A 41,093-nucleotide genomic window follows, 5' to 3' on the forward strand; every position below is an offset into this window, starting at 1 on the left:
GCCGGGCAGAGCGATCAGCCCCAGCCCGGCCAGCGCCAGCCCCGCCCCCGTCCAGCGCCGGGCCGGCACGGCTTCGCCCGAAAGGCAGGCGCCGGCGAACATCGTCACCTGCACCATGCCGAACAGGACCAGCGCCCCCAGCCCCGAGGGCAGGCCGCGATAGGCCAGCGAAAAGCCGAACAGATAGACCAGCAGCCCGGCCACGCCGCCCGCGCGCCCCGCCCAGCCCGGCCAAAGCGCGCCCCGTCGCAGCAGCAGCAACACAGCCAGCATCGCGCCGCCGCTGGCCAGCCGGATCACCGCAAACTCCACCGCACCGATCAGCCCCTGCCCCACCGCCATCCGGTTCAGCACCGAATTGGCGGCAAAGGCCAGCATCGCCAGCGCCGTCAGCAGGAAAAGCCGCATCTGCCGGTACGGTCAGAGCGCGTAGCTGAAATGGCCGGTCCACCAGCCATGATCGCTGGAAAACCGCGCCGCCAGCTTGACCAGCCCCGCGATCAGCCCCAGCGCCCCCAGGCCCAGCGCGGCGGATTTCAGCCCGCCCGGCGCGGCCGCCCGGGCCACGGCCGTCAAAAGCACGGCCAGAAGAGCCGTCATCACCAGATCCAGACCGAGATTCATCCAGACCAGTGTGGCCGGATCGTATTCGTCGGCCGTGACCGTAACCGCATTGACGGCGCCGAAGATCAGCACCGCACTCATGAACAGAACGACATATTGATTGGTCTTCATCTGGCGCGGATCTGCGGCCATGACACCCTCCTCGGCAGAAGCCGCATGGTGCCCGTATCCGCAGCCCATGGCAAAGCAAAAGGGCGGCCCGAGGGCCGCCCTTTCCCATCCCTTTGCAGGGGCTGGATCAGAAGTCCATGCCGCCCATGCCGCCGCCGGGCATCGCCGGAGCCGCCGACTTGTCGGCCGGCTTGTCGGCGATCATCGCCTCGGTGGTGATCAGCAGCGACGCGACCGAAGCCGCATCTTCCAGAGCGGTGCGGGTCACCTTGGCCGGGTCGATCACGCCGAACTTGAACATGTCGCCATATTCTTCGGTCTGCGCGTTGAAGCCAAAGTTCTTGTCGTTCGACTCGCGGATCTTGCCGGCGACAACCGCGCCGTCCACACCGGCGTTTTCGGCGATCTGACGCAGCGGCGCTTCCAGCGCGCGGCGGACGATGGCGATGCCCGCGTCCTGGTCGCTGTTGGCACCCTTCAGACCGTCCAGCGACTTGGCCGCCTGGATCAGCGCCACGCCGCCGCCGACGACGATGCCTTCCTGCACGGCCGCACGGGTCGCGTTCAGGGCGTCATCGACGCGGTCCTTGCGTTCCTTGACTTCGACTTCGGTCATGCCGCCGACGCGGATGACAGCGACGCCGCCGGCCAGCTTGGCCACGCGCTCTTGCAGCTTCTCGCGGTCGTAATCCGAGGTGGTTTCCTCGATCTGGGCGCGGATCTGCGACACGCGGGCCTCGATCTCGGCCTTGTCGCCGGCGCCGTCGATGACGGTGGTGTCATCCTTCTTGATCACGACCTTCTTGGCACGGCCGAGCATGTCGAGACCGACATTCTCCAGCTTCATGCCCAGATCGTCCGAGATCACCTGGCCGCCGGTCAGGATCGCGATGTCCTGCAGCATGGCCTTGCGACGGTCACCGAAGCCCGGAGCCTTGACGGCCGCGATCTTCAGGCCGCCGCGCAGCTTGTTGACGACCAGCGTCGCCAGGGCTTCGCCTTCCACGTCCTCGGCCACGATGACCAGCGGGCGCTGCGACTGGATCACGGCTTCCAGCAGCGGAACCATCGGCTGCAGCGACGAAAGCTTCTTCTCGTGCAGCAGGATATAGGCGTCTTCCAGCTCGGCAATCATCTTGTCGGCATTGGTGACGAAGTAGGGCGACAGGTAGCCGCGGTCGAACTGCATGCCTTCCACGACATCGGTCGAGGTTTCCAGGCCCTTGTTCTCTTCGACGGTGATGACACCCTCGTTGCCGACCTTCTGCATCGCGTCAGCGATCTGGCGGCCGATTTCGGCTTCGCCATTGGCCGAGATCGTGCCGACTTGCGCGACTTCGTCCGAATCCTTGACCGGGCGGGCCGCGGCCTTGATCGCTTCGACGACCTTGGCGGTGGCCAGGTCGATGCCGCGCTTCAGATCCATCGGGTTCAGGCCGGCGGCGACCGACTTCAGGCCTTCGCGGATGATGGCTTGCGCCAGGACGGTGGCGGTGGTGGTGCCGTCGCCGGCTTCGTCATTGGTGCGGGAAGCGACTTCCTTCACCATTTGCGCGCCCATGTTCTCGAACTTGTCGGCCAGTTCGATTTCCTTGGCGACGGTGACGCCGTCCTTGGTGATGCGCGGGGCGCCGAAGCTTTTCTCGATCACCACGTTGCGGCCCTTCGGGCCCAGGGTCACCTTGACGGCATCGGCCAGAACATTGACGCCACGCAGCATGCGGTCGCGGGCATCGGTCTCGAAACGTACGTCTTTCGCACCCATCGTGCTACTCCTCGAAATTCAGGTTGATGTGGGGAATCGGTCGGTCGGTCGGGCCCGGGGCCCGACGTCCTCAGGCGATGATGCCGAGGATGTCCGATTCCTTCATGATCAGCAGCTCTTCGCCGTTCAGCGTCACTTCGGTGCCCGACCATTTGCCGAACAGCACGCGGTCGCCCGCCTTCACCGACGGGGCGATCAGCTCGCCCGAATCCTTGCGCGCGCCTTCACCGACCGAGACGATTTCGCCTTCCGCGGGCTTTTCCTTGGCGGTGTCGGGGATGATCAGCCCGCCCTTGGTCTTTTCCTCGGACTGGACGCGACGCACGAGCACGCGGTCATGCAGCGGTTTGAAAGCCATCTGGTAACACTCCCTAGGTTCCAGGTTCAATTCGGTTAGCACTCGCCTTGGCTGAGTGCTAACGGCACCGAGATAGGCAATGCCCCCCGCCCTGTCAACACCCGCAGCCCAAGCTGTTTCGCGCCGGGGAAAGCAACGGGGCAAAGCAACCGGGCCAAGGCAACCGGGCGCGACGACGGGGCGCGGCGAAGGACTTGGCGGAAAATCCCCTGGCCCCCTTCTCCTTCGGCGCGTCGGGTGTCAGTCTGGCCGCGATGACCCGCCTGCCAGAAAGCCCGTTGCCGATGTCCCTGCCTGTTTCCCTTCGCGGCCTGGTGCCGGCCGTTCTTCTGGCGCTTGGCCTTTGGGCGCTGGCGCCCGCTGCCGCGGCGGATTGCCAGGGCCAGGATCTGATCGCCGCCCTGCCGGCGGCGGAAAGCGCGGCGCTGCGCGCGCGGGCCGGGGCCGAACCCTTTGCCGAGGGCAATCTGTGGACCGCGACGCGCGGGGCGGCGCAGATCACCCTTGTCGGCACCTATCACCTGGACGACCCGCGCCATGCCGAAACGCTGGCGCGGCTGGCGCCGCTGGTGGGCGCGGCCAGCGCCCTTTTGGTCGAGGCCGGGCCGGAAGAGGAAAAGGCGCTGATGGCACGCGTGGCCGCCGATCCCTCGACCATGTTCATCACCGAGGGGCCCACGCTTCTGGAGCGCCTGCCCGCCGCGACCTGGAACCGGCTGTCGCGCGCGCTGTCGGAACGCGGCATTCCGGGCTTCATGGCGGCGAAGTTCCAGCCCTGGTATGCGACGGTGATCCTGGCGATCCCGCCCTGCGCCATGGCCAACATGGCCGAGCCCAAGGGGCTGGACGGCATGCTGATCGACACGGCTACGGCGGCGGGCGTGCCGATCAAGGCGCTGGAACCCTATGACACGGTGTTCAAGCTGTTCGGCGACATGACCGAGGCGCAGCAGATCGCCATGGTCGATTCCTCGCTGGCGACCGAGGATCAGGCCGAGGATTTCGCGGCCACCCTGGTTGCCGCCTATTTCCGCGGCGAAAGCCGGCTGGTCTGGGAGATGATGCGCAAGATGGCCCATGACGCGCCCGGGGCCGATCCGGCCGAGGTCGATGCCGAATTCGCGGTGATGGAAAAGGCGCTGATGGAGGATCGCAACCGCGCCTGGATTCCGGTGATCGACGCCGCCTCGGCCGAGGGTCCGCTGGTGGTGGCCTTCGGCGCGCTGCATCTGTCGGGCCGGGCGGGTGTGCTGAACCTTCTGGCCGAAGACGGCTGGGTGCTGGCGCCGCTGCGCTAGGGCGGCAAGACCCCCGTCCCGGCGCCGCTTGCGGCGGGCGCGTGGAAATCGCCTGACAAGGCCCGCGCCCTCGGCTAAAAGCCCGGCCAAATCCAACCGATGAGAGCGCCCATGACCACCCTCGTTTTCGGCCATAAAAGCCCCGACACCGATTCCACCGGCAGCCCGATCGTCTGGGCCTGGTATCTGTCCGACGTGAAGGGCGTGCCCGCCAAGCCCGTGCTGCTGGGCGAGCCCAACACCGAAGCCGCCTTCATGCTGACGCATTGGCAGCTGCCGAAGCCCGAGATCGTCTCGGGCGTCGAGGCGGGCACATCGGTGGTGATCGTCGACACCAACAACCCGGCCGAACTGCCCGAGGGCATCAACGACTGCAAGATCGAGGCGATCATCGACCACCACATGCTGGTGGGCGGCATCAAGACCAAGACGCCGATCGACATCACCATCCGCCCGCTGGCCTGCACCGCGACCGTGATGCATGACCTGATCGGCGCCGATCTGGCCAAGGCGCCGAAGGCGATCAAGGGCGCGATGCTGTCCTGCATCCTGTCGGACACGCTGGAATTCCGCTCGCCCACCACGACGGCGCATGACAAGGCGGTCGCCGAGGCGCTGGCCAAGGATCTGGGCGTGTCGATCCCCGACTTCGCCGCGAAGCTGTTCGAGGCGAAATCCGATGTCTCGGCCTTCTCGGACGAGGCGCTGCTGCGGATGGATTCGAAGGAATATTCGATCGGCGGCAAAGAGCTGCGGGTCTCGGTGCTGGAAACCACCGCGCCGAAGCTGCTTCTGGACCGCAAGGCCAGCCTGATGGCGGCGATGCCGGGCGTGGCGCAGGCCGATGGCGCCGATCAGGTGCTGCTGTTCATCGTCGATATCCTGAAGGAAGAAGCCACGCTTCTGGTGCCGAACGATCTGGTCAAGACCATCGCCGAAGCCTCGTTCGGGGCCAAGGTTTCCGGCGATACGGTCGTGCTGCCCGGGATCATGAGCCGCAAGAAGCAGATCCTGCCGGCGCTGAAGGTCTGAGGTTTCGCCTGCGGAACCCCCGGGGGCTTTGCCCCCGGACCCCCAGGATATTTATGGACAGATGAAGGCAGGAGGCCCCCATGGCCCAGATTATCGCGTCGCTGGCTGAAGTCGGGGGGCGTTATGACGCTGTCTTCTGCGATCTCTGGGGCTGCCTGCATAACGGGCGCCAGCCCTTCCCCTCGGCGGTGGCGGCGCTGCAGACCTATCGGCGCGGCGGTGGAACGGTCGTGCTGCTGACCAATGCGCCGCGCCCCAAGGGCTCGGTCGTGGCGCAGCTGGACGGCATGGGCGTGCCGCGCGACGCCTGGGACGAGGTGGTGACCTCGGGCGATGCGGCGCAATTCGCGATGCTGTCGGGGGCGGTGGGCCGGCAGGTCTATGCGATCGGCTCCGAGAAGGACGAGCCCTTCTATACCGATTTCGCCGCCGATCTGGCCGAATATGCCGCCAGCCAGCCGCCGATCCGCCGCGTGGCGCGGATGGAAGAGGCAGAGGGCATCGTCTGCACCGGGCTGCGCGACGATCTGACCGAGACGCCGGCGGATTATCGGGCCGAGTTGCTGCTGGGCAAGACGCTGGGCCTGCCGATGCTGTGTGCCAATCCCGATATCGTCGTCGATTACGGCGACAAGCGGTTGTGGTGCGCGGGCGCGCTGGCGCGCGATTACGAACAGCTGGGCGGCCGGGCGCTGTATTTCGGCAAGCCGCATCCGCCGATCTACGATCTGGCCCGGCGCCGGCTGGGCGCGCTGCTGGCTGGCGCCGCGGCGGGCGATCCGCAGATCCTGTGCATCGGCGACGGGATCGGCACCGACATTCAGGGCGGGCTGGCCGAGGGGCTGGATACGCTGTTCATCTCGGGCGGCATCGACGCCGCCGCCTTCGGCCCCGATTCGGACCACCCGGACCCCGCCCTGCTGGAGCCCTGGCTGGCCGCCCGCCAGCTGTCGGCCACCTTCGCCCTGGGCCGGCTGCGCTGATCGTGAAACGGCGGCGCAACATAGTTGCGCCTTTGGTCGTATATGCGGAAATATCTTGCGCTGCAGAATTGCGCCGCGGTGCAGCATCTGCTAGTCTGCCCTTCAGCCCAGAGGGTATGCCCAAGGATGGCCGAGATGTTCGACACCACTCACAATCTGCCGCGCGGCACGATCTGCATCGAGGATCTGGAGATCGGGATGACCCGGTCGCTGACCAAGCAGGTGACCGATCGCGATATCGCGCTGTTCGCCGAGATCTCGACCGACCGCAATCCGGTGCATCTGGACGAGGCCTATGCCCAGGATACGATCTTCGAAGGCCGCATCGCGCATGGCATGCTGACGGCCGGGCTGATCTCGGCGGTGATCGGCGAACAATTGCCCGGGCATGGCACGGTCTATCTGGGGCAAAGCCTGAAGTTTCTGGCCCCCGTGCGGCCGGGCGATGTGGTGACGGCCGAGGTCAAGGTTCTGGCCATCGACCATGCCAAGCGCCGGGTGACCCTTGAAACTCTGGCTTCGGTGGGTCATACGCTGGTCCTTAAGGGCGAGGCCGTGGTGCTGGCGCCCAGCCGCAAGTTCGACTAGGGCCCCGCAGCGCCGGCGCCCTCCGCCGGAGAGCCGATGCAGATTCACCAGGACTGGCAGTGGCTTGCCCCCGAAGCGCGCGGCACGTCCTGCGCGCTGGGGAATTTCGACGGTGTGCATCTGGGGCATCAAAGCATCATCGACCTGGCCCGCGACAAGGGTCCCCTGGGCGTCATCACCTTCGAGCCGCATCCCCGCCAGGTCTTCCAGCCCGACGGGCCGTCCTTCCGGCTGATGAATGCCGAGGCGCGGGCGAATCGTCTGGCGAAGCTGGGCGTCGAACATCTGTTCCAGCTGCCCTTCAGCAAGGCGATGGCGGCCCTGTCGCCCGAGGCTTTCGTGACCGAGATCCTGTCGCGCGGCCTGGGCGTTTCGCATGTGGTGGTGGGCGAGGATTTCTCGTTCGGGCGCGACCGCTCGGGCGGGGCGCAGGATCTGGCGCGGCTGGGCGAAAGCCAGGGTGCAGGCGCGGGGTTCCGCACCACGATCGCGCCGCTGATCCGCCAGGGCGGGACCGAGATTTCCTCGACCGCGATCCGCCGCGCGCTGAGCGAGGGCCGGCCGCGCGATGCCGCGGCGATGCTGGGCCACTGGCACCGGATCGAAGGCGAGGTGGTGCATGGCGAAAAACGCGGCCGCGAGCTGGGCTTTCCCACCGCGAATATGGGGCTGGGCGGGCTGCATCTGCCGAAATTCGGGGTCTATGCGGTCGAGGTCGATGTGCTGACCGGGCCGCAGGCCGGGCGCTACATGGGCGCGGCCAGTCTGGGCGTGCGGCCGATGTTCGATGGCGAAGTGCCGAACCTGGAAACCTATCTGCTGGATTTCAAAGGCGATCTTTACGGCCAGCACCTGTCGGTGGCGATGGTTGACTATCTGCGCCCCGAGATGAAATTCGACGGCCTGCCGGCGCTGATCGCGCAGATGGAGGCCGATTGCGGCCGCGCCCGCGCGATCCTGAGCGCGGCCTGAGCCGGATCTGCACCCGCGGTCGCCCGGTGCGGCCGCAGCAAACGGGGGGTCACCATGGACGAGATCCGCATCCTGCCGCTGACGCCCGACCGGATCGGCGATTTCGAAGCCGTGCTGGGCCCGCAGGGCGCCTGTTATGGCTGCTGGTGTACCTATTTCCGTCTGCCGCCCAAGGCCCGCGCCACGCTGAGCGGCGACGAGCGTCATGCGCTGATGATCGCGCGGATCCAGGCCGGCCCGCCGCCCGGGCTTCTGGCCTATCGCGGCGCCGAGCCGCTGGGCTGGATGCAGATCGGCCCGCGGGCGGATGTGCCGCAATGGAACAACGCCCGCCGCGTCTCGGCGCCCCTGCCCGACGGGCCGGCCGATGATCCGGCGGTCTGGGCGGTGTCCTGCTTCTTCCTGCGCAGCGCGGCGCGGGGCCTTGGCCTGTCGCATGCGCTGGTGGCCGCAGGCATCGGCTTTGCCCGCGCCAATGGCGCAAGGCTGCTGGAGGCAGCACCCATGGTGAAGGCCAAGCAGTCGATATCGACCACGCTGTTCGTCGGCTCGGCCGCGGTCTTCCAGAAAGCGGGCTTCCAGACCGTCGCGCAGGTCAAGGAAGGCCGGCCCCTGATGCGGCTGGTGCTTTAGCCCCCTTCCCTTCGCCGCCGCTTCGGCGCAGGTTGCCGCCATGACTGACCTGCTGCGCCCCCGGTTCTGGGAAACCGTCCCCCTGTCGAAGATGACCCCCGCGGAATGGGAGGCTTTGTGCGATGGCTGCGGCAAATGCTGCCTGAACAAGCTGGAATATGACGACACCGGCGAGGTGGTCTACACCTGCGTCGCCTGCCGGCTGTTCGACAATGCGACCAGCGGCTGTTCCGATTATGCCAATCGCAAGACCCATGTGCCCGAATGCGTGGTGCTGACGCCAAAGACGCTGAAGAAAAGCGCCTATTGGATGCCGTCGACCTGCGCCTACAAGCTGCTGTGGCAGGGCCGCCCCCTGCCCGACTGGCACCCTTTGGTGACCGGCGATCCTGACAGCACCCACAAGGCGGGCCAGTCGATGCGCGGGCGCACCGTGTCGGAACTGACCGTGCCGGAAGAGGATTGGGAAGACCACCTGATCGAGGAAAGCCCGTGATGTTCTTCGCCTCGGACAACAGCTCGGGCGCCGCGCCCGAGATCCTGGCGGCGGTTCTGGCCGCGAATGACGGGCCCGCGCCCAGCTATGGCGCCGATGCGCTGATGGAGCGGGTCGTGGCGCAGATCCGGCAGATCTTCGAGGCACCCGAGGCGGCGGTCTATCTGGTCGCCACCGGCACGGCGGCCAATGCGCTGGCGCTGGCGCTGTTCTGCCCGCCCTGGGGCGCGGTCTTCTGCCAGGACAAGGCGCATGTGGCCGAGGATGAATGCAACGCGCCGGAATTCTTCACCGGCGGCGCGAAGCTGGTGCTGGTGCCGGGCGCCGATGGCAAGATGACTCCGGCCACGCTGGCCCCGCAGCTGGCGCGGATCGGCGCAGGCGGCGTGCATTCGCTGCAGAAGGGCCTGCTGAGCCTGACCAATGTGACCGAGGCCGGCACGGTCTATACGCCCGCCGAGACGGCGTCCCTGGCCGCGCTGGCCCGGGCCGCCGGCCTGCCTTGCCATCTGGACGGCGCGCGCTTTGCCAATGCGGTGGTGGCGACGGGCGCCAGCCCGGCCGAACTGACCTGGAAGGCGGGCGTCGACATCCTGTCTTTCGGCGGCACCAAGAATGGCTGTCTGGGCGTCGAGGCGGTGGTGATCTTCGACCCCGCGAAAGCCTGGGAATTCGAATTGCGCCGCAAGCGCGCGGGGCATCTGGTGTCGAAACACCGTTTCCTCTCGGCGCAGATGGCGGCCTATCTGCAGGACGGGCTGTGGCTGCGCCTGGCCGCGCAGGCCAATGCGATGGGCGCGCGGCTGGCCCAGGGGCTGGCGCGGCGGGGTGGCGTGACGCTGGCCCATCCGGTCGCGGCGAACATGATGTTTGCCGAATGGCCCGCCGGCACCACGGCCCGGCTGGAAGCGGCCGGGGCGCGGTTTTATGGCTGGCCGCTGGCCGAGGGGCGCGAGGGCGCGCGGCTGGTGACCAGCTGGAACAGCCGCGCCGACGAGATCGACGCTTTCCTTCAGGCGCTGGACGCGGCGCTTTAGCGGCCCGCGTTTTCGCCGCCCCGCGTCCGCCGGCCGGAGTGACGCCGAGTTTTCGTCGAAAACTCGGGCACCTCGGGGCCGCGCGCTCAGCTTTCTTGCAGATGGCGGCGGATCGCATCGGCCAGGGGGCCGGGATGGGTGATCGGCGCCATATGGCCGGCCCCGTCCAGCACGACCCGCCGCGCCTGCGGCAGGCGTGCGGCCAGGGCGGCCTGGATCGCGGGAATGACCGCCGGGCTTTCGCCCCCCTCGACCAGCAGGACGGGCCGGGACAGCGCCTCCAGCCCGCCGGGCCGCAGCAGGCCTGCGGCATCGTCCAGCAGCACCCGGTTCTGCGCCGGGATGATGTGGATCCGGTCCAGGATATAGCGCATTTGCCGCTCGGGCAGGCTGGCCAAGGGCCGGCCATCGCCCCAAAGCGCGTGAAAGCGGCTGGCCGAGGCCAGACGGTCTTCGGGCGTTGCGGTCGGCAGGTCCGCCTGGGCGCGCGCGAATTCGGCGAAGACCGGCGTGCCCCTGGCGGCGGCGAACAGAACCGGCTCGACCAGCACCAGGCTGCGGATCAGGTCGGGCCGTTCCAGCGCCAGGCGCAGGCACACCGTCGCGCCGAAACTATGGCCGAAAAGATCGACCGGCCCCGACGCGGCCAGACGCTGGGCCAGGACAGTTGCCGCCGCGGTGGTCAGCGCATGCAGATCGCTGCCCGGCCGCCAGTCTTCGGACCGGCCATGCCCGGGCTGGTCCATCGCGGTCAGGCTGATCTCGGGCAGCATCTCGGCCAGCCCCGCCCAGGCGCCGGCATGCGCCAGCGAGCAATGGATCGCCAAGGTGTGCCGCCCTGCCCCGCGGTCCCAGTGGCGCCAGGCGATGCGCTGGCCGGCGATAAGGTCTTCGGGCATGTCATCCTCGGTCTGGGGCGCGCGGCCCCCTCTGCTAGCCCCGCGCCCTGCCCGCGGCAAGCCTTCGGCCGCATGCCCCGGGATCAGGCCTGCGGGCCACGCCGTCGCCCCCGCATGCACCGATGACGCCGCACCCCCTTGCCTTCATCCCCCCGGGTGCTATGCCCCGCCGCAAGCGAATCCGCTGCCATCGGAGACCCCCATGCCCGCCATCACCGAGCCGAAGCTGATTTCCGGCAATGCGAACCTGACGCTGGCCAAGTCCATCGCCCGGCGCATGTCGATGCATCGCGGCATGTCGATCAGCCTGGTCGACGCCCGGGTCGAACGCTTCAACGATCAGGAAATCTTTGTCGAAGTGTTCGAGAATGTCCGCGGCGAGGACATGTACATCATCCAGCCGACCTCGAACCCGGCCAATGACAACCTGATGGAACTTCTGATCATGGTCGATGCGCTGCGCCGGTCCAGCGCCAGCCGCATCACCGCCGTGATCCCCTATTTCGGCTATGCCCGTCAGGACCGCCGCGCCAAGGCCCGCACGCCGATCAGCGCCAAGCTGGTGGCGAACCTGATCGCCCAGGCGGGCGTGGACCGGGTCTTGACGCTGGATCTGCATGCCGCGCAGATCCAGGGCTTCTTCGACATCCCCGTCGACAACCTTTACGCCTCGCCCGTGTTCAGCCTGGACATCCGCCACAATTTCCGCGGCCGGCTGGACGAGGTGATGGTGATCTCGCCCGACGTGGGCGGCGTGGCGCGGGCGCGCGAACTGGCCAAGCGGATCAACGCGCCGCTGGCCATCGTCGACAAGCGGCGCGAGAAGGCGGGCGAAGTGGCCGAGATGACGGTGATCGGCAACGTCAAGGACAAGGTCTGCATCATCGTCGACGACATCTGCGACACGGCCGGCACGCTGTGCAAGGCGGCCGAAGTGCTGATGGAACAGGGCGCGAAGGAAGTGCATTCCTATATCACCCATGGCGTGTTGTCGGGCCCCGCGGTCGAGCGGGTGTCGAAGTCGGTGATGAAATCGCTGGTGATCACCGATTCGATCCAGCAGGGCGACAAGGTTCAGGCCGCGCCGAATATCCGCATCGTGCCGACCGCGCCGATGTTTGCCCAGGCGATCCTGAACATCTGGGGCGGCATGTCGGTGTCCTCGCTGTTCGAGGATGAAACCCTGGTGCCGATCTACGAGGGCATGTACAGCACCACCGGCTGATCGGGCCGGCGTTAACCGCCGCGCAAGGGCTTTGGCCGATAAGGAAGGCACCCCCGGAGGAGCCTTCCATGCAGCCTGCCCATCGCCGTCACCGCCCAGACGTCGCGCCCGCGTCGCAGGTCGATGTGCTGGCCGAGGCGGCGGTCAGCCTGTCGCATGACATTGTCGATATTGCGGGCTTCCTGGACGGGGTCGATGCGGTGGCGCATGCCCAGGTTCAGGATCTGAACCGCGCCCGCGGCGCCGCCCGTGCCGTGGCCCAGGCCAGCCGCACCATGGCCGGGGCTTCCGAACGTACCGGGGTGGCGGTGAACCAGGTGGCGGGGGCGGTCCTGCAATCTTCCACCCAGGTCCAGGGCGCGCTGGGCGCCAGCGAAGAGGTGATGCGCTGGGTTTCCGGCGCGGGCCAGCGCATGGAAAAGATTGGTGAAATCGTCGGCAAGGTGCGCCAGTCGAACGGCCAGATCACGGAAATCTCGCGCGAGGTGAACATCCTTGCGGTCAATGCGCGGATCGAAGCGGCGCGGGCCGGCGATGCCGGGCGGGGCTTTATCGTGGTCGCGGATGCGATCAAGGCGCTGTCGCACCAGACCTCGACCGCGGCCGAGACGATCACCGACACGATCCGGCTTCTGGCAGGCGAATTGGCGACGCTGACGGCCGAAGCCGTGGACGTGTCGCAACGCGCCCAGCAGGGCCTGTCCGGCCTGACCGAGGCGGGCTCGGCGCTGAACGCGATGCAGGACCAGGCAGATGCGGGCCGCGCCGCCGCGGCCGAGATTGCCGCGCAGATCGAATCGGTGCGCCTGGCGCTGGCCGATTTCGGGCCGGCGCTGCGGGCCTTGTTCGACAATGTCGCCGACCAGGGCGCCAAGGTGACCGAGGCGCGGCGGCGCGCCAGCGGGCTGATCCAACTGGGCGAGACCATGGTTCAGCATGCGGTGGAGCTGGGCGGGGCGACCAGCGACCGCGATCTGATCGCCGGGGTGCAGCAGGGCGCCGAGCGGCTGGGCCGGGCCTTGGACGCCGCGGTCGACCGGGGCGAGATCGCCCTGCCGCAGCTGTTCGAGGCCCGCTATGCGCCGATCCCCGGCAGCAATCCGGTTCAGGTTCTGGCGCCCTTCACCGCGGTCACCGACCGGTATTTTCCCGCGGTGCAAGAGGCGCTTGCGCAGGGCGACCCGCGGGTGGTGTTCTGCGCCGCGGTGGATCGCAACGGCTATCTGCCGACCCATAACCAGAAATTCTCGCAGCCCCAGGGCCCGGATCCGGTCTGGAACGCTGCCCATTGCCGCAATCGCCGCATCTTCGACGATCGGGTCGGTCTGGGTGCGGGCCGGTCGACCGCGCCTTTCCTGCTGCAGGTCTATCGCCGCGACATGGGGGGCGGCCAATTCGCGATGATGAAGGACGTCTCGGCGCCGATCTTCGTCAAGGGCCGGCACTGGGGCGGGCTGCGGCTGGGCTGCGCCTTCTGACAGAAGCGGCAAGGCGCGCCCGGTCAGGCGCCCCCTCCCCCGGGCCGCAGGCCTTGCAGGGTCACTTGCCCTGCAGGCTTTCGACATATTCGGCCAGCTGCACCAGCCGCAGCGGCGTGGGCGAGGCGATGCCATCGCCCGCATCATAGGGCACCAGCGGGCTGTCCAGCAGCGGGCCGAAATTCGGCATCGGCGTATCGCCATATTTGCCGGTATAGCCCCAGATCTTGGCCATGACCCGCAGCTTCGGGAAGTCGCCCTTGTTGCGCTTGGCCAGCGTGGTCAGATCGGCCGGATGCCGCGGCAGGCCCTCGGCGCCTGCGCCATCGCCCTTGCCGCCCGGCCCGTGGCAGGCGGCGCAGTAATCGGCGAAATCCTGCGCCCCGGTCGGCTGCTTTTCTTCCATGCAGCCCGCCAAAGCCAGCGCCGCCACCAGACCCAAAGCCCGTTTCATCGCCCCACCTCCACCACAAGACCGGCCTCAAGCCGCACCACGCGGTCCATCCGCGCCGCCAGTTCCAGATTATGCGTCGCGATCAGCGCCGCCATGCCGGTGGATCGTACCAGATCCATCAGCGCGCCGAACACCTGATCCGAGGTCGCCGGATCCAGATTTCCGGTCGGCTCATCGGCCAGCAGGACCCGCGGCCCATTGGCCAGCGCCCGGCAGAAGGCGACGCGCTGCTGCTCGCCCCCCGACAGGGCCGCCGGCCGGTGCCCGGCCCGATGCGCCACGCCGACCCGGCCCAGCAGATCCTGCGCCCGCGCCTCGGCCGCGGCTTTGGCCACGCCATTGGCCAGCTGCGGGATCACCACATTTTCCAGCGCGGTGAATTCCGGCAGAAGATGGTGGAACTGGTAGATGAACCCCACCTCGCCGCGGCGGATTTCGGTGCGCGCGCGGTCGGACAGGCCGGCGATCTGGCGCCCGCCCAGGGCCACGCGGCCGGAATCCGGCGCATCCAGCAGCCCCGCGATGTGCAGAAGCGTCGATTTTCCCGCGCCCGAAGGCGCCACCAACGCCACAACCTCGCCCGCCGCCACCGTCAGCGAGGCGCCGCGCAGCACCAGAACCTCGGATGGTTTGCCGCGGTTGTAACCCTTCTCGATGCCGTCCAGAACCAGCGCGTCACTCATAGCGCAGCGCCTCCACCGGGTTCATCCGCGCCGCGCGCCGGGCCGGCAGGATCGTGACGACAAAGGACAGGACCAGCGACAAAAGCGTCGCGACCAGCACGTCATGGCCCTGCAGCCGCGCCGAAAGATGATAGATCGGCCGCACCGTCGGATCCCACAACCCGCCGCCGGCGATCCAGTTGATGAAATCGAAGATCGGGGTGAAGTAATAGCTGAACAGGCTGCCCAGCGCGACGCCCAGAACCGTGCCCACCAGCCCGGTCAGCGCGCCGCACAGGAAGAAGATCCGCAGCACCGAGCCTTCGGTCAGCCCCATCGTCCGCAGGATGCCGATGTCGCGGCCCTTGTTCTTCACCAGCATCACCAGCCCGGAAATGATGTTCATCGAGGCAATCAGCACCAGGATCGACATCAGGATGAACATCATATTGTCCTCGACCGTCAGGGCGCGCAGGTAGTTGCCCGCGCTTTGCTGCCAGGTCCAGGTCATCACCTGCCCGCCCGCCGCCGCGGTCAGTGGCGCGACATAGGCGTCGATGTTTTCGGGGTCTTTCACCATGACCTCGAATTCATCCGCCACGCCTTCGGCGTTGAAATAGGCCTGCGCCTCGGACAGGGTCAGATAGGCGCGGGTCCGGTCGATCTCGGGACTGCCCGAGGTGAAGACATAGACCACCTCATAGGCATTGGTGCGCAGGCTTTGGCCCATCGCGGTCTTCGGCCCGTCGGGCGAGATCACCCGCACCCGGTCGCCCACCTGCACGCCCAGATCGCGCGCGATGCCCGAGCCCAGCGCCAGCCCCTGATCCAGCCGCGCGATATCGCCGAAATCGTCGCCGCCCGTGGTCATCGACGGAATCGAGGCCACGTCTTCCGGCGCCATGCCGTAGATCTCGACTCCGGAATTGCCGTCGATGGATTGCAGCATGGCCTGGCCGCGCACCAAAGGCGCCACGCGCGTCACCCCCGGCACCTCGGCCAGCTTTGCCGCAACCTCTTGATAATCCGGGAAACCCCGCAGCTTGCGGCCCTGGTCATCCATGCGCCAATTGTAGACCGTGACATGGCCATTCGCGCCCAGAAGCGTGGTCACAAACTCCTCGCGGAAGCCGGCCCGCACCGACATGACCGCGACCAGGGCAAAGACCGACAGCATGATGCCCAGGACCGAGATCCAGGTCATCACCGAGATGCCGCCCTCGGCCCGCCGCGCCCGCAGATAGCGCCAGGCAATCATCCATTCGAAACCCGCGAAGGGTGCTGTCCTGCCTGTCATCTGCCTGCCCGTTCTGATTGGCTGCAAACTGGCCCGCGCGGGGGCAAAGGTCAAGGAAGCCGGCGCCTCTTCGCCGATCGCCGCCGAAATAGGCAAAACTGCCCTTGGCGGCGGCGCTTGGGCCGTGGCACGAGGCTCACGCCCGCGTGAGGGCGGGTCAGAACGACCAAAGAAGACATAGAATTAGACGAGGACATCAGATGCGTATCCTTCCCCTTCTTGCAGCGCTTGCCACGGTGACCGCCCTGTCGGCCTGCAAGGACGAGGTTTCCTGCACCGAAGCCGAGGCGCAGAAGAAAGCCACCGAACTGGCCAACAAGATCACCGAGGTCGGCACGGCCGATCCGTCGAAAATGGCCGCGCTGATGCCGAAGCTGCAAGAGCTGTCGACCAAGGCCGCAGCCGCGCCCGACGATCTGGCCGCGACCTGCAAGGCGATGGACGATCTGATGGCGGAACTGTCGAAGTAACCGGCCGCGCCGGATCTGGGGCGGGCCGCAGGGCCCGCCTTTCCCTAAGGCGTCAAGGCCTTCAGGCCACCGAAACCGCGATGGCGGCGAAATGCAGGCCCGCGGCCACGGCCACGAAGACATGCCAGATCGCGTTCTGGAACTTCAGCCCGTGCCAGACATAGAAGCCGACGCCGGCGACATAGGTCAGCCCGCCCGCCAGCAGAAGCCACAGCGACAGCGCCGGAAGCGCGGCCGTGACCGGGCCGATGGCGATCACCCCGACCCAGCCCAGCAGGATATAGGCCAGGATCGACAGCCGGTCATAGCGCCCGGGCAGCACGACCTTGATCACAATGCCCAGCGCCGCCCCGGCCCAGACCACCGCGCCCAGCGTCCAGGACCAGGCGGCATGTTCCAGATGCGGGATCACCGCCGTATAGGTGCCGGCGATCATCACATAGATCATCGAATGGTCGAAGCGCCGCAGCAGCCATTTCAGCGCCGAGGGTGGCGTCATGTTATAGGCCAGCGAAAAGCCCCACATCAGGAAGAACCCCGCCGCATAGACCGCCAGCGCGGCGAAGACGCCGATCCCGGCCGTGCCCAGCGCATGGAACAGCAGCAGCGGAAAGGCGATCAGCCCGGCCAGCAGGGCCATGGCATGCACGATGCCGTCGGCCAGCAATTCTCCGGTCGAGAAGCTGCGTTTGAACAGGCGGGGATGGGCGTCTGGCAGGGTCATTCGGTCAGTCTGCGGCAAAGGGATTAGGGAAAGATGACGGTGCGCCCGCGGCGGGGCAAGTGAACTTGGCGTCATCTGACGCAACGGCACAGCCGCTGTCACCGCAATGTCGCGCCCGCCCTTCGGCCAAGCCTGGCGCATCCGACAGCCCTGGGTGGAATTGGCGGTTGACCTTGCCCGTCCCAGCGTCAAGGCTTGGCCCGTTCCCTGCCAGATCCGAGGTCCGAGATGACGATTTCCCGCCGCCTTTTCCTGACCGGCACCGCCGCAGGCACGGCCACGCTGCTGCATCCCTGGTCGGCGCGCGCCCAGGCCGGCCAGGCGCATCTGCGCATCCTGTCGACGACCGATGTGCATTGCCACATTTATCCTTACGACTATTACGCCGACAAACCCAATGACACGCTGGGCCTGTCGCGCACCGCCGCCCTGATCGCCGCGATCCGGGCCGAGGCGACCAACTCGGTCCTGGTCGACAATGGCGATTACATCCAGGGCAATCCCTTGGGCGATTACATCGCCTATAAGAAGGGCATGGCCGAGGGCGACACCCATCCGGTCATCGCGGCGATGAACACGCTGGGCTATGATGCGGGCACCGTGGGCAATCACGAGTTCAACTACGGCATCGACTTTCTGGAACATGTGAACAAGACCACCACCCGCCCGGTGGTCTGCGCCAATTTCGCCACCGAACTGGGGGCGCGGCCCACCGAGGACAAGCTGTTCTTCGAACCCTTCACCGTGCTGGAACGCACCCTGACCGATGGGGCGGGGGTCGAGCGCCAGATCAAGATCGGGCTGATCGGCTTTGTCCCGCCGCAGATCCTGCAATGGGATGCGGGCCATCTGGCCGGCAAATACGCCACCCGCGACATTGTCGAGGCTGCGCAGGCCTGGGTGCCGAAGCTGCGCGAGGCGGGGGCCGAGATCGTGATCGCGCTCTCGCATTCCGGCGTCTCGACCGACGCCTATACGCCCGGAATGGAAAACGCCTCGTACCATCTGGCCGATGTGCCGGGGATCGACGCCATCGTCATGGGACACGCGCATCGGGTCTGGCCGGGCGAGGATTATGCCGGCGACGGGCTTGATCCGGCCACCGGCAAGATCAAGGGCGTGCCTTCGGTGATGGCCGGCTTCTGGGGCTCTCACATGGGGTTGATCGAGCTGATGCTGGATCATGACGGCACGGCCTGGAAAGTGGCGGATGGAATGGCCGAGGCCCGCCCGATCTATCTGCGCGGCGAGGATCGGACCGTGACCCCCACGGTCGAGGATGTGCCCGAAGTGCTGGCCGCCGCCAAACAGGGCCATGAGGAGACGCTGGATTATGTCCGCGCCGAGGTCGGCCAGACCGATGCGCCGCTTTATTCCTATTTCGCGCAGGTGGCCGACGATCCTTCGGTGCAGATCGTCTCGCTGGCGCAAAGCTGGTATGTGGCGCAGCTGTTGAAGGGCACGGAACATGAAGGCCTGCCGCTTCTGTCGGCGGCCGCCCCCTTCAAGGCCGGCGGGCGGGGTGGGCCCGACTATTACACCGATGTGGCCAAGGGGCCGGTGGCGATCAAGAACGTGGCCGATCTGTATCTGTACCCGAACACGGTGCAGGTGGTGCGGATCACCGGGGCGCAGGTCAAGGAATGGCTGGAACGCTCGGCCGGGATGTTCAACCAGATCGAGGCAGGGGCGCAGGATGCGCTGCTGCTGAACCCCGATTTCCCGGCCTATAATTTCGACACGATCGACGGGGTGACCTACAAGATCGACCTGTCGCAGCCGGCGAAATACGACACGGGCGAAGGCACGCTGGTGAACCCGGATGCGAACCGGATCAAGGATCTGATGTTCAACGGCGCGCCCATCGACCCGGCGCAAGAGTTCATCGTGGCCACCAACAATTACCGCGCCTCGGGCGGCGGGCATTTCCCGGGCGCCGATGGCACGACCATCATCCTGGTCGCGCCCGACACCAACCGCGACGTGATCGTGCGCTATATCGTCGAACAGGGCACGATCTCGCCCTCGGCCGATGCGAATTGGAGCTTTGCGCCCGTCGAAGGCGCGACGGCGATCTTCGAGACCGGCCCGAAAGCGGCGGATTATCTGGCCGATGTGCAAGCGCGCGGGCTGAAAATCGAGCCGGCGGGAGAAGGCGAAGGCGGCTTCGCCCGGTTCCGGATCGCGCTGTAAGGCAAGGCGGGGCAGCCCCGCCCCACTTGCCAGAGAAACGCAAAACCGCGACCCTGCCTTTGATCAAAAGAGGCAGGGTCGATGTTCAAAACTGTTGCCGAGTTCCTTGACCCGAAAAACGGCTACGCGCCGAGCAGGGCTGAACGGCGGCTGATTGAGGCGGTGCAGGCGGGTAAGGCCTGTGTCCTTTGCGACCCAAAGAACCCCCAGCGCCCCGCCGCCGCCACCGACACCACCCGCATCCGCGCCTCGCTGCTGCGCCTGCTGATCATCGGCGGAACGCCGGACTGCGGCCTGCATGAATGGGGCGTGGCGCTCTATGGCGGCTGGATCGAGGGCCGCCTCGACATCGCCTATTGCGCCGCCCGCGGCCAGACCCTGCTTAACTTTTGCCACTTCGACACGCGGCCGATCTTCTACAACACCCAGCTCCGCCAGCTGAGCCTGGCGGACAGCGTTTTTCCGGGCCTGCTGGCGCAGGGCGCCAAAATCGACGCCGGCTTGGTCCTAAGACGCAGCCGCTCCACCGGCACGGTTGATGTCAACTCCGCGATGATCGGCGGACAATTTTCCTGCATTGGCGGCAATTTCGACGGCGCGGGGGGCGAGGCGCTGAACGCGCAGGGGGTGGAAACAGGCGATAGCGTCTTTCTCAGCGAAATCACCGCCAAGGGGGCGGTTGACGTTAACGCCGCGAAGATCGGCGGGCAGCTTGACTGCACCGGCGCCAATTTCGACGGCGCGGGGGGCAAGGCGCTGAACGCGCACGACTTGGAAACAGGCGATAGCGTCATCCTCCATAAAATCACCGCCAAAGGCACTATCGATATCAACAGCGCGAAGATCGGTGGGCAGCTTTCCTGCACTGGCGCCAAACTCGACGGTGCGGCGGGCAATGCGCTGAACGCGCAGGGGGTGGAAACAGGAGACAGCGTCTTTCTCAGCGACCTGACTGCCAGGGGCACCGTCGACCTCAACGGCGCGAAAATCGGTGGGCAGCTTGCCTGCAGCGGCATCATTTTCGACGGCGCGGGCGGCGGAGCGCTGAACGCGCACCGGATGCGCGTGTCCGAGGGCCTGTATCTCCGGGGCCTGGCCAAGCCCCCACAGGGGCGGGTCGACCTGTCCGGGGCCCATGTCGCCGAACTGGTCGACGATCTGGCAAGCTGGCCAACCGGCCCTGATGCACTGATCCTGGACGGCTTCACCTATGACCGGATCGACGGCGGCAACAATACCAGCTTTGCCGCGCGGCGGCGCTGGCTGGAAGCGGGCTCTGTCTGGCAAGGCGAGTTTCGCCCCCAACCCTATACGCACTTGGCCCGGGTGTTGCGGCAGATGGGTCATTCGGTCGAAGCGCGCAAAGTTTTGTGCGAGCGAGAGCGACTGCTTGCACAACACCGCCTGGCCGCCGACCGCGCCGCTTATAAGCGCGCCCTGAACGGCGATCCGACCGAAAAGGGCGATGCGGGATGGATCTGGCTCCGAATGACCCTCGCCCGCATATGGTCGGGCATGGCCCGCCGCCTGGCCGGCTATGGTTACGCTCCGCAATGGTCCTTCTACTGGGCCTTTGCCCTTTTCGTATTCGCCGCCCTCCTTGCCCAACTCGCCTGGTCGAGCGGCGGCTTCGCTCCGAATTCCGCTGTGATCCTCACCTCGCCCGGCTGGCAGGAGATCACAGCAACCGACTGCCTGCCCGAAGCCACGCCGGGCTGTATCGAGAACCCCGCCGCCGTATGGTCGGACAAGTCCACGCCCAGCCCCAGCGGCGCGGTGTTGGGGGTGGATTGGGACAGTTTCAACGCCTTCGCCTATGCCGCCGATCTGGTCGTGCCGATCCTCGATCTGGGCCAGACCGATGCCTGGGCGCCCTCGAAAGACCGGGGGTTTTGGGGCTGGCTGTTGTGGTGGGGCCGCTGGGCGCTGGGGATCGCGGGCTGGCTGGTCTCGGGCCTGGGCATTGCCGCGGTCACCGGCGTGATGCAGCGCAACCAGCCCGATTAACGCGCTTTGGCAGGCCCGCTAAAGCGTTAAAGGGCCCGGCTGCCAAAGCTGCACCCGGGCCTTTTCTTTGCCCTTACCGATGGGCCGCGTAGATTTCGGCCACGCGGGCCACCGCCGCCTCGGGCGACATCTCTTCGCTTTCGCCGCTGCGGCGGCTGGTCAGTTCCACCACGCCATTGGCCAGACCGCGCGGGCCGACGGTGATCCGCCAGGGCAGGCCGATCAGGTCCATCGTCGCGAACTTGGCCCCGGCGCGTTCATCGCGGTCATCGTACAGGGGCTCCAGCCCGCGGGCCAGCAGCGCCTTTTCCAGGGCGTCGCAGGCCGCATCCGCCGCGCCGTCACCCTGTTTCAGGTTCACGATGCCGACCGGGAAGGGCGTGACGCCCTCGGGCCAGATGATGCCCTTCTCGTCATGGCTGGCCTCGATGATCGCGCCCAGCAGACGCGAGACGCCGATCCCGTGCGAGCCCATCTCGACCGGCACCTTGGACCCGTCGGGCGTGGTCACCGTGGCGCCCATCGCGGCCGAGTATTTGGTGCCGAAATAGAAGATCTGCCCCACTTCGATGCCACGGCCCACCTTGCGATGCGCCTCGGGAACCTGCTCGAACAGCGCCGCGTCATGGGTTTCATCCGTGCGGGCGTAAAGCGTGGTGAATTCGTCGCAAATGCCCAGCACTTCGGCGCGGTTGTCGAAATCAACCTCGCGGTCGCCCAGTTTCAGCTGGGTCACGCGGTCATCATAGAAGACTTCGCTTTCGCCGGTCGAGGCCAGGACCAGGAATTCATGGGTATTGTCGCCGCCGATCGGGCCCGAGGCCGCCCGCATCGGAATGGCGGTCAGGCCCATGCGTTCATAGGTGCGCAGGTAGCTGACCATATGGCGGTTGTAGGCATGCAGCGCGGCATCGCGGTCAAGGTCGAAATTGTAGCCGTCCTTCATCAGGAACTCGCGCCCGCGCATCACGCCGAAGCGGGGCCGCATCTCGTCGCGGAACTTCCACTGGATGTGGTACAGCGTCAGCGGCAGGTCCTTGTACGAGGACACGTTCGACCGGAAGATGTCGGTGATCATCTCTTCATTGGTGGGGCCGTACAGCATGTCACGCTCGTGCCGGTCCTTGATGCGCAGCATTTCCTGGCCGTAATCGTCGTAACGGCCCGACTCGCGCCACAGATCGGCGGGTTGCAGCGTGGGCATCAGCAGCGGGATATGCCCGGCGCGCTGCTGTTCCTCATGCACGATCTGCTCGATCCGGCGCAGCACGCGGTAGCCCAGCGGCAGCCAGGAATAGATCCCCGCCGCCTGCTGCTTGATCATCCCCGCGCGCAGCATGAAACGGTGCGAGACGATCTGCGCCTCGGCGGGGTTTTCCTTGAGAACGGGCAGGAAGTAGCGGGTCAGACGCATGAGGCGCGGCCTTTGTGGCAAGGGGGTCGGATGCGTTCCTAGCGGGAAGCGCGGGTCCGGGCAAGAAGGGGTGGCGCATCGGGCCCGGGCCGGCGGCGGGCGCGGGTCAGGACCAACGCGATCAGGGCAAGGCCTGCGCCGGTCAGGAAGGTCAGGCGCAGGCCGCGGGTCAGCGCCTCGGCCGCGGCTTGGGCGGGGTCGCCGGCGGCAAACGCGAAGACCGCGCCAAGCCCCGCGGCCCCGGCGATCAGGCCCAGGTTGCGCGCCAGCGCCAACAGGCCCGACACGGTGCCGCGCCGCCCCTCGGGCAGGTCGGCCAGGGCGCTGGTGGTGTTCGCGGCCTGACACAGCTGATAGCCCGGCGTCAGCAGCATCAGGGCCAGCACATAGCCGGCAACGCCGGCCAGACCGGGCAGCAGCGCCAGCGCCGTGGCCCCAAGAACCAGAAGCACCAGCCCCAGGGTCAGAACCGGCGCCGGACCAAGACGGTCAACCAGCCGGCCCGCGGGGATGCCGGACAGGATCGACCCGACCGGCCCGACCGCCATCACCAGCCCGGCCTGCGGCGCCGACAGATGCAGCGCTCCGGTCAGGTAGAACGGCCCGACGGTCAGCGTCGCCATCATCACCGCCGCGACCAGAAGGGGGACCGCCAGATTGGGCAGAACCGCGCGGTCAAGCGCCGCGAAGAGGCCAGAGGACTGCCGAGCGGGGGCCTGCCCCACGGGGGCCGGCCGGTCCGGGGGCAGCAGGACCAGCGCCATCCCCAGCGCCACCAGCGCCAGCGGCAGTTGCAGCCAGAACAGCCCGCGCCAGCCCGCGACCGGCAGAAGCGCCCCGCCCAGCACCGGGCCAAGCGCGGTGCCCAGCGCCGAGACCGTCCCCAGAAGCCCCATGGCGCGGCCCACCGCCCCGGGCCGCGCCGTCTGCCGCATCAGCGCCAGGCCCAGCACCATCATTGCCGCAGCCCCCAGGCCCTGCACGGCCCGGGCCGCGATCAGGGCCGCAAGACCGGGCGCCAGGGCCGCGCCCAAGGCCCCCAGCGCGAAAAGCGACAGCCCCGCCGCCAGCACCCGCTTCATCCCCAGCCGGTCGCCCAGCCGACCCGCCAGAACCACCGCCAGGGTCAGCGTCGCCAGATAGGCCGTGACCACGCCCTGCACCTGCGCAAAGGGGGCTGCAAGATCCTGCACCAAGGCCGGCAGGGCCACATTGGCAATGCTGGTCCCCAGCGCCGCAAGCAAGGTCGCCAAGGCCAGCGCGGCCCCCGGCCCCGCGCCGCGCCCGCCCCCCGTCTGCCCCTGTGTCGTGACCTGATCCATCTGCCTTCTCCCTTGCCAGCGCTTCGATTCGGCGGCATCGTGCCACTTCAAGCCGACTTGAGGTCAACATGCAGTTTCTCGACATTGGCGAGGTCGCCCAGAAGGCGGGCGTCGCCGCCTCGGCCCTGCGGCATTACGAGGCGGCGGGGCTGATCGCCTCGGTCGGCCGCAAGGGGCTGCGGCGGCAGTTTCCGCCCGAAGTGCTGATGCAGCTGAAGGTGATCGCGCTGTGCAAGACCGCCGGCTTCACCCTGGAAGAGATTGCCGGGATGTTCGGCCGCAACGGCATGCCCGACCTGCCCCGGGCGCGGCTGCGCGGCAAGGCGGACGAGATCGGCGCGAAGATCGCCGAATTGACGGCGCTGCGCGAGACGCTGGAGCATATGGCCGCCTGCAAGGCGCCCTCGCATCTGGAATGCCCGTCGTTCCGGCGCCTGATCGAGACGGTGGGAAAGCCCGGCGGCAGCGCCGGCCCGGCGCCCTGACCCCCGCCCTAGCCGGCTTTCGCCTTCGGCAGGCCCTCGCCCAGCAGGTCTTCCACGAAAAACGCCGCGAACTGGGCGCGGCCTGAAACGCCCGCCTTGGAATAGATCCGCGTCAGCTGGGCGCGCACCGTGCCTTGCGCGGCGCCCCGCAGCTCGGCGATCTCGGCCACATCCAGGCCCTTCAGCGCCAGAAGGCCCACGTCGCGCTCGGCCGGCGTCAGGCCCCAGGCCTGGAACTGCGCCTCGATCACCGCGCCCAGCGCGCCGCGCGCCACCTCAAGCGCGGCCTCCTGTTCGCGCAGGGTTTCCAGCGTGCGCCGCAGCGCGAAGGCGCCGAAGATCACCCCCAGGATCAGCGTGGCGGTCACCAGCGCCTCGAAGAGGAAATGAACCGAATCGGGATCCGAGCGCAGATCGGCAATCACATCGCCCAGGAAGAACACCGAGGCCAGCGACTGCACCACAAGGAAGATGGTCAGCGCCAGGCTTTGCCGCCGGGCCGCCGCCGAAAGGTCCGAACTCATCCGCGCCGCCGCCCCCGCCGGCCCAGAACCATGGGCGCCAGCAGATTGCGCCGCAGCGCCAGGGATTCCACCGCAACGCCCGCCACATGCAGCGCCGCCAGGAACAGGATCAGGCTCGACGTCACCTCATGCACCTCTTCGGCCAGATGGCGCAGGGTCGCGCCGTCCTGATCATCGCCCTGCCCGTCCGAGGATGCAACCAGCACCGACCAGTCGCCCGCCGCGACCGCCGCCTGATCGGCGGCCACCTGCATCGGCGTGCGCCCGCCCGACAGCACCAGCCCGGTGCCGATCAGCACCGCAAGGCAGGCCCACAGCACATAGGCCATCATCGCCCCGGCGGGATTGTGCGATCCATGCAGCCCCGGCCGGCCGCGGGCCAGCTGGCCCAGATGGCGCAGCGCCGCGACCGGATGGGGCGGAAAGGCCGAGAACCGCGCCTCGCGCGGGCCGATCAGCCCCCAGATCAGGCGCAGGGCCAGGATCGACATCGCCACCCAGCCCAGCGCCACATGCAAGGCCCCCCCTCCCTTGGTCCAAAGCCCGTTCAACAGCACGATCATCGCGACCGACCAATGCGTCAGCCGCACCACCGGATCCCAAAGGGTCGGCGGGGTGCCGGCATCCGGCGCGGGCTCGTCCTTGCGGAGGGGAAGCACGGTCATGGATCACTCCTCGCCCTTGACCTCGACCACCTTGCCCGAGGCAGGGTCGATATAGACTTCCAGCGCCTTGCCCGAGGCATCGTCGCTGCATTTCGCCTCGATCTTGCCGTCCTCGGCCTCGAACTCCTTCACGGTGCAGCCCTTGGCCTTCAGCGCCGCGGTGGCGGTCTCGGGCGTGGTGCCGACCTCGTCGCCCACGGCGGGCGCGGCCTGGGCGGCAAAGGGGGCGGCGCAGATCGCCAGGGCCAGGGCCAGGGCGGGAACAGTCACACGGGTCATCGTCTTGCCTTTCACGAAGGTTGCAAAGGCCGGGGGCCATCGGCCGGTCCGGCGGGCCCTTGCTGCCCCGCGCAGCCCGGTGCCGTCGATCCGCAGCGCGTTTACAGGCCCCGCCCTAAGCGGTGGCTGACGGCCAGTTTCCGCCGGCCCCGCCAAGGCGGCGCGCGGGACTTGCGCCATCGCCCCCCCTCTGCCATCTGAAAGAGAACAAAGGAGCGCGCATGGCCCTGCCGGTTCGAGAACAAGCGAAATACTGGGGCATCGCCGCGGCGATTTTCCTGATCCTGCTTTGGCTTCTGGGCAATGTGATGCTGCCCTTCCTGGTGGGCGGCGCCATGGCCTATTTCCTGGACCCGGTCGCCGACCGGATGGAGCGCTGGGGCCTGTCGCGCACCGCCGCCACCGCGGTCATCGCGCTGGTCGCGCTGCTGATCGTGGTGCTGCTGGTGCTGGCGATCATCCCCACGCTGGTCAATCAGGCGATTGCCCTGGTCAATGCCGCGCCCGAGATCGCCAAGCGGCTGCAGGGCTTCCTGCTGGAGAAATTCCCCGAGCTGACCGATTCGACCTCGACCATGCGGCAGACGCTGGCCGATATCGGCACCACGATCCAGTCGAAGGGCGGAGAGCTGGTCAACGCGGTCTTCTCGTCGGCGCTGGGGGTCGTCTCGGTGGTGGTCTTCCTGCTGGTCGTGCCGGTGGTGGCCTTCTACCTGCTGCTGGACTGGGACAAGATGATCGCGCGGGTCGACAGCCTGCTGCCGCGCGACCATGCGCCGGTGATCCGCCGCCTGGCCCGGGAAATCGACGTCGTGCTTGCGGGTTTCGTGCGCGGCCAGGTTTCGGTCTGCCTGCTGCTGGGCCTGTATTATTCGGTCGCGCTGATGATCGCGGGGCTGCAATTCGGCGTGATCGTCGGCGCCATCGCCGGCACGATCACCTTCATTCCCTATGTCGGCGCGCTGGTGGGCGGGGTTCTGGCCATCGGCCTGGCGCTGTTCCAGTTCTGGGGCGACTGGGTGTCGATCGGCATTGTCGCCGGCGTCTTTGCCGTGGGCCAGTTCATCGAGGGCAATATCCTGACGCCGCGGCTGATGGGCCGCTCGGTCGGGCTGCACCCGGTCTGGCTTCTGGTCGCGCTGTCGGTCTTCGGCTCGCTTTTCGGGTTCGTCGGCATGCTGGTTGCCGTGCCCGTCGCCGCCTCGCTGGGGGTGCTGACCCGCTTTGCGGTCGAGAAATACCGTGAAAGCCTGCTTTACACCGGGCGGGGCGAGGCGCCCGCGGCCTCGGGCAGTCTGGTGCTGGACCTGCCGCCCACGGCCAGCGTGACGGTTCAGGTGGCGCCCGCCGCCGCGCCCGCCCCTGCCGCCGTGGCCGGGCAAAGCGTCAGAAAGGACAGCGCGGGGTGAGCCGGCAACTGGCCTTCGACCTGCCGGCCCAGGAAAATCTGAGCCGCGCCGATTTCGTCGTCTCGCCCGCGAATGCGCTGGCGCTGGCGGCGATCGGGGCCTGGCGCGACTGGCCGCTGGGCAAGATGCTGATCGTGGGCCCCGCCGGCGCCGGCAAGACCCATCTGGCGGCGATCTGGGCGGCCGAGACCGGGGCGCCGCGTCTGGCGGCGGCCGATCTGGACGGGCTGGACCTGGCCGCCTTCGACGGCGCGCCGGCGCTGGTGGTCGAGGATGCCGAAGCGGTCGCGGGCAAGCCCGCGCTGGAAGAGGCGCTGTTTCACCTGCACAATCTGATCCTGCGCTCGGGCCCGCTGCTGCTGACGGCCAAGACCCCGCCGCGCGACTGGGGGCTGCGCCTGCCCGACCTCTACAGCCGGATGCAGGCCGCCGCGCTGACCCGGATCGAGGCGCCGGATGACGCGCTTCTGTCGGCCGTTCTGGTCAAGCTGTTCGCCGACCGTCAGCTGGCGGTCGCGCCGCAGCTGATCGCCTATCTGCTGCCGCGGATGGACCGCACCATTGGCGCCGCGCGCGCTTTGGTGGCGGCGCTGGATGCGCTTGCCCTGGAAACCGGCCGCGCCATCACCCCGCGCCTGGCTGCCGAAATTCTGGATCGCGAGATTCTGGACAGCGGCGCGGCGGAATGCTGATCTGTCATCAAAGCTTCACGCGTGTCACGGCATAAGCCTCCATCATGACCCAGGCCGATTTCCTTCGCTCCGCCTTCCCCGCGCCCGTGGCCCTTCCCGAGGAAGAGATCACCGGCCCGCGCCGCTTCTTCAACCGCGAGCTTTCGTGGCTGGCCTTCAACTGGCGGGTGCTGGACGAGGCCGACAATCCGGCAGTGCCGCTGCTGGAACGTCTGCGCTTCCTGTCGATCTCGGCCACCAATCTGGACGAATTCTATACCGTCCGCGTCGCCGGCCTGCGCGCCATGGTGCGCAACGGCACGCCCGGCCTGTCGGAAGACGGCCGCAGCCCGGCCGAGCAGCTGTCGCTGATCCATGCCGATGTGCGGGCGCTGATGCAGACCCAGCAGACCACGTTCAACGGGCTGCGCAAGGAAATGGAAGAGGCCGGGATCACCATCCTCACCCGCTCGAAGCTGGGGGTGAAGGATCTCAAGTTCCTGGAACAGCACTTCCTGACCAATGTCTTCCCGGTCCTGTCGCCTTTGGCGATCGACCCGGCCCACCCTTTCCCCTTCATCCCCAATCTGGGCTTCTCGCTGGCCCTGTCGCTGGAACGCGTCTCGGACCGCCGGCCGCTGAAGGCGCTGCTGCCGGTGCCCCAGCAGGTCCGCCGCTTCGTGCCCCTGCCCGGGCGCGAGGGCGAGAACCGCTTCCTGCCGCTGGAAGAGCTGCTGCTTCTGCATCTGGACATGCTGTTCCCGGGCTATACCGACCGCGGCCATTGCATGTTCCGGGTCCTGCGCGACAGCGATCTTGAAGTGGAAGAGGAAGCCGAAGATCTGGTGCGCGAGTTTGAAACCGCGCTGAAACGCCGCCGCCGCGGCGAGGTGATCCGGCTGACCCTGTCTTCGGGCGCGCCCGAGGATCTGCGCGCCCTGATCATGGAAGAGCTGCACGTCACCCCCGACGAGGTGGTCGAGGTGCGCGGCATGCTGGGCGTGGCCGATCTGAAGGAACTGGTCCTGAACTCGCGCCCCGATCTGCTGTGGCGCAGCTACACGCCGCGGGTGCCGGAACGGGTGCAGGACAATGACGGCGACATGTTCGCCGCGATCAAGCAGAAGGACATCCTTCTGCACCACCCCTATGAAACCTTCGACATGGTGATCCGCTTCCTGGAACAGGCAGCGCGCGACCCCAATGTCGTGGCGATCAAGCAGACGCTGTACCGCACCAGCTGGGACAGCCCGATCGTTTCGGCGCTGTGCGAGGCGGCCGAGGCCGGCAAATCGGTGACGGCGCTGGTCGAGTTGAAGGCGCGGTTCGACGAGGCCGCGAATATCCGCCAGTCGCGGCGGCTGGAGCGGTCGGGCGCGCATGTCGTCTATGGCTTCATGCATCTGAAGACGCATGCGAAGATCAGCACCGTGGTGCGCCGCGAAGGCGACACGCTGGTGACCTATACCCATTACGGCACCGGCAATTACCACCCGATCACCGCGCGGATCTATACCGACCTGTCCTTCTTCACCTGCGATCCGGCGCTGGGGCGCGATGCGACCAAGGTCTTCAACTTCCTGTCGGGCTATGTGCAGCCGCAGGGGCTGGAGAATCTGGCGATCTCGCCGATCTCGCTGAAGCCGCGGCTGCTGGAACTGATCGCGGCCGAGGCAGATCATGCCCGCGCCGGCCGCCCGGCCGAGATCTGGGCCAAGATGAATTCGCTGATCGAGCCCGAGGTGATCGACGCGCTTTATGCCGCAAGCCAGGCGGGCGTGAAGATCAGCCTCGTCGTGCGCGGCATCTGCGGGGTGCGGCCGGGGGTCAAGGGCCTGTCGGAAAACATCCGGGTGAAGTCGATCGTCGGGCGGTTCCTGGAACACAGCCGCATCGTCTGCTTTGCCAATGGCGCCGAGCTGCCCTCGATGCAGGCGCGGGTCTTCCTGTCTTCGGCCGACTGGATGGGCCGCAACCTGACCCGCCGCGTCGAAACCCTGATCGAGGCGAAGAACCCGACCGTCAAGACCCAGATCCTCAGCCAGATCATGGCCGCCAATCTGGCGGACGAGACGCAAAGCTGGGTCCTGTCGGCCGACGGATCCTATCGCCGCGACCTGGGCGCGCCGGGGGAGGAGCTGTTCAGCTGCCACCATTTCTTCATGGAAAACCCCTCGCTGTCGGGCCGCGGCACGGCGGGCGCCAAGGATGCGCCGATCCTGCTGCCGATGCGCGGTGGCTGTGCGGTGGCCGCCGATGACGACAAGCCCGCCAAGGCGGGCGCGGATGGGCCTGCCGAGGCGGCGGCGGAATAGCCGGCCGCCTGGCGCGCGCGGCCCTGCGACGCTGGGCCTGCCCGTCAGCCCGCAGTGGCGGCGCGCAGGCTTTCCAGCAGCGCCGCCATGTCGGCCGGCAGCGGGGCGGTGAAATCCAGCTCGGCACCGCTGACCGGATGGGTGAAGCCCAGCGTTGCCGCATGCAGCGCCTGGCGGCCAAAGCCGTTGCCCGCCGCCGCCGCCTCGGCGCCCAGCGCCTTGTCCGACAGCCGGCGCCGGCCCGAGCCATAGACCGGATCGCCCAGAAGCGCATGGCCCGCATAGGCCAGATGCACCCGGATCTGATGGGTGCGCCCGGTTTCCAGCCAGCAATCCATCAAGGCCGCCTGACCGGCAAAGGCCTCGGTCACGCGGGTGCGGGTCACGGCATGGCGGCCTTCGGGCGGCCAGCACACCGCCTGGCGCTGCCGGTCGGTGCGGTGGCGCGCCAGATTGGTGGCGATGCGGATCACCCCCCCCGCCTCGACCCCGATGCCGCGCAGCCCGCGCAGCCGCGCATCGGCCGGATCGGGCAGGCCATGCACCAGCGCCAGGTAATGGCGGTTCACCGTATGCGCCTCGAACTGCGCGGCCAGCCCGTGATGCGCCCGGTCGCTTTTCGCCGCGACCAGAAGGCCCGAGGTTTCCTTGTCGATCCGATGCACGATGCCGGGCCGCTTCTCGCCGCCGATCCCCGACAGGCTGTCGCCGCAATGATGCATCAGCGCATTGACCAAAGTGCCCGAGGGGCTGCCCGGCGCGGGATGCACGACCATGCCAGCCGGCTTGTCGATCACGATCAGATCGGCATCCTCATAGACCACGACCAGCGCAATCGCCTCGGCGCGCAGCTCGGTCTCGACCGGCGCGTCCAGGCGCAGATCGTAGGTCTCGCCCGGCGCGACCCGCGCCTTGCCATCGGTCACCGCCACGCCGCCGCGGCTGACCGCGCCTTCGGCGATCATCCGCGCCAGACGCGAACGCGACAGCGCCGCTTCCTCTGGCACCGCGGCGGCAAGCGCCTTATCAAGGCGTTGCGGCGCGTCATCGCCCAGGGTGACGCTGAGCGCCCGCTCCGCTGCCTGTCCCCGCTCGGGGAAAAGATCGTCATCGAAAGGTTCGCCCATGGCCGATGCTCCCGACGGGGCGCCGCTGCCCCGCTCGCTTCGCCTGCTGCAGGCGCTGGTGATCCTGCTGACACTCAGCATGATTGCCGGTGTCATAACCGTGGTCTGGCTGCTTGTCACCCGCATGCCGGGCAGCCTGCCCGCCCCGGCGGCGGGTCCGCGCCTGCCCGCGGATCTGGCCCTGCCCGCGGGCGAGACCGCCAGCGCGGTGACCTTTGGCGAAGGCTGGTCGGCCGTGGTCACCCGCACGGGCCGGATCCTGGTCTATGATGCCAAGGGCGTGGTCGTGCAGGATATTTCCGCCCCCGCCCTGCCGGCCGACTAGCGGCTGCGACCATGGCGGGGCTTGACCCGCCCCGCCGCAGGGGCACAACTGCAGGGCGAACACCCTGCCAGCCCCCTGCCCGCTTTCCCAGTTTTCGCCCTAGCCGAACGAGGCCCCCGGTTTGATGCGCCCCGCCGACGAAGACGAAGCCGCCGAAATCGCCTGGCAGGGCGACATCCTGGCGCGCGAGTTTCCCGAACGGATCGGTCTGATCTGCCTGGCCTTCGCGCTGTGCACCATCTACCTGGATCCGCTTCCCGCCCTGCTGCTGGGGGCGGTGAATGTCATCGCCGAATATCTGAACCTGCGCATCACCCAGGATGCAAACCGCCGCATCTCGCGCCGGGGCTATTACGCGCAGCTGATTCTCTCGTTCACGACCGAGACCGCCTATATCAGCGCCGCGGGCCTGGTCTGGATCGAGGACGACCCCTATTCCAAGGCCTTCGCCGTCGGCATGGTGATGAGCGCGCTGCTGCATCTGTCCTCGGTCCGCTCGATCCATCTGCCGATCGGGCTTGCGGGGCTTGCTGCCGTGGCGCTGGGGGTGGCCGCTTTCGACACCTATTACTGGGTGCAGCAGGACAGCCCGCTGGGCCTGGCCCTGTCGGCCACCGCCGCCTTCTGCGCCATGGCCTATACGTTCATCGCCATGCTGTCGAACAACCGCCTGCACCGGGCGATGCGGGTGCAAGAGATGCGGGCCAGCCGCGCCGATGCCGCCAAGGCGCGGTTTCTGGCCGTGCTGAGCCACGAGATGCGCACGCCGCTGAATGCGGTTCTGGGCCTGGGGCATGTGGCCTGGACCGAGGCGGAAGACCCGACCCAGCGCGAAACCCTGGGCCAATTGGTCGGCGCGGCGCGCGATCTGGCGACGATCGTCGACGATGCGACCGACATGTCGGCCATCGCCGATGGCCGCTTCCGCCTGCGCGAGCGCCAGGTCGACCCGGCGGCCGAACTGGGCGCGGCGATCGAGCCCTTCCGCCTGCAGGCCGAACGGCAGGGCAGCAGCCTGCGGCTGGACCTGCGCCAGCCGCTGCCCTCGCCGGTGCTGCTGGATCCGCAGCGCTTCCGGCAATGCCTGGCCAATCTGGTGGCCAATGCCCTGAAACATGCCGGCGCCGGGCCGATCCGGGTTGAAGCGGCGCCCATCGCCGAGGGGTTCGAGGTGATCGTGGCCGATAGCGGGCCGGGGATCGCCGCGGCCGAGGCCGATCTGGTCTTCGAACCCTTCCGCCGCGGCCGCACCGGCACGCAGGGCTCGGGGCTGGGGCTGACGATCTGCCGGGCGCTGGCGCGGCAGATGGGGGGCGACGTGACGCTGGTGCCGACGCCACAGGGCCAGCAGGGCGCGCGGTTCCGGCTGTGGCTTCCGGCGCGCGCCGTGCTGGGGCTGGCCGATCTTGCCCCGCGCACGGCCGAAGCGCCCGGTGCGACGGCCGATCTGCCGCCCGATCTGCGCGGCCGCACCGTGCTGATCGTCGATGACATCGCCACCAACCGGCTGGTCGCGGCCATGCATCTGCGCCCGACCCATGCCCGGGTGATCGAGGCCGACAGCGGCGCCCAGGCGCTGGAGGTGCTGACGCGCGAACAGGTCGATCTGATCCTGCTGGACCTGAACATGCCTGGCATGGACGGGGTCGAGACGGTCGCGGCGATCCGCGCCCTGCGCGGGCGCAATGCAAGGGTGCCGGTCGTGGCGATGACGGCCGATGCGACGGCGAACGATCTGCAGCGGATGAACGGCGTCCTGGTCAAGCCGCTGAACCCGGCGGGCATGCTGGCCGAAATCCGCCGCCATCTGGCGGCCTAGCCCTGGCCGCGGCGCATAGGCCGCCGTGCCGCGCCTTTGCCCTGGCTGCGGCGCCCGGGCGCCGTGCCGCGCCTTTGCACTTGCAGCATCTTGCCGCGCCGGTCACGGAAGCGTAATCTGCAGCGATCCGGATTCTGTCCGGCATGGGAGCGGAGACCGCATTGCCCCCGCCCGAGGGGGTTCCGACTGGCCCTGGACCTGTCGCCTGCCAGCGACGGTCCGGCACGGATCCGGCCTTGCCTGCCGGAAGCCCCTGGCCAGACCTGCCGCCCTCTCCCCCCGCTTCTCCTTTTTCGCACTGCGCACAGGTGGTCCTTTGACCGACGATGTCCCGACACCGGCCGTCCCCGCATCCGCGCCCCCGCCCCGGCCCAAGACCATACCGCCCGGGCTTGGCCTGCCCTCGGCCCTGCCGCATCCCGATGACGAGGCGGCGCTGGACATTGCCGATTACCTGCGCTCGGAATCCGAGGCCGACAGCGACATCCATGGCGAGACGGCCCGCCGCCAGGGCCTGGCCGCGCTGACCCTGGGCGCGGTGGGCGTGGTCTATGGCGATATCGGCACCTCGCCGATCTATGCCTTCCGCGAGGCGATCCGGGCCACCGGCGTGGCCGAGCCGGGGCCCGCCGAAGTGCTGGGCATTCTGTCGCTGCTGATCTGGTCGCTGATCCTGATCGTCACGGTGAAATATGTCTTCGTCCTGCTGCGCTTCGACAACCGCGGCGAAGGCGGGATTCTGGCGCTGTACACGCTGGCGCGGCTGGCAATCGGCCGCCGCTCGCTGCCCTTGCTGGCGCTGGCGGTCGCGGGGGCGGCGCTCTTTGCCGGCGATGCCGCGATCACGCCCGCGATTTCGGTCCTGTCGGCGGTCGAGGGCATGGGGCTGGTTCTGCCGGCGCTGGACCAGTTCGTGCTGCCGGTAACGCTGGCCATCCTGGTCCTGCTGTTCGTCGTGCAGCGCGGCGGCACCGCGAAGGTGGCGCTGCTGTTCGGCCCGGTCACGGCGCTGTGGTTCCTGGCGCTGGCCGGGCTGGGCATCTGGCACATGGTCGAGACGCCCTGGGTGATCTCGGCCTTCTCGCCGCTTTGGGGCATGCAGTTCCTGGTCCATCACACCGAAGTGGCCTTCATCGTCCTGGGCGCGGTGTTCCTGGCCGTGACCGGAGGCGAGGCGCTTTATGCCGATCTGGGCCATTTCGGCCGCCGGCCGATCAAGCTGGCCTGGTTCGGACTGGTGCTGCCGGCCCTGGTGCTGAACTATCTGGGCCAGGGCGCGCTGGTGCTGGCCCATCCCGAGGCGATGGCCAATTCCTTCTTCGCCATGGCCCCGCCGCAAGCGCTGCCGATCCTGGTGCTGATGGCCACCATGGCCACGGTGATCGCCAGCCAGGCGGTGATCTCGGGCGCGTTTTCCATGGCCCGGGGCGCGGTGCAGCTGGGCTTCCTGCCGCGGCTGCGCATCCTGCACACGGCCGAGGGCCAAAGCGGGCAGATCTACATCCCCTCGGTCAACTGGCTGTTGCTGGCGGGCGTGTTGTGGCTGGTCCTGTCCTTCGAAAGCTCCGAGGCGCTGGCCTCGGCCTATGGGATCGCGGTCACCGGCACGATGGTGCTGACCACGGTGCTGGGCGTGACCTATCTGATCCGCTCGGGCCGGCTGTCGGCCCCGGCGGCGCTGGTGCTGGCTTTGCCGATTGCCGCGGTGGAATGGGTGTTCCTGGCCTCGAACCTGACGAAATTCGCCGATGGCGGCTATGTGCCGGTCATTGCCGCAACGGTGGTCGGCTGTGCCATGGGCTGCTGGTGGCGCGGGGTGCAGCTGGTGAATGCGCGCGTCCACAAGCTGGCGGTGCCGGTCGAAACCTTCGTGCGGGCGATGCAGAAATCCTCGGCCCATGTCATCCCGGGCACCGCCTTCTTCCTGACCGGCGATCCCGATGTGGTGCCCTCGGCGCTGCTGCACAATCTGAAGCACAACCGGGTGCTGCACGAGCAGACCGTGCTGCTGACGGTGGAAACCCTCCGCGTGCCCTATGCCACGGCCGAGGAACGCGCCAGCGTCGAGGCCCTGGGCGGCCGCTTCCAGCGCCTGACCCTGCGCTTCGGCTTCATGGAGACGCCGAATGTCAGCCGCGCCATGGCGCATGCCCGCCGCGCCGGGCTGAAATTCGACGTGATGACCTCGACCTTCTTCCTGGGCCGCCGGCGGGCGGTGGCGACGGGCAAGGGGGTCGAGCTGATGCTGGACAAGATCTATGTCGCGCTGGCGCGCTTTTCGGCCGATCCGACCGATTTCTACCATCTGCCGCGCGACCGTGTGGTCGAACTGGGCGAACGCGTCGCGATCTAAGGCGCCTGCCGAAGCCGCCCAGCCAAAGCCGCCCAGCCCAAGCCGCCCAGCCCAAGCCGCCTGCCGGCCGCCCCGGGGAACCGGCGGCGCCGGCCGGCGTTGTCCCGGCAACCGCGGGCCGTTTCGCGGCCGGGCCCTCTTGCGCTGACAGCCTGCGCTGACATTCGCGTGAAAGGGTTGACACAACTGCGGCAAACCGCCGGAACCGCGCACATATAGCGTTAACATTCCTGCGTTACGTGCCTTGATGCACTCAGGCAGGAGACTTAACTTGAGGTCTTCCCCGGGGGCTGACGGCACCGGGCAAGAACAGGGGGCATGAATGAGCACCTACGCAAACCTTCCCGCACCAAGCCCTGAACTGGGGCTGAACCGCTATCTTCAGGAAATCCGCAAATTCCCGCTGCTGGAACCTGAACAGGAATACATGCTGGCCAAGCGCTGGGCCGATCACCAGGACCCGCAGGCCGCGCATAAGCTGGTCACCAGCCACCTGCGCCTGGCCGCCAAGATCGCCATGGGCTATCGCGGCTACGGCCTGCCGCAGGCCGAGGTGATTTCGGAGGCGAATGTCGGCCTGATGCAGGCCGTGAAGCGCTTTGATCCCGAAAAGGGCTTTCGTCTGGCCACCTATGCGATGTGGTGGATCCGCGCTGCGATCCAGGAATACATCCTGCGGTCCTGGAGCCTTGTGAAACTGGGCACCACCTCGGCGCAGAAGAAGCTGTTCTTCAACCTGCGCAAGGCCAAGGCCAAGCTGGGCGCGCTGGAGGAGGGCGACCTGCGGCCGGAAAACGTGGCGCAGATCGCCAAGGACCTTTCGGTGACCGAGCAGGAAGTGGTCGAGATGAACCGCCGTCTGGCCGGTTCGGACGCCTCGCTGAATGCCACGGTGGGCGGCGACGGCGAAGGCGCCACGCAATGGCAGGACTGGCTGGAAGACGAAGACAGCGACCAGGCGGCCGATTACGCCGAGAAGGACGAGTTGGACACCCGCCGCGCGCTGCTGGCGCAGGCGATGTCGGTCCTGACCGATCGCGAGAAGGACATCCTGGTGCAGCGTCGCCTGTCGGACGAGCCGGTGACGCTGGAAGATCTGTCGGAAAGCTATGGCGTCTCGCGCGAACGGATCCGCCAGATCGAAGTGCGCGCCTTTGAAAAGCTGCAGGCGCGGATGCGCGAGCTGGCAAAGGGCAAGGGCATGGTCGTGCCGGCTTGAGCCGGGGCCGATTTTTCGTCGAAAAATCGCAGCGGGGCCTGATCGGGCCCCGCTGCCGCATTTTTGGGAAACGTCGCGTCGGGGCGCCCGGCTTTCCCAACCCCTCGCGGCCTTTTGCATTGCCCGGGGCCCCCGCATTGGCTAGGACGCAGGGCCAAAGGAAAGGCCCTGCATGTCCGTCTCGATGCTTTCGACCTTCGTCAAGCCGATGCACCGCGCCGGCATCCCCTTTGTCGCGGGCTTTGCCGCAGCGACGCTGGTGCTGTTCTGGATCTGGGATCCGCTGGGCTGGATCGGCCTCGGCCTGACGGTCTGGTGCTATTACTTCTTCCGCGATCCCGTCCGGGCCGTGCCGCAGAACCGAGGGCTTCTGGTCAGCCCCGCCGATGGCGTGGTCAGCCTGATCGGCCCCGCCGTGCCGCCGGCCGAGCTGGGCCTTGGCCCGCAACCGCTGACCCGGGTCTCGGTCTTCATGTCGGTGTTCAACTGCCATGTGAATCGCGCGCCGATCGGCGGCAAGGTCACCGCCGTCGCCTATCGGCCGGGCAAGTTCCTGAATGCCGCGCTGGACAAGGCCAGCGAAGACAATGAGCGCAACGCCCTGGCGATCGAGCTGGACGATGGCCGCAAGATCGCGGTGGTGCAGATCGCGGGCCTGGTCGCCCGGCGCATCCTGTGCTGGACCAAGCCCGGCCAGACCCTGCGCACCGGCGAGCGCTTCGGGCTGATCCGCTTCGGCTCGCGGCTGGATGTCTATCTGCCGGAAGGCGTGGCGCCGCAGGTGGCGCTGGGCCAGACCTGCGTCGCCGGCGAGACGGTGATCGCGGTCCTGGGCCAGGACATGCTGCAACGCCACGCGACGATGGAGTAAGATGGAACCGCAGCCCCCCGCCGAAGCCGCCGCGTCTGCCCCGCCCGAGGCCCCCGAAGCGCAGCTTCTGCTGTTGAAGCTTCTGCCCAATCTGATCTCGATCCTGGCGCTGTGCGCCGGGCTGACGGCGATCCGCTTTGCCATTGCGGGGAATTTCAGCCTGGCGGTGTTCCTGATCGCGCTGGCCGCGGCGCTGGATGGGTTGGACGGGCGGCTGGCACGGATGCTGCGCAGCGAAAGCGCGATTGGCGCCGAACTCGACAGCCTGTGCGATTTCGTCAATTTCGGCGTGGTTCCGGGGCTGGTTCTCTACCTTTGGGGTCTGAGAAGTGAAATGAGCCTGGGCTGGATCGCCGTGCTGATCTATGCGGTCTGCTGCATGCTGCGCCTGGCGCGCTTCAATGTCGGCAGCCGCAACCCGGTGCCGTCGGAAAAGACCAGCTTCACCGGCGTGCCGTCGCCCGCGGGGGCGCTGCTGGCGCTGATGCCGATCTATCTGGGCCATGTGCTGAACTGGCAGATGGCGCCGCTTCTGGTCGCAGGCTGGATGGTGGCGATCGGCGCACTGATGATCGGCCGGATGCGGACGCCCAGTCTCAAGCGGGTGCGGATCTCGGCCGGGCTGGCGCGCTATGCGCTGGTTCTGGCGGCGGCCGCCGTGGCGGCGCTGGTCACCTACCCTTGGGTCACGCTGCTGACGCTGTCGCTGGCCTATCTGGCCGCGCTGGCCGCAACCGCGCTGCGCCAGGCCCTGCAGCGCAGCTAGGCCGCGCGCGCGCCCCGCCCCCCTCTGCGGCGCTTGCGCCCGCCGGTCCCTGCCCCTAGCCTTTCGCACAAACATCAGGAGAGACAGCCATGCAACCGGTCCGCTGGGGCATTCTGGGGGCTGCGCGCTTTGCGCGCGAACATATGGGGCGGGCGATCCATGCCGCCGAAGGCGCGCAACTGGCCGCGCTGGCGACCAGCGATCCCGCCAAGGCGGCGGGTTTTCTGGCCTTCTGCCCCGATCTGCGCCTGCATGACAGTTACGACGCGCTGCTGGCCGACCCGCAGATCGACGCGGTCTATATTCCGCTGCCGAACCATCTGCATGTGGACTGGACGCTGAAGGCGCTGGCTGCCGGCAAGGCGGTGCTGACCGAAAAGCCCATCGCGCTGGAGGCCGCGCAGATCGACCGGATCATCGCCGCGCGCGATGCCGCGGGCCTTTTGGCGGCCGAGGCCTATATGATCGTCCACCACCCGCAATGGAGCCGCGCGCGCGACTGGATCGCCGCGGGCGAGATCGGCGAGATCATTCATGCCGATGCGCAGTTCAGCTTCCGCCAGATCGACATGGCCAATATCCGCAACCGCCCCGAAGCCGGCGGCGGCAGCCTGCGCGATATCGGCGTCTACACGCTGGGCGCGATGCGCTTTGCCACCGGGGCCGAGCCCGCCTCGGTCGAGGCGCGGCTGATCCGTGACAACGGGATCGACAGTTTCGCCCATGTCTTCGGAATGATGGAGGGCGCGGGGCAGCGCTTCAGCTATGCCTCCACCACTTCGATGCGGGCCTATAACCGGCAGGTGGTGACGATCCAGGGCACGACCGGCATGGTCCGGCTGGAGGGCGGGTGCTTCAACGCCGGTGTCAACGATCTGGCCGAGGTCGAGCTGCATCAGCAGGGCAACCGGGTGATCACCGAGCGTTTCCCGCGGGTGAACCAATATGTCCTACAGGTCGAGGCCTTCTGCCGGTCGCTGCGTGAAGGGGTGCCCTATCCCTGCCCGCTGGAATTCGTGCGCGGCACCCAGGCGATGATGGACCGCGCCTATGCGGCGGCGCGCGATCTGTAACGGCCAGGCGGCCAGGCGGCCGCCTCAGCCCCCGCCTCACTCCTGGCCCGCGTTTTGCCCCGCGGTCCGGGCCGCGCGGGCTGCGTCGCGCCAGCCCGGCGCGGCGCGGCTGACCGTGTCGCGCACGGCCGCGCCCAGCGCTTCGCCCACTTCGGTATGCAGCCCGGCATAGCGCCCCGCGCCGGCCGGGCAGGCCAGCGCCAGGCAATCCGTGCCGGTGCCGGTGGCGCGGCCGGTGGCCAAGGGCAGGTCCAGATCCATGACCCCGGCGGTCCGGCCCTGCACGGCGATCGACAGGGCTTCCAGTTGCGCCGCCTCGGTCAGCGGCGCATCGGTCACGGCCAGGATGTTGATCGTGCCGTAATCGGCCGAATGCCAGGGCAGGCGCTTGCCCACCGCCTCGGCATTCGACAGGCCCAGCGTCACCACCGCCTCGGCCGCCACATCGCCCACCCGGGCCGCGCCCCGGTCATAGGTGCCGATATCGCGCGAGGTCAGCATGCCCACCGCCTCAGGATCGGGGATTTCGCGGGCAAGCCAGGCCTCGGCATCGAAACCCGGGGTCAGATCGGCATTCCTGACCTCGCGCCACAGCACATGGTCAGTCACCCGGAAACCGCTGCCATGGGGCGCCCAGCTGAGAACCCGCAGCGGCTGGGTCAGGCGCACGCTCAGCCAGGGGCGATCCAGCCGGATCGCACCGATCATCGCACCACCCCCAGCGGCTGGAAGACCGGCCCGTCCGGGGTTTCGGCATGGAAGCCGCGAATGCCGAAGACCTTGGCCAGGCGCGCCTCGGTCAGCACCTCACGCGGGGGGCCATCGGCGACCAGCCGGCCGCGGTCCAGCATCAGAAGCCGGGTGCAATGCCGCGCCGCCAGCCCCAGATCGTGGATCGAGACCAGCACGCCCCGCCCCTCGGCCGCCAGATCGGCAAAGACCTGCATGGTGCGGATCTGCGCCTCGGGGTCCAGCCCCGCCACCGGCTCGTCCGCCAAGAGAAGCGGCGTCTCCTGTGCCAGGGCCCGGGCGATCAGCACCCGCGCCTGTTCACCGCCCGACAGTTCCGTCGCCCGGCGCGCGCAATAGGCGGCCAGCCCCATCCGCACCAGCGCCCGGCCCACCGCCGGATCCGAGGGCGCGCCGGTCG

Annotated in this window: 39 protein-coding genes and 2 pseudogenes; 24 read left to right on the plus strand and 17 right to left on the minus strand. The window is 68.1% G+C overall.

The features are described from left to right. The 4 genes and pseudogenes from K1Y73_RS11305 to K1Y73_RS11320 form a co-directional block, all read right to left on the minus strand. Window positions 1-408, minus strand: a pseudogene (locus tag K1Y73_RS11305) (EamA family transporter); the annotation flags it as partial. Between the two features lie 12 nt (window positions 409-420). After that, window positions 421-756, minus strand: a complete 336-nt coding sequence (locus K1Y73_RS11310) for a hypothetical protein (RefSeq protein WP_225028402.1) — start codon at window positions 754-756, stop codon at window positions 421-423. A 106-nt stretch (window positions 757-862) separates the two neighbouring features. Then, window positions 863-2,500: a chaperonin GroEL gene (groL, locus tag K1Y73_RS11315; RefSeq protein ID WP_225028403.1), complete on the minus strand. Its 1,638-nt coding sequence runs from the start codon at window positions 2,498-2,500 to the stop codon at window positions 863-865. Window positions 2,501-2,570: 70 nt separating this feature from the next. Continuing rightward, entirely contained in the window at window positions 2,571-2,858 is a 288-nt protein-coding gene (locus tag K1Y73_RS11320) for a co-chaperone GroES (RefSeq protein ID WP_165014350.1), read from the minus strand. Window positions 2,859-3,142: 284 nt separating this feature from the next. On the opposite strand from K1Y73_RS11320, the gene K1Y73_RS11325 reads away from it, so the two are divergent. The 8 genes from K1Y73_RS11325 to K1Y73_RS11360 all read left to right on the plus strand — a co-directional run bounded on the left by K1Y73_RS11325 (window position 3,143) and on the right by K1Y73_RS11360 (window position 9,897). Then, on the plus strand, window positions 3,143-4,156 hold the full coding sequence (locus K1Y73_RS11325; RefSeq protein WP_225028404.1) for a TraB/GumN family protein: 1,014 nt from the start codon (window positions 3,143-3,145) through the stop codon (window positions 4,154-4,156). A 111-nt stretch (window positions 4,157-4,267) separates the two neighbouring features. Further along, window positions 4,268-5,188 (plus strand): manganese-dependent inorganic pyrophosphatase, encoded by a 921-nt coding sequence (locus tag K1Y73_RS11330; RefSeq protein ID WP_225028405.1) that lies wholly within the window; start codon window positions 4,268-4,270, stop codon window positions 5,186-5,188. Window positions 5,189-5,268: 80 nt separating this feature from the next. Then, complete coding sequence (locus K1Y73_RS11335) at window positions 5,269-6,171, plus strand: TIGR01459 family HAD-type hydrolase (RefSeq protein WP_225028406.1); 903 nt, start codon at window positions 5,269-5,271, stop codon at window positions 6,169-6,171. A gap of 135 nt (window positions 6,172-6,306) precedes the next feature. After that, window positions 6,307-6,759, plus strand: a complete 453-nt coding sequence (locus K1Y73_RS11340; RefSeq protein WP_225028407.1) for a MaoC family dehydratase — start codon at window positions 6,307-6,309, stop codon at window positions 6,757-6,759. 36 nt (window positions 6,760-6,795) lie between these two features. Next, window positions 6,796-7,731 carry a bifunctional riboflavin kinase/FAD synthetase gene (locus tag K1Y73_RS11345; RefSeq protein WP_225028408.1) on the plus strand — a complete coding sequence of 312 codons (936 nt, stop codon included), beginning with the start codon at window positions 6,796-6,798 and terminating at the stop codon, window positions 7,729-7,731. 54 nt (window positions 7,732-7,785) lie between these two features. After that, complete coding sequence (locus K1Y73_RS11350; protein ID WP_225028409.1) at window positions 7,786-8,364, plus strand: GNAT family N-acetyltransferase; 579 nt, start codon at window positions 7,786-7,788, stop codon at window positions 8,362-8,364. 40 nt (window positions 8,365-8,404) lie between these two features. Continuing rightward, window positions 8,405-8,860 carry a YcgN family cysteine cluster protein gene (locus K1Y73_RS11355; protein WP_225028410.1) on the plus strand — a complete coding sequence of 152 codons (456 nt, stop codon included), beginning with the start codon at window positions 8,405-8,407 and terminating at the stop codon, window positions 8,858-8,860. Beyond that, window positions 8,860-9,897: a threonine aldolase family protein gene (locus K1Y73_RS11360; RefSeq protein WP_225028411.1), complete on the plus strand. Its 1,038-nt coding sequence runs from the start codon at window positions 8,860-8,862 to the stop codon at window positions 9,895-9,897. Before K1Y73_RS11355 ends, K1Y73_RS11360 begins: the two co-directional genes overlap by 1 nt. An 86-nt stretch (window positions 9,898-9,983) precedes the next feature. Here K1Y73_RS11360 and K1Y73_RS11365 read toward each other — a convergent pair whose 3' ends face one another. Then, window positions 9,984-10,796: an alpha/beta fold hydrolase gene (locus K1Y73_RS11365; RefSeq protein WP_225028412.1), complete on the minus strand. Its 813-nt coding sequence runs from the start codon at window positions 10,794-10,796 to the stop codon at window positions 9,984-9,986. Between the two features lie 202 nt (window positions 10,797-10,998). Between K1Y73_RS11365 and K1Y73_RS11370 the strand changes: the two genes are divergently transcribed. Together K1Y73_RS11370 and K1Y73_RS11375 are read left to right on the plus strand one after the other, a co-directional pair. Continuing rightward, complete coding sequence (locus K1Y73_RS11370; RefSeq protein ID WP_225028413.1) at window positions 10,999-12,021, plus strand: ribose-phosphate pyrophosphokinase; 1,023 nt, start codon at window positions 10,999-11,001, stop codon at window positions 12,019-12,021. 68 nt (window positions 12,022-12,089) lie between these two features. Further along, entirely contained in the window at window positions 12,090-13,499 is a 1,410-nt protein-coding gene (locus K1Y73_RS11375; protein ID WP_225028414.1) for a methyl-accepting chemotaxis protein, read from the plus strand. Between the two features lie 61 nt (window positions 13,500-13,560). Here K1Y73_RS11375 and K1Y73_RS11380 read toward each other — a convergent pair whose 3' ends face one another. The 3 genes from K1Y73_RS11380 to K1Y73_RS11390 are packed head-to-tail and all read right to left on the minus strand — an operon-like array spanning window position 13,561 to window position 15,912. Further along, window positions 13,561-13,953, minus strand: a complete 393-nt coding sequence (locus tag K1Y73_RS11380; RefSeq protein ID WP_225028415.1) for a c-type cytochrome — start codon at window positions 13,951-13,953, stop codon at window positions 13,561-13,563. Next, window positions 13,950-14,636: an ABC transporter ATP-binding protein gene (locus K1Y73_RS11385; protein ID WP_225028416.1), complete on the minus strand. Its 687-nt coding sequence runs from the start codon at window positions 14,634-14,636 to the stop codon at window positions 13,950-13,952. The genes K1Y73_RS11380 and K1Y73_RS11385 overlap by 4 nt, the downstream gene beginning before the upstream one ends. Next, entirely contained in the window at window positions 14,629-15,912 is a 1,284-nt protein-coding gene (locus K1Y73_RS11390) for a lipoprotein-releasing ABC transporter permease subunit (protein ID WP_225028417.1), read from the minus strand. Before K1Y73_RS11390 ends, K1Y73_RS11385 begins: the two co-directional genes overlap by 8 nt. Before the next feature lie 200 nt (window positions 15,913-16,112). Between K1Y73_RS11390 and K1Y73_RS11395 the strand changes: the two genes are divergently transcribed. Continuing rightward, window positions 16,113-16,382 (plus strand): hypothetical protein, encoded by a 270-nt coding sequence (locus K1Y73_RS11395; protein ID WP_225028418.1) that lies wholly within the window; start codon window positions 16,113-16,115, stop codon window positions 16,380-16,382. 61 nt (window positions 16,383-16,443) lie between these two features. Here the strand turns inward: K1Y73_RS11395 and trhA are convergent, their stop codons facing one another. Further along, complete coding sequence (trhA, locus tag K1Y73_RS11400) at window positions 16,444-17,106, minus strand: PAQR family membrane homeostasis protein TrhA (protein ID WP_225028419.1); 663 nt, start codon at window positions 17,104-17,106, stop codon at window positions 16,444-16,446. Window positions 17,107-17,334: 228 nt separating this feature from the next. Between trhA and K1Y73_RS11405 the strand changes: the two genes are divergently transcribed. Together K1Y73_RS11405 and K1Y73_RS11410 are read left to right on the plus strand one after the other, a co-directional pair. Then, window positions 17,335-19,299 (plus strand): bifunctional 2',3'-cyclic-nucleotide 2'-phosphodiesterase/3'-nucleotidase, encoded by a 1,965-nt coding sequence (locus tag K1Y73_RS11405; RefSeq protein WP_225028420.1) that lies wholly within the window; start codon window positions 17,335-17,337, stop codon window positions 19,297-19,299. Window positions 19,300-19,380: 81 nt separating this feature from the next. Then, window positions 19,381-21,306: a hypothetical protein gene (locus K1Y73_RS11410; protein WP_225028421.1), complete on the plus strand. Its 1,926-nt coding sequence runs from the start codon at window positions 19,381-19,383 to the stop codon at window positions 21,304-21,306. Between the two features lie 73 nt (window positions 21,307-21,379). Here K1Y73_RS11410 and proS read toward each other — a convergent pair whose 3' ends face one another. Both proS and K1Y73_RS11420 read right to left on the minus strand, forming a co-directional pair. After that, a complete protein-coding gene (gene proS, locus K1Y73_RS11415; protein ID WP_225028422.1) occupies window positions 21,380-22,720 on the minus strand; it encodes a proline--tRNA ligase in 1,341 nt (446 codons plus the stop codon). 38 nt (window positions 22,721-22,758) lie between these two features. Further along, entirely contained in the window at window positions 22,759-24,042 is a 1,284-nt protein-coding gene (locus K1Y73_RS11420) for an MFS transporter (RefSeq protein ID WP_225028423.1), read from the minus strand. A 68-nt stretch (window positions 24,043-24,110) separates the two neighbouring features. Between K1Y73_RS11420 and K1Y73_RS11425 the strand changes: the two genes are divergently transcribed. Then, window positions 24,111-24,527: a helix-turn-helix domain-containing protein gene (locus K1Y73_RS11425; protein ID WP_225028424.1), complete on the plus strand. Its 417-nt coding sequence runs from the start codon at window positions 24,111-24,113 to the stop codon at window positions 24,525-24,527. A gap of 8 nt (window positions 24,528-24,535) precedes the next feature. On the opposite strand, the gene K1Y73_RS11430 is transcribed toward K1Y73_RS11425, so the two are convergent. Genes K1Y73_RS11430 through K1Y73_RS11440 form a run of 3 tightly spaced genes read right to left on the minus strand, consistent with a single transcriptional unit; the run spans window position 24,536 to window position 25,995 of the window. After that, a complete protein-coding gene (locus K1Y73_RS11430) occupies window positions 24,536-25,051 on the minus strand; it encodes a helix-turn-helix transcriptional regulator (RefSeq protein ID WP_225028425.1) in 516 nt (171 codons plus the stop codon). Continuing rightward, complete coding sequence (locus tag K1Y73_RS11435) at window positions 25,048-25,716, minus strand: cytochrome b/b6 domain-containing protein (protein WP_225028426.1); 669 nt, start codon at window positions 25,714-25,716, stop codon at window positions 25,048-25,050. Before K1Y73_RS11435 ends, K1Y73_RS11430 begins: the two co-directional genes overlap by 4 nt. A gap of 3 nt (window positions 25,717-25,719) precedes the next feature. Then, entirely contained in the window at window positions 25,720-25,995 is a 276-nt protein-coding gene (locus tag K1Y73_RS11440; protein WP_225028427.1) for a PepSY domain-containing protein, read from the minus strand. Window positions 25,996-26,216: 221 nt separating this feature from the next. Between K1Y73_RS11440 and K1Y73_RS11445 the strand changes: the two genes are divergently transcribed. The 3 genes and pseudogenes from K1Y73_RS11445 to K1Y73_RS11455 all read left to right on the plus strand — a co-directional run. Continuing rightward, window positions 26,217-27,404, plus strand: a complete 1,188-nt coding sequence (locus K1Y73_RS11445) for an AI-2E family transporter (protein ID WP_225028428.1) — start codon at window positions 26,217-26,219, stop codon at window positions 27,402-27,404. After that, on the plus strand, window positions 27,401-28,096 hold the full coding sequence (locus K1Y73_RS11450; RefSeq protein ID WP_225028429.1) for a P-loop NTPase family protein: 696 nt from the start codon (window positions 27,401-27,403) through the stop codon (window positions 28,094-28,096). Before K1Y73_RS11445 ends, K1Y73_RS11450 begins: the two co-directional genes overlap by 4 nt. A gap of 44 nt (window positions 28,097-28,140) precedes the next feature. After that, a pseudogene (locus tag K1Y73_RS11455) lies at window positions 28,141-30,300 on the plus strand (RNA degradosome polyphosphate kinase); the annotation flags it as partial. A 134-nt stretch (window positions 30,301-30,434) separates the two neighbouring features. Here K1Y73_RS11455 and K1Y73_RS11460 read toward each other — a convergent pair. Then, window positions 30,435-31,517: an RluA family pseudouridine synthase gene (locus tag K1Y73_RS11460; protein WP_225028431.1), complete on the minus strand. Its 1,083-nt coding sequence runs from the start codon at window positions 31,515-31,517 to the stop codon at window positions 30,435-30,437. Here K1Y73_RS11460 and K1Y73_RS11465 point away from each other — a divergent pair. The 7 genes from K1Y73_RS11465 (at window position 31,516) to K1Y73_RS11495 (ending at window position 39,943) form a co-directional block, all read left to right on the plus strand. Continuing rightward, window positions 31,516-31,842 carry a DUF6476 family protein gene (locus K1Y73_RS11465; protein ID WP_225028432.1) on the plus strand — a complete coding sequence of 109 codons (327 nt, stop codon included), beginning with the start codon at window positions 31,516-31,518 and terminating at the stop codon, window positions 31,840-31,842. The genes K1Y73_RS11460 and K1Y73_RS11465 overlap by 2 nt on opposite strands. Before the next feature lie 124 nt (window positions 31,843-31,966). Then, window positions 31,967-33,661: a hybrid sensor histidine kinase/response regulator gene (locus K1Y73_RS11470; protein ID WP_225028433.1), complete on the plus strand. Its 1,695-nt coding sequence runs from the start codon at window positions 31,967-31,969 to the stop codon at window positions 33,659-33,661. A gap of 316 nt (window positions 33,662-33,977) precedes the next feature. Continuing rightward, complete coding sequence (locus K1Y73_RS11475) at window positions 33,978-36,014, plus strand: potassium transporter Kup (protein WP_225028434.1); 2,037 nt, start codon at window positions 33,978-33,980, stop codon at window positions 36,012-36,014. Between the two features lie 322 nt (window positions 36,015-36,336). Continuing rightward, entirely contained in the window at window positions 36,337-37,233 is an 897-nt protein-coding gene (rpoH, locus tag K1Y73_RS11480; RefSeq protein WP_225028435.1) for an RNA polymerase sigma factor RpoH, read from the plus strand. Between the two features lie 172 nt (window positions 37,234-37,405). Further along, entirely contained in the window at window positions 37,406-38,104 is a 699-nt protein-coding gene (locus K1Y73_RS11485) for a phosphatidylserine decarboxylase (RefSeq protein ID WP_225028436.1), read from the plus strand. A 1-nt stretch (window position 38,105) separates the two neighbouring features. Continuing rightward, on the plus strand, window positions 38,106-38,870 hold the full coding sequence (pssA, locus tag K1Y73_RS11490; protein ID WP_225028437.1) for a CDP-diacylglycerol--serine O-phosphatidyltransferase: 765 nt from the start codon (window positions 38,106-38,108) through the stop codon (window positions 38,868-38,870). A gap of 89 nt (window positions 38,871-38,959) precedes the next feature. Continuing rightward, entirely contained in the window at window positions 38,960-39,943 is a 984-nt protein-coding gene (locus K1Y73_RS11495; protein WP_225028438.1) for a Gfo/Idh/MocA family protein, read from the plus strand. Between the two features lie 36 nt (window positions 39,944-39,979). On the opposite strand, the gene K1Y73_RS11500 is transcribed toward K1Y73_RS11495, so the two are convergent. Then, window positions 39,980-40,651 carry an adenosylcobinamide amidohydrolase gene (locus K1Y73_RS11500; protein WP_318248237.1) on the minus strand — a complete coding sequence of 224 codons (672 nt, stop codon included), beginning with the start codon at window positions 40,649-40,651 and terminating at the stop codon, window positions 39,980-39,982. Beyond that, a partial coding sequence (locus tag K1Y73_RS11505; protein ID WP_225028439.1) for an ABC transporter ATP-binding protein occupies window positions 40,648-41,093 on the minus strand: 446 nt, incomplete at its 5' end. The genes K1Y73_RS11505 and K1Y73_RS11500, both read right to left, overlap by 4 nt.

Source organism: Xinfangfangia pollutisoli, from assembly GCF_020179405.1.
Lineage (GTDB): Bacteria > Pseudomonadota > Alphaproteobacteria > Rhodobacterales > Rhodobacteraceae > Pseudogemmobacter > Pseudogemmobacter pollutisoli.

Coding starts and splice junctions, on each gene's coding strand:
- trhA (WP_225028419.1), bottom strand. CDS start 17,106: ATGACCCTGCCAGACGCCCATCCCCGCCTGTTCAAACGCAGCTTCTCG.
- K1Y73_RS11425 (WP_225028424.1), top strand. CDS start 24,111: ATGCAGTTTCTCGACATTGGCGAGGTCGCCCAGAAGGCGGGCGTCGCC.
- K1Y73_RS11405 (WP_225028420.1), top strand. CDS start 17,335: ATGACGATTTCCCGCCGCCTTTTCCTGACCGGCACCGCCGCAGGCACG.
- K1Y73_RS11445 (WP_225028428.1), top strand. CDS start 26,217: ATGGCCCTGCCGGTTCGAGAACAAGCGAAATACTGGGGCATCGCCGCG.
- K1Y73_RS11350 (WP_225028409.1), top strand. CDS start 7,786: ATGGACGAGATCCGCATCCTGCCGCTGACGCCCGACCGGATCGGCGAT.
- K1Y73_RS11465 (WP_225028432.1), top strand. CDS start 31,516: ATGGCCGATGCTCCCGACGGGGCGCCGCTGCCCCGCTCGCTTCGCCTG.
- K1Y73_RS11495 (WP_225028438.1), top strand. CDS start 38,960: ATGCAACCGGTCCGCTGGGGCATTCTGGGGGCTGCGCGCTTTGCGCGC.
- proS (WP_225028422.1), bottom strand. CDS start 22,720: ATGCGTCTGACCCGCTACTTCCTGCCCGTTCTCAAGGAAAACCCCGCC.
- groL (WP_225028403.1), bottom strand. CDS start 2,500: ATGGGTGCGAAAGACGTACGTTTCGAGACCGATGCCCGCGACCGCATG.
- K1Y73_RS11335 (WP_225028406.1), top strand. CDS start 5,269: ATGGCCCAGATTATCGCGTCGCTGGCTGAAGTCGGGGGGCGTTATGAC.
- K1Y73_RS11440 (WP_225028427.1), bottom strand. CDS start 25,995: ATGACCCGTGTGACTGTTCCCGCCCTGGCCCTGGCCCTGGCGATCTGC.
- K1Y73_RS11435 (WP_225028426.1), bottom strand. CDS start 25,716: ATGACCGTGCTTCCCCTCCGCAAGGACGAGCCCGCGCCGGATGCCGGC.
- pssA (WP_225028437.1), top strand. CDS start 38,106: ATGGAACCGCAGCCCCCCGCCGAAGCCGCCGCGTCTGCCCCGCCCGAG.
- K1Y73_RS11460 (WP_225028431.1), bottom strand. CDS start 31,517: ATGGGCGAACCTTTCGATGACGATCTTTTCCCCGAGCGGGGACAGGCA.
- K1Y73_RS11470 (WP_225028433.1), top strand. CDS start 31,967: ATGCGCCCCGCCGACGAAGACGAAGCCGCCGAAATCGCCTGGCAGGGC.
- K1Y73_RS11485 (WP_225028436.1), top strand. CDS start 37,406: ATGTCCGTCTCGATGCTTTCGACCTTCGTCAAGCCGATGCACCGCGCC.
- K1Y73_RS11320 (WP_165014350.1), bottom strand. CDS start 2,858: ATGGCTTTCAAACCGCTGCATGACCGCGTGCTCGTGCGTCGCGTCCAG.
- K1Y73_RS11360 (WP_225028411.1), top strand. CDS start 8,860: ATGTTCTTCGCCTCGGACAACAGCTCGGGCGCCGCGCCCGAGATCCTG.
- K1Y73_RS11410 (WP_225028421.1), top strand. CDS start 19,381: ATGTTCAAAACTGTTGCCGAGTTCCTTGACCCGAAAAACGGCTACGCG.
- K1Y73_RS11500 (WP_318248237.1), bottom strand. CDS start 40,651: ATGATCGGTGCGATCCGGCTGGATCGCCCCTGGCTGAGCGTGCGCCTG.
- K1Y73_RS11310 (WP_225028402.1), bottom strand. CDS start 756: ATGGCCGCAGATCCGCGCCAGATGAAGACCAATCAATATGTCGTTCTG.
- K1Y73_RS11340 (WP_225028407.1), top strand. CDS start 6,307: ATGTTCGACACCACTCACAATCTGCCGCGCGGCACGATCTGCATCGAG.
- K1Y73_RS11390 (WP_225028417.1), bottom strand. CDS start 15,912: ATGACAGGCAGGACAGCACCCTTCGCGGGTTTCGAATGGATGATTGCC.
- K1Y73_RS11395 (WP_225028418.1), top strand. CDS start 16,113: ATGCGTATCCTTCCCCTTCTTGCAGCGCTTGCCACGGTGACCGCCCTG.
- K1Y73_RS11370 (WP_225028413.1), top strand. CDS start 10,999: ATGCCCGCCATCACCGAGCCGAAGCTGATTTCCGGCAATGCGAACCTG.
- K1Y73_RS11385 (WP_225028416.1), bottom strand. CDS start 14,636: ATGAGTGACGCGCTGGTTCTGGACGGCATCGAGAAGGGTTACAACCGC.
- K1Y73_RS11325 (WP_225028404.1), top strand. CDS start 3,143: ATGTCCCTGCCTGTTTCCCTTCGCGGCCTGGTGCCGGCCGTTCTTCTG.
- K1Y73_RS11355 (WP_225028410.1), top strand. CDS start 8,405: ATGACTGACCTGCTGCGCCCCCGGTTCTGGGAAACCGTCCCCCTGTCG.
- rpoH (WP_225028435.1), top strand. CDS start 36,337: ATGAGCACCTACGCAAACCTTCCCGCACCAAGCCCTGAACTGGGGCTG.
- K1Y73_RS11365 (WP_225028412.1), bottom strand. CDS start 10,796: ATGCCCGAAGACCTTATCGCCGGCCAGCGCATCGCCTGGCGCCACTGG.
- K1Y73_RS11430 (WP_225028425.1), bottom strand. CDS start 25,051: ATGAGTTCGGACCTTTCGGCGGCGGCCCGGCGGCAAAGCCTGGCGCTG.
- K1Y73_RS11420 (WP_225028423.1), bottom strand. CDS start 24,042: ATGGATCAGGTCACGACACAGGGGCAGACGGGGGGCGGGCGCGGCGCG.
- K1Y73_RS11330 (WP_225028405.1), top strand. CDS start 4,268: ATGACCACCCTCGTTTTCGGCCATAAAAGCCCCGACACCGATTCCACC.
- K1Y73_RS11375 (WP_225028414.1), top strand. CDS start 12,090: ATGCAGCCTGCCCATCGCCGTCACCGCCCAGACGTCGCGCCCGCGTCG.
- K1Y73_RS11380 (WP_225028415.1), bottom strand. CDS start 13,953: ATGAAACGGGCTTTGGGTCTGGTGGCGGCGCTGGCTTTGGCGGGCTGC.
- K1Y73_RS11345 (WP_225028408.1), top strand. CDS start 6,796: ATGCAGATTCACCAGGACTGGCAGTGGCTTGCCCCCGAAGCGCGCGGC.